At 56.6% G+C, this 56505-nt stretch carries 55 protein-coding genes and 1 tRNA gene (2 of these 56 only partly in view); 29 read left to right on the top strand and 27 right to left on the bottom strand.

Annotated features, from left to right (window positions below; translation table 11 throughout):
* Together B6S09_RS05210 and B6S09_RS05205 are read right to left on the bottom strand one after the other, a co-directional pair.
* Positions 1-273, bottom strand: the 5' portion of a protein-coding gene (locus B6S09_RS05210) for an AAA family ATPase (protein WP_094277479.1). It extends 708 nt beyond the left edge of the window; 273 of the gene's 981 nt are visible here — the first part of the coding sequence; the start codon lies at positions 271-273; the stop codon falls past the left edge of the window.
* 112 nt (positions 274-385) lie between these two features.
* Complete coding sequence (locus tag B6S09_RS05205) at positions 386-2167, bottom strand: SulP family inorganic anion transporter (RefSeq protein WP_094277436.1); 1782 nt, start codon at positions 2165-2167, stop codon at positions 386-388.
* Between the two features lie 167 nt (positions 2168-2334).
* Here B6S09_RS05205 and B6S09_RS05200 point away from each other — a divergent pair, with 167 nt between their 5' ends.
* Both B6S09_RS05200 and B6S09_RS05195 read left to right on the top strand, forming a co-directional pair.
* A complete protein-coding gene (locus B6S09_RS05200) occupies positions 2335-3660 on the top strand; it encodes an aldehyde dehydrogenase family protein (protein ID WP_094277435.1) in 1326 nt (441 codons plus the stop codon).
* Between the two features lie 195 nt (positions 3661-3855).
* Entirely contained in the window at positions 3856-4260 is a 405-nt protein-coding gene (locus B6S09_RS05195) for a DUF3461 family protein (protein WP_094277434.1), read from the top strand.
* 177 nt (positions 4261-4437) lie between these two features.
* Here B6S09_RS05195 and B6S09_RS05190 read toward each other — a convergent pair whose 3' ends face one another.
* A complete protein-coding gene (locus B6S09_RS05190) occupies positions 4438-4686 on the bottom strand; it encodes a hypothetical protein (protein WP_094277433.1) in 249 nt (82 codons plus the stop codon).
* A gap of 207 nt (positions 4687-4893) precedes the next feature.
* Between B6S09_RS05190 and B6S09_RS05185 the strand changes: the two genes are divergently transcribed.
* Positions 4894-5232 (top strand): DUF3461 family protein, encoded by a 339-nt coding sequence (locus B6S09_RS05185; RefSeq protein ID WP_094277432.1) that lies wholly within the window; start codon positions 4894-4896, stop codon positions 5230-5232.
* 182 nt (positions 5233-5414) lie between these two features.
* Here B6S09_RS05185 and B6S09_RS05180 read toward each other — a convergent pair whose 3' ends face one another.
* Complete coding sequence (locus B6S09_RS05180; RefSeq protein WP_094277431.1) at positions 5415-6758, bottom strand: NCS2 family permease; 1344 nt, start codon at positions 6756-6758, stop codon at positions 5415-5417.
* A gap of 90 nt (positions 6759-6848) precedes the next feature.
* Complete coding sequence (gene uraH / locus B6S09_RS05175; RefSeq protein ID WP_094277430.1) at positions 6849-7202, bottom strand: hydroxyisourate hydrolase; 354 nt, start codon at positions 7200-7202, stop codon at positions 6849-6851.
* Positions 7203-7562: 360 nt separating this feature from the next.
* Here uraH and puuE point away from each other — a divergent pair, with 360 nt between their 5' ends.
* Genes puuE through B6S09_RS05160 form a run of 3 tightly spaced genes read left to right on the top strand, consistent with a single transcriptional unit; the run spans position 7563 to position 9564 of the window.
* A complete protein-coding gene (gene puuE / locus B6S09_RS05170; RefSeq protein ID WP_094277429.1) occupies positions 7563-8483 on the top strand; it encodes an allantoinase PuuE in 921 nt (306 codons plus the stop codon).
* Entirely contained in the window at positions 8483-8998 is a 516-nt protein-coding gene (gene uraD, locus B6S09_RS05165) for a 2-oxo-4-hydroxy-4-carboxy-5-ureidoimidazoline decarboxylase (protein ID WP_094277428.1), read from the top strand. Before puuE ends, uraD begins: the two co-directional genes overlap by 1 nt.
* Positions 8999-9054: 56 nt before the next feature.
* Positions 9055-9564, top strand: coding sequence for an ureidoglycolate lyase (locus tag B6S09_RS05160; RefSeq protein ID WP_094277427.1), 510 nt, complete (start codon positions 9055-9057; stop codon positions 9562-9564).
* A 58-nt stretch (positions 9565-9622) separates the two neighbouring features.
* Here B6S09_RS05160 and B6S09_RS05155 read toward each other — a convergent pair whose 3' ends face one another.
* Both B6S09_RS05155 and B6S09_RS05150 read right to left on the bottom strand, forming a co-directional pair.
* Entirely contained in the window at positions 9623-10666 is a 1044-nt protein-coding gene (locus B6S09_RS05155; RefSeq protein WP_094277426.1) for an AI-2E family transporter, read from the bottom strand.
* 71 nt (positions 10667-10737) lie between these two features.
* Positions 10738-12408, bottom strand: coding sequence for a methyl-accepting chemotaxis protein (locus B6S09_RS05150; protein WP_094277425.1), 1671 nt, complete (start codon positions 12406-12408; stop codon positions 10738-10740).
* A gap of 193 nt (positions 12409-12601) precedes the next feature.
* On the opposite strand from B6S09_RS05150, the gene B6S09_RS05145 reads away from it, so the two are divergent.
* From B6S09_RS05145 to B6S09_RS05135, 3 genes are read left to right on the top strand one after another with little or no spacing between them, the layout of a single operon-like run.
* Complete coding sequence (locus tag B6S09_RS05145) at positions 12602-14521, top strand: alkaline phosphatase D family protein (RefSeq protein WP_094277424.1); 1920 nt, start codon at positions 12602-12604, stop codon at positions 14519-14521.
* A gap of 49 nt (positions 14522-14570) precedes the next feature.
* Positions 14571-15389, top strand: coding sequence for a DUF2797 domain-containing protein (locus B6S09_RS05140; protein WP_094277423.1), 819 nt, complete (start codon positions 14571-14573; stop codon positions 15387-15389).
* Between the two features lie 46 nt (positions 15390-15435).
* Entirely contained in the window at positions 15436-16050 is a 615-nt protein-coding gene (locus B6S09_RS05135) for an HAD family hydrolase (protein ID WP_243832774.1), read from the top strand.
* Between the two features lie 83 nt (positions 16051-16133).
* Here the strand turns inward: B6S09_RS05135 and B6S09_RS05130 are convergent, their stop codons facing one another.
* Genes B6S09_RS05130 through B6S09_RS05120 form a run of 3 tightly spaced genes read right to left on the bottom strand, consistent with a single transcriptional unit; the run spans position 16134 to position 20060 of the window.
* Complete coding sequence (locus tag B6S09_RS05130) at positions 16134-17042, bottom strand: CobW family GTP-binding protein (RefSeq protein WP_094277421.1); 909 nt, start codon at positions 17040-17042, stop codon at positions 16134-16136.
* Positions 17029-18657, bottom strand: coding sequence for an amidohydrolase (locus tag B6S09_RS05125; RefSeq protein ID WP_094277420.1), 1629 nt, complete (start codon positions 18655-18657; stop codon positions 17029-17031). The genes B6S09_RS05130 and B6S09_RS05125 overlap by 14 nt, the downstream gene beginning before the upstream one ends.
* On the bottom strand, positions 18657-20060 hold the full coding sequence (locus B6S09_RS05120) for a sodium/glutamate symporter (RefSeq protein ID WP_094277419.1): 1404 nt from the start codon (positions 20058-20060) through the stop codon (positions 18657-18659). The genes B6S09_RS05125 and B6S09_RS05120 overlap by 1 nt, the downstream gene beginning before the upstream one ends.
* Before the next feature lie 170 nt (positions 20061-20230).
* Here B6S09_RS05120 and B6S09_RS05115 point away from each other — a divergent pair, with 170 nt between their 5' ends.
* Together B6S09_RS05115 and B6S09_RS05110 are read left to right on the top strand one after the other, a co-directional pair.
* Positions 20231-21130: a LysR family transcriptional regulator gene (locus tag B6S09_RS05115; protein WP_094277418.1), complete on the top strand. Its 900-nt coding sequence runs from the start codon at positions 20231-20233 to the stop codon at positions 21128-21130.
* Between the two features lie 56 nt (positions 21131-21186).
* Positions 21187-21666: a helix-turn-helix domain-containing protein gene (locus B6S09_RS05110; RefSeq protein WP_243832775.1), complete on the top strand. Its 480-nt coding sequence runs from the start codon at positions 21187-21189 to the stop codon at positions 21664-21666.
* 67 nt (positions 21667-21733) lie between these two features.
* Here the strand turns inward: B6S09_RS05110 and B6S09_RS05105 are convergent, their stop codons facing one another.
* From B6S09_RS05105 to B6S09_RS05065, 9 genes are all read right to left on the bottom strand, one after another.
* On the bottom strand, positions 21734-23095 hold the full coding sequence (locus B6S09_RS05105; protein WP_094277417.1) for a hypothetical protein: 1362 nt from the start codon (positions 23093-23095) through the stop codon (positions 21734-21736).
* Positions 23096-23161: 66 nt separating this feature from the next.
* Complete coding sequence (locus B6S09_RS05100) at positions 23162-24328, bottom strand: iron-containing alcohol dehydrogenase (RefSeq protein WP_094277416.1); 1167 nt, start codon at positions 24326-24328, stop codon at positions 23162-23164.
* Positions 24329-24388: 60 nt separating this feature from the next.
* A complete protein-coding gene (locus B6S09_RS05095) occupies positions 24389-25834 on the bottom strand; it encodes an NAD-dependent succinate-semialdehyde dehydrogenase (RefSeq protein ID WP_094277415.1) in 1446 nt (481 codons plus the stop codon).
* Positions 25835-26191: 357 nt separating this feature from the next.
* Positions 26192-27439: an ABC transporter substrate-binding protein gene (locus B6S09_RS05090; RefSeq protein WP_208321669.1), complete on the bottom strand. Its 1248-nt coding sequence runs from the start codon at positions 27437-27439 to the stop codon at positions 26192-26194.
* A gap of 14 nt (positions 27440-27453) precedes the next feature.
* Positions 27454-28791: a sigma-54-dependent transcriptional regulator gene (locus tag B6S09_RS05085; RefSeq protein WP_094277414.1), complete on the bottom strand. Its 1338-nt coding sequence runs from the start codon at positions 28789-28791 to the stop codon at positions 27454-27456.
* The gene (locus B6S09_RS05080) at positions 28784-30481 is read right to left on the bottom strand and encodes a sensor histidine kinase (RefSeq protein ID WP_094277413.1); all 1698 of its coding nucleotides are present in this window, start codon (positions 30479-30481) and stop codon (positions 28784-28786) included. The genes B6S09_RS05085 and B6S09_RS05080 overlap by 8 nt, the downstream gene beginning before the upstream one ends.
* A 209-nt stretch (positions 30482-30690) precedes the next feature.
* Entirely contained in the window at positions 30691-31518 is an 828-nt protein-coding gene (locus B6S09_RS05075) for an NAD-dependent protein deacetylase (RefSeq protein ID WP_094277412.1), read from the bottom strand.
* A gap of 130 nt (positions 31519-31648) precedes the next feature.
* Complete coding sequence (locus B6S09_RS05070; RefSeq protein ID WP_094277411.1) at positions 31649-32542, bottom strand: dihydrodipicolinate synthase family protein; 894 nt, start codon at positions 32540-32542, stop codon at positions 31649-31651.
* A 194-nt stretch (positions 32543-32736) separates the two neighbouring features.
* Complete coding sequence (locus B6S09_RS05065; protein ID WP_166670262.1) at positions 32737-33636, bottom strand: LysR family transcriptional regulator; 900 nt, start codon at positions 33634-33636, stop codon at positions 32737-32739.
* Between the two features lie 221 nt (positions 33637-33857).
* Between B6S09_RS05065 and B6S09_RS05060 the strand changes: the two genes are divergently transcribed.
* Genes B6S09_RS05060 through B6S09_RS05050 form a run of 3 tightly spaced genes read left to right on the top strand, consistent with a single transcriptional unit; the run spans position 33858 to position 37547 of the window.
* Positions 33858-35015, top strand: coding sequence for a M20 metallopeptidase family protein (locus B6S09_RS05060; RefSeq protein WP_094277409.1), 1158 nt, complete (start codon positions 33858-33860; stop codon positions 35013-35015).
* 14 nt (positions 35016-35029) lie between these two features.
* A complete protein-coding gene (locus B6S09_RS05055; RefSeq protein ID WP_094277408.1) occupies positions 35030-36427 on the top strand; it encodes a YfcC family protein in 1398 nt (465 codons plus the stop codon).
* 13 nt (positions 36428-36440) lie between these two features.
* Entirely contained in the window at positions 36441-37547 is a 1107-nt protein-coding gene (locus tag B6S09_RS05050; protein WP_094277407.1) for a mandelate racemase/muconate lactonizing enzyme family protein, read from the top strand.
* Positions 37548-37620: 73 nt separating this feature from the next.
* On the opposite strand, the gene B6S09_RS05045 is transcribed toward B6S09_RS05050, so the two are convergent.
* A complete protein-coding gene (locus B6S09_RS05045) occupies positions 37621-38040 on the bottom strand; it encodes a hypothetical protein (protein ID WP_208321671.1) in 420 nt (139 codons plus the stop codon).
* Positions 38041-38419: 379 nt separating this feature from the next.
* Between B6S09_RS05045 and B6S09_RS05035 the strand changes: the two genes are divergently transcribed.
* Entirely contained in the window at positions 38420-38974 is a 555-nt protein-coding gene (locus B6S09_RS05035; protein ID WP_094277406.1) for a TetR/AcrR family transcriptional regulator, read from the top strand.
* A 152-nt stretch (positions 38975-39126) separates the two neighbouring features.
* On the opposite strand, the gene B6S09_RS05030 is transcribed toward B6S09_RS05035, so the two are convergent.
* The 3 genes from B6S09_RS05030 to B6S09_RS05020 all read right to left on the bottom strand — a co-directional run bounded on the left by B6S09_RS05030 (position 39127) and on the right by B6S09_RS05020 (position 40439).
* Positions 39127-39735 carry a YqiA/YcfP family alpha/beta fold hydrolase gene (locus B6S09_RS05030; protein WP_094277405.1) on the bottom strand — a complete coding sequence of 203 codons (609 nt, stop codon included), beginning with the start codon at positions 39733-39735 and terminating at the stop codon, positions 39127-39129.
* 86 nt (positions 39736-39821) lie between these two features.
* The gene (locus tag B6S09_RS05025) at positions 39822-40073 is read right to left on the bottom strand and encodes a hypothetical protein (RefSeq protein ID WP_094277404.1); all 252 of its coding nucleotides are present in this window, start codon (positions 40071-40073) and stop codon (positions 39822-39824) included.
* Positions 40074-40256: 183 nt separating this feature from the next.
* Entirely contained in the window at positions 40257-40439 is a 183-nt protein-coding gene (locus B6S09_RS05020) for a helix-turn-helix transcriptional regulator (protein WP_094277403.1), read from the bottom strand.
* 531 nt (positions 40440-40970) lie between these two features.
* Between B6S09_RS05020 and B6S09_RS05015 the strand changes: the two genes are divergently transcribed.
* From B6S09_RS05015 to B6S09_RS05000, 4 genes are all read left to right on the top strand, one after another.
* Complete coding sequence (locus B6S09_RS05015) at positions 40971-42413, top strand: tyrosine-type recombinase/integrase (protein WP_094277402.1); 1443 nt, start codon at positions 40971-40973, stop codon at positions 42411-42413.
* A 10-nt stretch (positions 42414-42423) separates the two neighbouring features.
* Positions 42424-43320 carry a DUF6387 family protein gene (locus tag B6S09_RS05010; protein ID WP_134113953.1) on the top strand — a complete coding sequence of 299 codons (897 nt, stop codon included), beginning with the start codon at positions 42424-42426 and terminating at the stop codon, positions 43318-43320.
* A gap of 105 nt (positions 43321-43425) precedes the next feature.
* Positions 43426-43671: a helix-turn-helix domain-containing protein gene (locus B6S09_RS05005; protein WP_094277400.1), complete on the top strand. Its 246-nt coding sequence runs from the start codon at positions 43426-43428 to the stop codon at positions 43669-43671.
* Between the two features lie 14 nt (positions 43672-43685).
* Positions 43686-44150 (top strand): hypothetical protein, encoded by a 465-nt coding sequence (locus tag B6S09_RS05000; protein ID WP_094277399.1) that lies wholly within the window; start codon positions 43686-43688, stop codon positions 44148-44150.
* Between the two features lie 23 nt (positions 44151-44173).
* Here the strand turns inward: B6S09_RS05000 and B6S09_RS18425 are convergent, their stop codons facing one another.
* Complete coding sequence (locus tag B6S09_RS18425; protein WP_166670263.1) at positions 44174-44347, bottom strand: hypothetical protein; 174 nt, start codon at positions 44345-44347, stop codon at positions 44174-44176.
* Positions 44348-44483: 136 nt separating this feature from the next.
* On the opposite strand from B6S09_RS18425, the gene B6S09_RS18420 reads away from it, so the two are divergent.
* The 10 genes from B6S09_RS18420 (at position 44484) to B6S09_RS04955 (ending at position 52436) form a co-directional block, all read left to right on the top strand.
* A complete protein-coding gene (locus B6S09_RS18420) occupies positions 44484-44660 on the top strand; it encodes a hypothetical protein (protein WP_166670264.1) in 177 nt (58 codons plus the stop codon).
* A gap of 8 nt (positions 44661-44668) precedes the next feature.
* Positions 44669-44974, top strand: a complete 306-nt coding sequence (locus B6S09_RS04995) for a hypothetical protein (protein WP_094277398.1) — start codon at positions 44669-44671, stop codon at positions 44972-44974.
* Entirely contained in the window at positions 44971-45276 is a 306-nt protein-coding gene (locus B6S09_RS04990) for a hypothetical protein (protein ID WP_094277397.1), read from the top strand. Before B6S09_RS04995 ends, B6S09_RS04990 begins: the two co-directional genes overlap by 4 nt.
* On the top strand, positions 45273-45698 hold the full coding sequence (locus B6S09_RS04985; RefSeq protein WP_094277396.1) for a hypothetical protein: 426 nt from the start codon (positions 45273-45275) through the stop codon (positions 45696-45698). Before B6S09_RS04990 ends, B6S09_RS04985 begins: the two co-directional genes overlap by 4 nt.
* Complete coding sequence (locus B6S09_RS04980) at positions 45695-46306, top strand: hypothetical protein (RefSeq protein ID WP_094277395.1); 612 nt, start codon at positions 45695-45697, stop codon at positions 46304-46306. Before B6S09_RS04985 ends, B6S09_RS04980 begins: the two co-directional genes overlap by 4 nt.
* 127 nt (positions 46307-46433) lie before the next feature.
* Positions 46434-46841, top strand: coding sequence for a helix-turn-helix domain-containing protein (locus B6S09_RS04975; protein ID WP_094277394.1), 408 nt, complete (start codon positions 46434-46436; stop codon positions 46839-46841).
* A gap of 1726 nt (positions 46842-48567) precedes the next feature.
* Positions 48568-49584: a hypothetical protein gene (locus B6S09_RS04970; protein WP_094277393.1), complete on the top strand. Its 1017-nt coding sequence runs from the start codon at positions 48568-48570 to the stop codon at positions 49582-49584.
* A gap of 108 nt (positions 49585-49692) precedes the next feature.
* Positions 49693-49977: a hypothetical protein gene (locus tag B6S09_RS04965; RefSeq protein ID WP_094277392.1), complete on the top strand. Its 285-nt coding sequence runs from the start codon at positions 49693-49695 to the stop codon at positions 49975-49977.
* A 103-nt stretch (positions 49978-50080) separates the two neighbouring features.
* Positions 50081-50581, top strand: coding sequence for a phage protease (locus B6S09_RS04960; protein ID WP_243832777.1), 501 nt, complete (start codon positions 50081-50083; stop codon positions 50579-50581).
* 1282 nt (positions 50582-51863) lie between these two features.
* Positions 51864-52436, top strand: a complete 573-nt coding sequence (locus B6S09_RS04955; RefSeq protein WP_094277391.1) for a hypothetical protein — start codon at positions 51864-51866, stop codon at positions 52434-52436.
* A 715-nt stretch (positions 52437-53151) separates the two neighbouring features.
* Here the strand turns inward: B6S09_RS04955 and B6S09_RS04950 are convergent.
* The 3 genes from B6S09_RS04950 to dnaG form a co-directional block, all read right to left on the bottom strand.
* Positions 53152-53228: transfer RNA gene (locus B6S09_RS04950), tRNA-Ile, on the bottom strand.
* Between the two features lie 214 nt (positions 53229-53442).
* Positions 53443-55419: an RNA polymerase sigma factor RpoD gene (rpoD, locus tag B6S09_RS04945; protein WP_279586626.1), complete on the bottom strand. Its 1977-nt coding sequence runs from the start codon at positions 55417-55419 to the stop codon at positions 53443-53445.
* 101 nt (positions 55420-55520) lie between these two features.
* Positions 55521-56505, bottom strand: the 3' portion of a protein-coding gene (gene dnaG, locus B6S09_RS04940) for a DNA primase (protein WP_094277389.1). It continues 794 nt past the right edge of the window; the window shows 985 of its 1779 coding nt (coding positions 795-1779); the start codon falls outside the window, past its right edge; it ends in the stop codon at positions 55521-55523.

Here is a 56505-nt window from a genome sequence, read left to right as displayed (position 1 = left end):
CCGCACACAGGGCCAGTTAAGGCGGGCTGCTACCTGCTCAATGTGGGTGGACTTGCCGGTGCCATGCAGGCCCTGAAGCAGCACCCGGCGGTTGCGGGTAAAGCCTGCCAGAATGGCCAGGGTCACATCCGGATTGAAGCAATAGCTGGGGTCAATGTCGGGCACGTGTTCGTCTCTGTGTTCGAACACAGGAACCTGCATGTCCACGTCGAGGTTGAACAGTTCGCGCACCGGGCGCAACCGGCTGGGATGGTCGTGAAGAAGATCGGTCATGGCACTGGCCTCACTGGCGACGGCTAAAGTAAACAAAGTGTTAACACACTCTAACCCGCCTCCGAACCCTGAACAGGGCCAGTTTGGCTGCGGCCGTATGGCCAGCGCTGTATCAGCCATTTTCTTTTACTGCGGCATGTTGTCCCGGCGGCCGGATATGGCACTCCCGGAAAATACGAGCGGTACAGGTGCGGCACACCTCGGCATCCAGCTGATCATAAATGCGGTGAATGGCCTGTCCCTTGTTGATAAACACATGATCCCGCCGGATATCGTCGAGCCGGTGGTTTCTCAGCAGAAACCGCAGAACCCCCTCGCGCAGGTTGCACAAGTACAGATTTCCTCCCAATTCGCGCCGGCGTTCAGCCTCCTGCACCAGCATGTCGGCACCCACCATGTCCACAAAGTTGATACCGTTACCCACTATCAGCAGCCGGGGCTCGCGGATGGTCTGCAGATATTCCTGTACATGGTTGACGGCACCAAAGAACAGTGAGCCCTCAATGCGGATCACCCGCAACTGGGGGCAGTAGGGCAGTCGGCGGCGTTCGGCGTTGACGAACAACGGATGTTTGCTGTCGGGATCGGGCAAAATCGAAACCACCCGCGGGGTGGAGGTTCGTTTGAGGTAGAACACCAGCGATAAGATGACCCCGGTATAAATGGCAAACTCCAGCTCGACCAGCAGGGTGGCGGCGAAGGTTGCAATGAGCACGGTGGTCTCGGAACGGGAGCCGCTGATGATCAGCCGGATATGATGAAAGTCGATCAGGTTCCAGGCCACCACCAGCAGCAGGCCGGCCATTGCCGGGCGAGGTAACCAGGTGGTAATGCCGGGGATCAGCAGTACGATGAGCAGCAGAAAGCCGGACGCGAAGATCGCCGCCATCGGGGTACGGGCTCCGGAGGTATAGTTGATACCGGAGCGGCTGAAGGAGCCTGATGAGGCATAGCAGGAGAAAAAGGCACCGACGATATTCGACAGTCCCTGGCCGACAAATTCCTGGTTGTCGTCCAGGCGCTGGTGAGAGCGGCTGGCAATGGCCCGGGAAATGGCGGCGGCCTCCACCAGCCCCAGCAGGCTGATGGCCAACGCTCCCGGAGCCAGTGCACTGATGCTGGCCAGACTGAAGTCGGGCAGGCTTAAGGGGGGCAGGCCGGAAGGAATGGCGCCTACCAGGGCGATATGAGAGTGATGCGGGTCAATGATGATCGCCAGAACACTGGCCAGCGCCAGGGCGATCAGCATGTTGGGCCAGCGTGGCCGCCAGCGCTTGACGGTCACACACACCGCCACGGTAAACAGCGCCACCGACAAACTGTAATAGTTTACTTCTCCCAGGTGGTGCAGCAACTGCCACCAGGTACCGGTGACACCGCCGTTCTTCTCGATGGCAATACCGAACAGGGCCGGCAACTGACTGGATGCGATCACCACGGCGGCTCCGGCAGTAAACCCGATTACCACCGACTGTGAGACAAAGTTCACCAGTACCCCCAGCCGGGCGAGGGCCAGCATCAGCTGAAATACCCCCTTCATCAGGGTCAGGGTCAGCGCCAGGGCAATAAAGGCAGCAGTGCCAGGCTCGGCCAGCGGGCTGACCGAGGTGAATACCACCACCGACATGGCGGCGGTCGGGCCGGAGATAAGGTGCCAGGAGGATCCGAAAAGAGCCGCGATCACGGCGGGAATAATGGCAGCGTACAGGCCGTATTCCGGTGGCAGTCCGGCGATCAGCGCATAGGCCACTCCTTGGGGCAGCACCACAATGGCGTTGGTCAGCCCGGACTGGGCATCGGCCCGCAGACTGGCCGGATTGACCAGGGGCCACCAGCTGAGAAAGGGCAACAGACGCTGAACTCGTGAAAAATAGCCGGCCGTCGGCTCAGGCATAGGAATTGTCTCCTGGTTCCATTGAACGGGAAGAACTGGCCTTTGCAGGCCAGTTAACCCTTTATTAACGTCGCTGAAAACGTGGTAAAGAGTGCTGCCACAGCATTCAGTATACCAGCCGATGTTGTTGCTGAGGGCGCGCTGAGCCCTGCACATGGAGCCGTGTGATGACCTTTGTTTCCTTTGAACCCAGTAATGGCCGCATAAAGGCCCATCATGCCTGCCTTGGGGCCGACAGCCTGGAGCGGCATCTGGTACGTGCTGATGAGGCTGCAAGCGAATGGCAGCAAGCTCCGTTTGCCACACGGACTGCGTTGCTCTTCAGGCTGGCATCCGTTTTATCGTCCCAGCGGGACAGTCTTGCCCGGGAGCTGAGTCTGGAAACCGGAACCCTGCTGACGGACTGTTTGCTGGAGGTGGAGCGCTGTGCCGAAGAATGTGCCCACTTTGCAGCGCATGGTCAGGCCATGCTGCCGTTGACATACAGTCAGATCCGTCAGCTTCCGCTGGGGCTGATGCTGGTGCTGACTGCCGGGCCGGCCCCTATGTGGCAGTGTTTTAGGTTGCTGGTGCCGGCGTTAATGGCGGGTAATAGCCTGCTGCTTAAGCCGGCGGAACATTTGTCCCGCTTTGTGGATTTGCTGGAGCGGCTGATGACCGAGGCCGAGGTACCGGAAGGGCTGGTCACGCCGCTGCGTATTTCCAAAGAGCAGGTGGCGGGTTTGGTGGCAGACCCGCGCATCGGCGGCCTTGCTTACAGTGGTGAACGTCAGGGCGGGGCAGCCATGGCGTCGCTGGCGGGAGGACACCTTAAGCCGGTGCGGCTGGATCTGGCCCGTGCTGATGTACAACTGATTCTGGATGATGCCGAGCTGGAGCCGGCGGTAGAATCAGTGCTGAACAGCTGTGTGCGTTACCGGGCCAGTTGGCGTCAGAGTGAGGGGGGTGTGCTGATCACTCCCGGTCTGGCTGACGCTTTTCTGGAGCGGCTCACCGCCCGCCTGGCCGAGCTTGGTCCGGGACAGCCTAACGACACTTGGGAGGAGCTGGGGCCGTTGGCCAAGAGCGGCCAGCGTGAATGGCTGGAACGCCAGCTGCGTGAGGCTGAGCGCCGGGGTGGGCGTATTCGCTGTGGCGGTTTCCTGCCCGATGAAGAGGGCTGGTATTATCCGCCGACTCTGATTGAGGGAGATGATCCGGCGATGACGCTGTTCCCTGTCTGGCCTGCCGGGCCACTCTGTGGTGTGCTGCGGGTGCCGGACGAGGCGGCCATGGTCGCCTTGTGCCGCTCCTTGTCTCCCGACGGAATTGCGTCTGTCTGGACCCAGGATCGAGCCCGGGGTGAGCTGCTGGCCAGGGATCTCCCCTTTGATCTGTGCCGGGTCAACCCGGATCCGTATCATGGTCGCCATTGGCCGCCGTTTTCTGATCCGTCTCACAGGCCGGCGCTCAAAGAGTTCTGTCGGACCAAAACCGTACTGGTGTCGGCCTGAGCAAGTAGGGCTGGCTGGTGCCAACGCAAAGATGGAACTGGCCCTGTTCATTATTATAAGGCCGGGCTAAATTTACCGGCCTGTTGCTCGACCCGTCCTGATAACGGGGCTGCTCAAGGAAGAAGGCCCGAAGCAACAGCTTGCTCCGCATTGATGCGGAGTTCTATTGAATATTGAACCTTCGAGCGAGCAGCCATGAGCGAAAAAAATCCCACCCTTACCCAGATGGGTATTACTTCCTTTGATAATATCAGCCGCTATCAGCTACGTCGTGAAGGCCGGGCGGATGTGCTCAAGATCTATTACCACAGACCCAAAGGTTCGCTGCTGTCACGCAGCAAGAAGTTTACCTTTGCCCGTCCCAAGTCACTGGGCCCGGTAGAATTTCAGAAAACCGAGCAATGGCATCAGCTGGAAGACACCAGTCCGGTATTACGCCAGGCTTTGCTCGAACTGCACCAACTGCTGGGTAGTGAGGTACGTTCTGATGACGTTACCGCCGATACCAAAAAACAGCTGCTGGCGGATCTGGAGCACATGGAGCGGGTAATGCAGGACAAGCTGGAAGATCTGCGCCGCCAGATAGAAGCGCTGAAGTAATCGGGAGGAGTGCGAAGCAACAGTGCGGTTGCGCTCCGCCGACACGCTCCAGGTACTTCCCTGTAACGCCCGAAAATGCCATATATGGCATTTTACGGTCGGCTCCGGCAATCCCCACTGCTGTTTCGTGCCACATCTGCGTTGTCTGTATGCAGAGCACAGTAGCCTTTTTGTTTGTTACGCCTGGACTGCCTGCTGCTGGCGCAGCATGGACTCGGCCATCTTCTTGCCAAACAGCTCCATTACCGCGGCTTCGTCGTCGCCGGCTTCCTGCAGCGCCGACACCATGGCTTCCAGGGTAGGTTGCGTTTTTTCCACCAGTTGTTGTACGTACTGCTCCGCGCTGACGCGGGTCAGTGCTTCGTATTGTTCAAACAGCATGGCGAGTTCCGGGCTCAATTCCAGAGTAAGAGAATTTGCGGCCATAACATTTCCTTGTTTCGTTGTTGTCTTCACAGGTAGTTGCTCCACTCTAGAAGTGCGTGTTTTCCGGTATTAGCACCAGCCGGCGGCATTCAGTAGGTCCAGCTGGCCTTATTGGCCGCAGACAACTGGCTCTAGCTCCTGTGCCTATGGATAGCTAGCCTTTGGTTAACGGTATGTGAATAAATTGTATTATCGACGGAGGTTGCTATGACTCAGGCCTATCCCACGCTCACTGCCATGGGAATTGAAGATATTAATGCCATCAGCCGCTTTCGTCTGCGTGATGCCGATGATGGTAAGGAGCTGAAAATCTGGTTTGAGCGGGAGATGGATTCCTGCCGTCCTGCCAGCCTCAAGTTTGATTTTCCGCAGGTCATTAACCGTGAAGTGGCTCAGACTCTGGACGCGGCCGTTGAGGAGCTCGAGCAGTTGCTGGGAAGGACCAGCTCCCGGGAACGGCTGCTGTTGGAACTGAGCCGTTTTGAGCAGGTAATGAATGACAAAATGACCGAGCTGCGTCAGCGCATGAGTCGCCTGGCGGGTTAAGACAAATACGCTGGCAGCCTTTCTCTGCAGCCACTGCCTCGAAGGCGAGAGTCCGGTGCGATATGTCATAGACCCCCCGCCTTCGCGGGAGCGACGTTATTTTGCCGAGGGCGATGTTACCTGGACACATTGATCAAAAAAGCCACCGCATGCGGTGGCTTTTTACGTTCAGCGGCAAGCGCTTACATAAAAATGAACTTGGCCACAAAAATGGCACTCAGTACATACACACCCGCTGATACCTTAGCGGCCTGTCCGGTCGTTACCTTCAGCACTGCGTAGGTGATAAAGCCCATGGCAATGCCGTTGGCAATGGAGAAGGTCAGCGGCATCATCAGGGCGGTGATGGCGGCCGGGGCCATTTCGGTGTAGTCATGCCAGTCGATATTGGCCAGGCTGCTGGTCATCAGAAAGGCAACATAGATCAGCGCGCCGGCGGTGGCGTAGGCGGGCACCATGCCGGCCAGCGGGGCAAGGAAGATCGACAGCAAAAACAGCACGGCGATGGTCACGGCAGTAAGACCGGTACGGCCACCGGCGGCGACACCGGCGGAACTTTCCACATAACTGGTCACTGGCGGGCAGCCGACGAAGGTGCCGATAACCGATGAGGCGCTGTCGGCCTTCAGGGATTTTTTCAGGCCTTCAATGGTGCCGTCAGGGCGGCGCAAGTGGGCTCGCTCGGCCACGCCCATCAGGGTGCCAGCGGTGTCGAACATGTTGACGAACAGAAACGCCAGGATCACGGTGATCATGCCCACATCCAGAGCGCCCATGATGTCCAGTTTGAACAGGGTGGGGGCCAGGCTGGGCGGAGCGGCGAAAATACCGTTATATTCCACAATCCCCATGGCCAGGCCAATCAGGGTAGTAATCAGCACGCCAAGCAGTACGGCACCGAACACACGACGATGGGCCAGAATGGCAATGATCAGAAAACAAGTGATGGCCAGCCAGGCGCTGGGCTGGGTCAGATCACCCGTGGTCAGCAAGGTGGCCGGACTGTCGGCGACGATACCGGCAGTTTTCAGGCCGATAAAGCCCAGAAACAGGCCCACCCCGGCGGTCATGGCATAACGCAGTGACTCGGGAATGGCGTCGAGTACCCATTCCCGAATCTTCCAGAAGCTCATGGCAGTGAAGATGATACCGGACCAGAATACGGCACCCAGTGCCACTTCCCAGCTGTAGCCCATTTCACCGACCACAGTGAAGGCAAAGAAGGCATTCAGGCCCATGCCGGGTGCCAGGCCGACCGGCCAGTTGGCATAAAGACCCATAAACAGGGTGGCAATGGCGGCACCAATACAGGTGGCTACAAATACGGCTCCCGCGTCCATGCCGGAGGCTGACATAATATTAGGGTTAACAAAAATGATGTACGCCATGGTAACGAAGGTCGTCAGACCGGCTACCAGCTCGGTTTTGACGGTAGTGCCATGGGCGCTCAGTTTGAACAGCTTGTCCAGCAGTCCCCCGGAAGCCGGGAGGGATTGGGGGGTTGGCTCGTGCTTGGCGTGTTCCATAACTGGAAGTCCTCGTGGATAGTTTGCAAACTGCTCATGCCGCCAGTCATTCCTTGAGCCGGCGGCATGAGCAGGAGCTGTCTGTGAGCCTTAGCTACCGCGATAGGTAGAGTAGCTGTAAGGCGAGATCAGCAAGGGTACGTGATAATGCTCTTCGCCTTCGGCAATACCGAAGCGGATAACAACGTCATCCAGGAATGCCGGTTCGAGCAGTTCAATACCTTGTTTCTTGAAATAAGGAGAGGTATGGAACACCAGCTGGTATTTGCCGGATACATAGTCTGCACCTTCCAGGATAGGGGCATCGGTACGGCCATCGTGGTTGGTGTAAACGGTGTTGATCAGCGTAGTCTGCTCACCTTCCACCTTGTACAGCTCAACTTTGATATCGGAGCCGGGCAGGCCCTTGGCAGTATCGAGTACATGTGTCGTCAGTCTTCCCATTTTCAAGTTACCTTGCGCATTACTGCGTCTTCAAAGTCCAAGGTACTACCAGCGGTTAATGCCGGTAGAGGTGTTTTTACATCAAGACAACCGACTCGTCTACACCCTCTTAACATAGAGAGATATTTTTTTACGTGTCAGATCACATTTTTTAATGTGGACATCTTGATCCGTGCTGATTGTCTTTACTTTACGGTTTCAAAGCAAGAATTGCAGGCCACTTGCGATACAAAAACTAAACCAGTCATTTACATAAGTTGATTTTATTGTATACAATGGGAATATTGTGACGACCGTCAAACTCTCTCGCCCGGCTATTCCCAGTCGGCTTGTAATTCGTTGTTTTTTAGGAGTTTTCCGATGAGCCAAAATAAAGATTATCCGCGCGACCTCGTCGGGTATGGCGCTAATCCGCCTCACCCCAAATGGCCCGGCGATGCCCGTATCGCCATCAACTTCGTACTGAACTACGAAGAAGGTGGTGAGCGTAATGTTCTGCACGGTGACGGCGAATCTGAAGCATTCCTGTCCGAGATGCCGGCTGCGGTGGCGTTCCCCGACGCTCGTCACATGAGCATGGAATCCATCTACGAGTATGGCAGCCGTGCCGGTGTTTGGCGTCTGCTGCGCCTGTTCAAGCGCTACGACATTCCGCTGACCATTTTCGCCGTGGCGACAGCCATCGAGCGTTACCCTGAGATCGCCAAGGTGTTCATGGATGAAGGGCACGAGATCTGCTCTCACGCCTATAAGTGGATCACCTACCAGTTCATGAGCGAAGAAGAAGAGCGCGAGCATTACCATAAAGCAATGGAAATCTTCGAGCGCGTTTGTGGCCAGCGTCCGCAAGGCTGGTACACCGGTCGTGACAGCCCCAACACCCGCAAGATTGTAATGGAAGACGAAGGCATTCTGTATGACTCCGACTCCTACGGTGACGACCTGCCTTACTGGGTAGACAACAATGGCAAGGGCCATCTGGTGATCCCGTACGTGATGGACACCAACGACATGCGTTTTGGCCAGGGTTGCTATAACAACGGCGAAGAGTTCTACCAGTATCTTAAAGACGCGTTCGACGTACTGTACGAAGAAGGCGCCGAAGCACCCAAGATGCTGTCTATCGGCATGCATTGCCGCCTACTGGGCCGTCCGGGTCGTCTGGCCGGTCTGCAGCGTTTCATCAAATACGCCCGCAGCCACGACAAGGTGTGGTTCACCCGCCGCATCGACATTGCCAAGCACTGGCATGAGCACCATCCCTATAAAGGAAACAAGTAATGAGCCTGTTCAAGACCTGCACACCCGCTTCCATGGGCCGCGACGAGTTTGTTAATACGTTTGCTGACATCTACGAGCATTCACCCTGGGTGGCCGAGCAAACTTTCGATCAGGGCCTGACCGAGGCCGACAACGACATTGAAAAGCTGCATGCCCGCATGGCCGCTGTCATGCTGAATGCCGACAAGCAGGCGCAGCTTGATCTGATCAATGCTCACCCGGATCTGGCCGGCAAGGCAGCCCAGCGCGGCGAGCTGACTGAAGCATCGACCAACGAGCAGGCCGGTGCCGGCATCAGTGAGTGCACTGCCGAAGAGTTCGAGCGCTTCACTTTCCTGAACAATGCCTATAAGGAAAAATTCCAGTTTCCTTTTATCATGGCGGTTAAAGGCTCCAACCGTCACCAGATCCTGGCGGCGTTTGAAGAGCGTATTCACAACGACTACGACACCGAGTTTGCTCGCGCCGTTGCCGAGATCAACAAGATCGCTCAGTTCCGTCTGAGCGATATGTAACAGTGTCTGGCGAGGTGTTTATACCTCGCCGCTCTTTTTCTCTGCAGGAGGCAGTAATGATCAAAACTCTCAAGATTGAGCCGCTGACCAAGGAAGCCTTTGCTCCTTTTGGTGATGTGATTGAATCTGAAGGCCGTGATCACTTCATGATCAACAACGGCTCTACTCAGCGTTACCACAAACTGGGAGAAGTGCAGCTGGACGAACAGGGCCAGGGCATCATTAACATTTTTCGTGCCGAAACCCTGGAATATCCGCTGCAGATAAAAATGCTGGAGCGTCATCCGTTCGGCTCTCAGTCTTTTGTTCCGCTGTTCGGTCATGACTTTCTGCTGGTGGTCGCTCCGGTGGGTGACGGCAGCATGAATATTGACCCGTCTACCGTTCGTGCCTTTCGTGCCACCGGGCGTCAGGGCGTGAACTACCACAGAGGCGTATGGCATCACCCGATCATGGCGCTGCGTGATAACGACGAATTTCTGGTGGTGGATCGCAGTGGGCCGGGTAACAACTGTGATGAGTTCTTCTTTGATGAGTCGGTACAACTGACGGTTGAGCTGGACTGAGAGCCGTTTACTATCGCTTAAATGAAAAGCCCGCATTCACGGAATGCGGGCTTTTTGCCTACTGGCCGTTGAATTCCCGCATGAAAATATCCCAGAACACCAGGAACAGCGCGGCGACTAAGGGACCGATCACAAAGCCGTTGATACCCATCAGGCTGATACCGCCCAGGGTGGAAAACAACACCAGATAGTCGGGCAGCTTGGTATCCCGGCCTACCAGCAGCGGACGCAGTACATTGTCGGCCAGGCCAATCACCAGGGCACCAAAGGCCACCAGTACCACGGCAGGTACCCATTCACCGGTGGCAAAAAGATAGATAGCCACCGGCAGCCAGACCAGTGCTGCACCAATGGCAGGGATCAGTGACAAAAACGCCATTACCACCCCCCACAACAGCGGTCCGGGGATATCCAGCACCCAGAAAATGAAGCCTCCCAGAGCACCCTGAACCATGGCCACCAGAATGTTGCCTTTTACTGTCGCCCGGGTTACTTCCGAAAACTTGGAAAACAGCATGCGTTCACGATCGTCTCCCAGTGGCAGGGCCCGTACCAGCAGTTCGGTAAGCTGATGTCCGTCGCGCAGTAAAAAGAACGTCAGGTACAGCATCAGCGCGACATCCACCATAAAAGTGAAGGTGCTTTGACCGGCCGTGATGGCTTTTTCTGCCAGTAATTTGCTGGCCGCTACCGCCGCTTTTGACAGGTTCTCCCGGGCACTGTCGAGATCCAGGCCCAGCCGGGTGAGAAGATCCGGTAACAGCGGGAATGCCGTGCGCACTTGCTCCAGCAAATTCCCCGGGCTGACTTCTCCCTTGTCGATACGTTGATAAAGCGCCAGACCTTCCTGAGCAAAAGAGGCTGCGATAAACAGAACGGGCAGCACCACTATTACCACGCACAGGGTGAGTGTCAGCAGCGCTGCCTGATTGGGCCTGGGGCCAATGCGTGCCAGAATGCGGTTTTGCAACGGATAAAAAATCACGGTAATGGCACAAGCCCAGAAAATGGCACCCGAGAAAGGCCTGAGTATCAACCCAAATAACAGGCTGACCAGCAGCAGGGTGAACAAAAAGGATCGGCGTTCAAGTTTTTCGCGCATGAAAAAGGGTTCCGAAGGAAACGGAACCCCAGTGTAAAGAAGCCGGCCGGAAGAGGCCAGATAATGCGGCTTTAACTGGTACGGTAGCGACTTACCAGTTGTTGCAGATGGCTGGCCAGCTCACCCAGCTGACGGCTGGTTTTGCTGGCAGCCGTTGAGCCTGCATTGGTTTGCTCGGCAATGGCTACAATTTCGTGCACATTAGTGTTGATGTTTTCCGACACCTGAGTCTGTTCTTCGGCCGCGCTGGCAATTTGGGCGTTCATCAGGTTAATGGTGTTCACCGCAGTGCCGATGTCAAGCAGAGCTTCGTCGATGCGACGGGCCTCGGCGACGGTATGGCTGCTGCCATCACGGATGGTCTCAATGGCCTGTACCGCTTCTTTGGCACCCTGCTGTAACCGGGTGATCATGGTATGAATTTCTTCCGTACTGGTTTGGGTGCGGCCGGCCAGAGTTCTTACTTCATCGGCCACGACTGCAAACCCCCGGCCTTGCTCACCGGCCCGGGCAGCCTCAATGGCGGCATTCAGTGCCAGCAGGTTGGTTTGTTCGGCCACGCCACGGATAACATCAAGCACAGTGCCAATCTGATCCGACTCTTGTCCCAGCCGCTGAATGATATCGACGCCGGCGGCCACCTGATGTTCCAGCCCATCGATGACAGCGATGGTTTCCTGTAGTTGCTGTTGCGCACTGTTGACCAGGTTTTCCGCCTGCTCGGCCGCCTGCGCGGCGCTGGCGGCACTGCCGGCCACTTCCTGGGCGGTGGCTGACATCTGATTCATGGCGGTGGCCAGTTGATCGCTTTCATGATGCTGACGGCTGATCCCCTGCTCTGTTTCCTGCATAAAGCGCTGCAGATCGTTACTGGCCTGTTGCAGGGTATTGGCAGAGTGACGGGTGTCCTGAACCAGATCGCTTATCTGGCCGGCAAACTGGTTAAATGAGCGGGCCAGCACTCCCAGCTCATTTTGCTGGCCGTCATCCAGCCGTCGGGTCAGGTCTCCCTCGCCCCGGGCAATGTTTTCCATGGTATGCACTGCCTGACGGATGGGGGCGTGAATCCCCCGGGCAATTACCAGTCCTGCGGCGGCAATCAGCGCCAGCAGCAGGGTGGCGGAGAGGGCTGAATTAACCAGGCCCCGGTGCACCGAGGCAGATAATTCACTCTCCAGCTTGTTCACGGTAGCCAGCAGATCGTCAATATAAAAGCCGGTTCCGAGCAACCAGTCGGTACCGGGAACGGGCATAATATGCGCCAGTTTGGGGGAGCCTTTGGTAGCATCAAGTTTGGGCCAGCTGTATTCCACATAGCCCCCGCCGTTGCGGCCCAGCTCAATATATTCCTGCACCAGATAACGGCCATCCGGGCTGGTGGAGCCGAAATAGTTGTTGCCTTCCCGTGCCGGGTTGTCGGCACTGACTACTTGCACACCATCGTGGTTGTATACAAAGAAATAGCCGCTGCCATCGTCAAAGCGCAGCCGGCGCAGTTGTGCCTTGGCGGCGTCGGTGTCACCCCGGGCCAGTAAAGGCTGAATGCCGGTAATGGCCAGCTCCATATAGTTGGCAAGCTGCTGCTTGCGGGCGTCAAACAGAGAGTCGTTCAGGCTTTGTCCGCTCAGTTCTTTCAGTCGTACCGATTGGGACACATTTACCCAGGTGCTGACGGCTGCCAGCAACAGCAGGGGGAACAATGCCAGCAACAGAATTTTTTGTCTGATGGAAAGTTGCCTCATCCTTGGTCTCATTATGGTTTTGTTTACATCTTTGTATCATTCAAATAACGGGAAGTCATTCGTGATGGATACAAAGACCGGCTGTCACATTAACAGGTTAACGGCAAAAGCCGTCAGGACTTAAGTGTGCTTTTCTTTAAAGCCACCATATCCATGGTTATGATAGGCCCCTGTATTCATCAGCGGATAAACCATGGACCTCACTATTCTTGCCGGCCCTCTGTTGCGCCGGGCTGACGCCAGCCGGCTGGTATTCTGGCTGGCCAGCCGTGAGCGGCTGCACTTCCGTTTGTGTCTGCCGGATCGCGCGCCGTTGTTGTTTTCTGAAGAGCAGCAACAGCAGATAAGGGTGGGTAAGTCCTGTTTTATTCAGCTGCTTGATTTGCCTTTGAGCGACCCGTTACCGCTTGATAGCGAGATTTCCTACGATCTGCAGTGGTGCCGGCCTGATGAATCTCACTGGCACAGCATGGAAGAGTGGGGCAAAGAGCTGAGCTTTGAAGGTGAAACGCTGCCCTCGCTGGTGATAAGAAGCCGGCTGGATGCCATGTTGCATGGCTCTTGCCGTAAGCCTCATCATGCTGCTCCCGATGGCCTGGTCGCTGCGGAGCGCTGGCTGAGCGAACACCGGGAACCGGCACAACGACCGGCATTGCTGATGATGAGTGGTGATCAGATTTATGCCGATGATGTGGCCGGCCCCATGCTGACGGCGATTCATCAGCTAATTAATGAACTTGGCCTGTACAGTGAGCAGCTGGAAGGAGCCACGGTGGCTGACAGTGAAACCTTGTTTGCCAACCCGCTCAGTTATTACCGCCGCCACGAACTGCTGCCCGATACCCAAGCCAACCTGCCGTTGCAAAAGCGCTTTTTTGAAGGGGCGCGCAAACCCATTTTCACTACCAGCAGTGCAGCCAATCATCTGATCACCCTGTCAGAAATGCTGGCCATGTATTTGCTGGTCTGGTCGCCGGTGCCCTGGCAGCTGTTACCTGATAACCGGCCGGCGCTGGATGATGCATTTACCGAGCGCTATGAGCGGGAGCGCGGCCGTCTGTTGCCGTTTGTGGAGGGGTTGCCGGCAGTGCGGCGGCTGATGGCCCACCTGCCCACCATGATGATCTTCGATGATCATGATGTGACCGACGACTGGAACCTGACCGCTGGCTGGGAGCAGACCGCTTATGGTCACCCGTTTTCCCGGCGGATCATTGGTAATGCCCTGGTGGCTTATATGATATGCCAGGGGTGGGGTAATGATCCTGATGCGTTTGCCGGCGATCCGTCCGCCATGTTGCGGACCTGGAGTGAGCAGCCGGACAGCGAGCATCAGGATCAGCTGATCAACTGTCTGCTGAAGTTCGATGGCTGGCAATATTATCTCGATACCAAGCCGAGGGTGCTGGTGCTGGACACCCGCACCCGGCGCTGGCGTTCCGAGTCCAATCTGAATCGTCCTTCAGGGCTGATGGACTGGGAGGCGCTTACCGAGCTGCAGGGAGAAATGCTTAATCAGGAGGCGGTGGTGGTGATCTCACCCACACCGGTGTTCGGGGTAAAACTGATTGAAGTGATCCAGAAAGTTTTCACCTGGCTGGGCAAACCACTGCTGGTGGATGCGGAAAACTGGATGGCCCACAAGGGCACCGCGAATGTGATCGTTAATATTTTTCGCCATGCCCGCACGCCGGCCAATTATGTGATCCTCTCCGGCGATGTGCACTACTCCTTTATGTATGACATCAAGGTGCGTCAGCAGGGAGGGGAACCTCATATCTGGCAGATAACCAGCAGCGGGATCAAGAACGAATTTCCGCGCCGGTTGCTGGATGTGCTGGACCGGCTGAACCGCTGGCTTTATGCGCCCCGCTCACCATTGAACTGGTTTACCCGCAGGAGGAAACTGCGCATTACCCCTCATTCTCCGGTGGGGGCGGCCAGAGGCGAACGGCTGCTGAACCGCGCCGGTATTGGCTATGTGCGCTTTAATGAGGCGGGTGAGCCGGTATGTGTACAGCAGATTACCAGCGAAGGCGTGGTGGATTTTATTGAACCGGATCCCCAGGCCAGTCCGGTGCTGACGCAGCAGCAAGGCCGTCAAGCGAATTAATGTGCAGGCTGGTAAAATGGCGGCACAATAAAATAATGATGAAGCAAGCATGAGCAATATCACTGGAACCTTGATTAAAATGCCGGCACAGCTTGACGCTCCCGTCGCCTATGAGCTGGCGCTGGGCGAGCACCGCATCGGCCTGAACGACCGCTTGGGCCAGCCTCTGCGCCTGACCTTCACCGGCCAGATCCACTGCGACGCCTGCGGCCGCAAAACCAGCAAGAGCTACGCCCAGGGACATTGTTTTCCCTGCATGAAGAAGCTGGCCCGCTGCGACATGTGCGTGATGAAGCCGGAAACCTGCCATTACTTTGAGGGCACCTGCCGCGAGCCGGAGTGGGGCGACAGCCACTGCATGGTGGATCACATTGTGTACCTGGCCAACACCTCCGGGCTCAAGGTAGGCATTACCCGCGGCACCCAGGTGCCGACCCGCTGGATTGACCAGGGTGCCACCCAGGCGCTGCCGATCATGAGAGTGGCGACCCGCCAGTTGTCCGGCTTTGTGGAAGTAGCGCTGGCGGAAATGGTGGCTGACAAGACCAACTGGCGCGCCATGCTGAAGGGCGATGAAGCCGATCTGGACTTGAAGGCCGAAGCGGCCCGGTTGTTGCCGGAAATCCAGGCCAGACTGGCAGATCTCACGCTGAAATACGGCACCGAGGCGCTCACCCTGCTGGACGAGCCGGTGGTTTCCCTCAGATACCCGGTGCTGGAATACCCCAAGAAGATCGTCAGCCACAACTTCGACAAGAATCCGGAAGTGGCCGGCACCCTGCTCGGTATCAAGGGCCAGTACCTGATCCTTGATACCGGCGTGATCAACCTGCGCAAGTTTACCGGCTACGAAGTAGCGCTGGACTGAGCTGCTTCGGGTGAGGTCGGCTTTTAAAAGGGGAAGAGGTGCAGTGATGACTCTCGGCAGCGATTTTAAATTCAATGATATTCGAGGTGTGATCTTCGATCTTGACGGTACTCTGGCCCATTCCAATCCTGATTTTCCGGGCTTGCGCCGTGAGCTGGGAGTGAGCCCGGGCGCTGATGTGCTGGCTCATGTGGACAGCCTGACGGATGCCTCGGCGCGAAACAGGGCGCTGGCTACCATCCATGAGTATGAATGCCGGGCATCTCATACCTCCAGCTGGGTGGACGGGGCGCGTGAGCTGATCGCGTTTTTACACGCCAGATCGCTGCCGCTGGCGATTTTAACCCGCAACATACCGGAAGCGGCACAGCTCACCATTAATAAGCTGGGTATCGATATTGATCTGGTTTTAACCCGTCATGACGCCAGGCCCAAACCTCACCCGGAAGGGATCCAGATAATTTGCCGGCAGTGGCAGCTGGCACCTGCCGATATTCTGTATGTGGGCGATTATCTGTTTGACTTGCAAACCGCACAAAATGCCGGCAGTCGCTGTGCGCTGTATTTCCCGGGTGCGGTTCCTGATTATGCCCATGAGGCGGACCTGCTGGTGGCCTGTTATCACCGCTTTATCGATGCCTGGCGTAAAGGTGATGAATAGGCGAAGAAGGGCAGGTATTCCCTTAGATTCTTCCAACTAAAAGCCGGCCTGAGAGGCCGGCTTTTCATGCGGTGGTGTTGCTTTCAGGCCAGCGCCGTCTGCGCGCCGGCTTCCACCCTGGCCAGTTCGCGCAGCCGTTCGGCCAGCCGGTTCAGGCGGGGGCCGCCGGTGCCGATGCACACCAGTTGCCCCTGCGCCGGCCGGCGCAGGGCGGAAGACCAGCTTAGCCGACCACCGGTCAGTTGCACTACCTCCGTTCCTTCCCTGCCTTGGCGTTGCACTATGCCCTTGGCGCGCACCAGCACGTCGGCGTATTCCGCAAACAGGGCGGCCAGGCGGTCGCCGTCGATAGGTTGATCCAGGTTCAGGCTGAAGCTTTGCCAGGCCCCGGTGCGGGTGAAGCGCGGCACCTGGGTTGCAGGCGCAGGTGAGATGGCGGCGCCGGCTTCTTTTTCGATGCTGGCCGGATGGCCGCTGAGCAGGGCCGCCAGTGCCGGTGGCAGAGCGAGATCGGTGGTCAGCCGGTTGATCACCAGGTGTGTGGCGGCGTCGATCTGCTGTTGCCAGACCTCTCTGACCCGCGGATCCCGGCTGTGACGTTCGGCCTGGCTGGCGTCCACCAGGCATACCAGCTCCTGCAGTTGCAGCCGGGGAGACAGCCGCACCAGATCGGCAATGCGCGTCGGGTTGGCGATGCCGCTGGCCTCGATCAGCAGTGAGGCGGGCAGCACCGGCTGGCGCAGCAGCTCGGCCAGCCGCTCTGCCAGGCTGCCGCCCAGGGTGCAGCAGATGCAGCCGTTGCTGAGCTGCATGATGCGCTCGTCCCGGTATTCGATCAGTTCGGCGTCGATGTTGATGCTGCCGAAGTCGTTGACCAGGATCAGGCTGTCCGGCGGCAGGTTCGGTAGCAGGCGGCGATTAAGGTAGCTGGTCTTGCCGGCCCCCAGAAATCCGCTCAGCAGGGTGACCGGAATGGCGTCAGTCGTTTTCATACACCCGGCCTCCCAGTACGGTGGCGTGCACCCGCAGATCCCGCAGTCGATCCGCCGGCACGCTCAGGGGATCCTCGTCCAGCACCACCATGTCGGCGTACTTGCCGACTTCCAGGCTGCCCACCAGATGATCCAGCCGCAGGGTATAGGCCGCGCCCAGGGTGATCATGTGCAGGGCGTCGGCAACGCCGATGGCTTCTTCCCGCCCCATGCAGGCGCCGCTGGCGCTTTGGCGCTGCACCGCGCACCAGGCAGTGAACAGGGGGCCGAGCGGGGTGACCGGCGCGTCGGAATGCACCGTGGTGGGAATGTTCAGGCGCAGGGCCGAGGCCAGGGGCTCCAGCCGGCGCGAGCGGGCGTAGCCCAGGGTCTTGTGGCGGTGAATGTCGCCCCAGTAATAGAGATGGTTGGCGAACATGTTGAGGCACACCCCCAGCCGGGCCGCCCGCCGCAACTGGGCCTGGCTGATGAACTGGCAGTGCTGCAGGGTGTGGCGGTGATCGGGCCTGGGCCAGAGGGTGAGGGCGTCTTCGATGGCGTCGAGCATCAGCTCCACCGCCTCGTCGCCGTTGGTGTGAATGTGCAGTTGCAGGCCGGCCTGGTGGTAGTCCATCACCAGCTGCTGCAGTGTTTCCGGCGGCGCGTTCCAGATGCCGTTGGGGTGGCCGTCGTGGTAGCCGGGCCACAGCAGGCGGGCGGTATATCCTTGAATGGATCCGTCGGTCATCAGCTTGACCAGGCCAAGGTGCAGCTTGTCGTTGCCCTGTTCACGGCAGGTCTGCAGCCGGGCAATGCCTTCTTCCGCATTGCGCGACAGGGCGCTCATGGCCGGCACCAGGCGCACAGGGTAGTCGTCCGTCACGCTGACCTCGTGCAGGGCAGCCAGCCCTTCGTCGGTCAGCGGATTATACAGGTCGGTAATGGTGGTCACACCGGCCCGGCGGGCCACCTGACCGTAGGCCTGCAGCGCCGCAGGCGAGGCTACCTCTTCAAACAGGCTGCGGCCGAGGGCGTCGAATACTGCATGCATGGCGGCCATTTCCTGTAGCTCTCCGTTGGGGTAGCCCTGCTGGTCGAGCATGATGCCCTCAATGCCGGCGTGCCTGGCCAGCTGCGCCCGCTCCAGCATAACGCTGTTGACCGTCATCACGTGCAGGCTGGCGTGGAACACCACCAGGGGGCGATCGCCGACCGCCTCATCCAGCGCCCGGCGGTCGAGCCGCAGTCCCTCGAAAAACACCGGATCAAACCCCCAGGCGATCAACGGCTCGCCGGGAGTCAGCCCGGCTGCGCCCTGGCGCAGCCGTTGCTGCATGTCGGCCAGGCTGGTCACCCCGGACCAGAGCTGGCCCGCGGGATCCCGGCGGGGAAAGTAGCCAAGGTAAAGATACTGCCACACGGCACCTTCCAGCGCATGGCTGTGACCTTCCACAAAGCCGGGCAGGATCACCTTGTCGGCAAAGCGCTCGTCCAGCTGGACGTCCCCCAGATCCTGCAGCTCCTTCAGTGGGCCCACGGCCAGAATGCGTCCGCCCTGCACGGCGATGTGGCTGGCCTCCGGCAGGGAAGGATCCATGGTAATGATTCGTTTGGCACTGAATAGTGTAATGCTCATTAAAGAGTCTCCTTGATGCAGGTAAGGGCCTGTCCGGATCGGGTGCTGTTTTTCAAGACGGGCACCATCGCCAGGGCGAGCAGGGCGGTGCCGCCAAACAGCATCAGGTAGGCAAGAGGGCTCAGGGACGGGGCCATGGGCGCAAAAATAAAAATCAGGTGCAGGTTGACCAGCACAATGGCGAGATTAAAAAAGGCCAGCTCTTTGGGCACGGAAGTACTGAAGTCGGCGTCCAGCATACGCAGTAACAGCAGGCCGGTGCCGGTGGAGCCACAGCAGCAGCCAAAGGCGGTAATCGCGCGTTCATGGCCCAGCCGGCCGCTCAGCCGTCCCATCCACCAGCAGCCGAACAGGGTGACCAGGGTAATGACCAGGCTCACCAGCAGAATGGGGGTGAGCAGGGCATAGAGCACGGCGAACTTGATACTCATCAGGGTGCCCACCACCATGAAATCGACCGAACTGCCGGTGATACGCTTGAGAGTCTCGTCGTCCACCCGGGCGCTCAGGCCGGCCTTGTCGATCACCAGCCGCATCAGTACGCTGACGCCCAGGCCGTGAATGAAGAACATGTTATGGCTGAACAGCACATTCAGGTTGATGCCCAGAGGCGAGAGGCCGGTGGTCAGCTCACGGGCGGACAGCAGCCAGAGGTGGGTGAGTATATAGGCAACGGCCAGCAGCCCGAGGTGAAAGGCGAACGAGTCCATGTTGGCACCATGGGTCACCTGACGGCCGCTGGCCGGTTGTTGCTCGGGGGTATAAAAGCCGGACTCAAACTGAGCGTCGATACGGGATGCCCGGTTCAGGTTCTGCTGGCGGCGGATCACGCGCCGGGCCCAGGGCACCCCCACTACAAAGGCGATCAGAAAGCCGATGGAAGCGTAGATCATGCCGACCTGGGCGGCGTTCTCGATACCGTACTGACTCTCCCAGATAGAGCCAAAGGTCAGCGCCTGACCGGGCCCTTGGGTAAAGCCGTGGGTGACGATGGCACCGAGAAAGGCACTGATGTCGCTGCCGGTGAGCCAATCGTAACCGGTGATAACGCCGTAACCGATCACCCCTTGCAGCCCCAGACTGACGGTCCAGATCAGGGTCAGCCAGAGACCTCCCCGAACAATGCTGCCGCCAGCCAGTGAGCTGTCCTTGCTGCGGCCGGTGAGGCAAAGAGACATGAAACTTAGGGTGAAGAAGTGAAAAGTCAGGGTGCTGAAGTCACCGGCAGTAAAGCCGGGCAACAAATTGAGTGAAAGCAGGGTAAAACCGATCAGGCCCCCCACGATACTGGCGGGCACCAGAGACCGCCGTAGCAGGGTGAGCCGGTTTCTGAGCAGACCGCCGATGAGTAGCATGCCGGCCATAAGGGCAAAGGTGATGACACCGTTAAAAGAACTTTCCATGTTGTACTCCCTGTCGGTTCGAAGCCGGGGCTTCGGGTTTCCATGCTGGCCTTCCCTGGCCGTATGGGGGTGTTTGAGATGTGCTGTACTGCACAGTTTTAAGCTAGGGTTCTGTAGTTAACTTGTAAAATACTATTTGATTACCGTTTGATAACAAAAAGGTATCAGCTATGCGTGCTGAATGGCGTCAGATCCGTCAATTCATGGCGGTGGCGGAAACCCTTAACTTTCGTCGGGCAGCTGAACGACTGGCCATTGCACAACCGGCCCTGAGCCGGGGAATACAACAACTGGAGCACCAGCTCGGAGTTCGCCTGTTTGAGCGTAATAACCGGAGGGTAGTGCTGACTGAGGCCGGGCGTGTGTTTCGCCGGGGATGTGGAGACTTGCTGGTGCAGCTGGAAGAAACCGTGGTCAAAACCCGCAAGGCCGGCCGAGGCGAGGCCGGCAGTCTCAGCATTGGTTATACGGACTTCGCCATTACCGGCGTGTTGCCGGGGCTGCTGGAGCGGTTCCGGCGGCGGTATCCCGATATTCAGATTGAACTGCATTATGGCTCGACCGAAGAACAACGGCTGGCTCTTGAGGAAGGCAAGCTGGATGTTGCCTTTCTCACCAGCCCTTTTGACAATCCGGATTGCGGGCATCAGCCGGTGCAGCAGGATCGCTTTGTGGCCGTGCTGCCGGCGGAGCACCCCTTGGCCGCACGTGAACAGGTGACGGTAGCGGATCTGGCCTGTGAGGACTTTGTGGTGGGGGTCATGTCTCGCTGGCGGCACTTTCGGCGCCATCTCGACGCCCTGTGCCTGAAGGCCGGTTTTGAGCCTCGCATTGTGCAGGAGGCGTATAACAGCGAGGGGATTTTTGGCCTGATCAGTGCCCGCATCGGCATCACTATTCTGCTTGAATGTGCCGCCAACCAGTTACGGACAGGGCTGGTGCTCAAGCCCCTGACCGGCACCGAAGAGCGGGTGGTTACCGAAGCGGCCTGGCGCAAAGCGGACCCCAACCCCATGCTGGTACATTTTGTAGCGGCCCTGAACGAGCAGGATGAATGCGCTGGTTCCTGAGTGAACATCAATAGCCGCACCAGGGCCGCTTCTGCCTCGGGCATGAGGACATCGAGGTGGGCCTTGAGCCGCTTTACGTCCTGCTCGATGGCCGGTGCCTTGACCACGTCAAAGCAGGAGAACGTCGGCAGTATGTCGGCACCGCAGAATTTGTAGCAGTTGGCGATATGCCGGAAGGCATCGTGGCCCGGCTGGCCGCCGAGATCTCGCCCGGGGCGCGGATCTGTACCAACCGCCAGTGCCTGATGATAGAGCTGCTGGATGACGGACTGCTCGATGCCCTGGCCCGCTTGCTGGGCCTGCTGCAGACGCCGGAGTTGCGGGAGCCGCTGATCGAGCAGGAGATTATTGTGCGGCTGCTGGAAGCTCGTCAGCTGATGTTGAACAAGAGCCTGGACGCAGCTACTGCCGGCCTGCAGGTGGGTTACGAAAGCCCGTCCCAGTTCAACCGGGAATATGCCCGCTTTTTTGGTGAGCCACCGCTACGGGATATCAAGCGATTGCGGGCAGGAGGCGAGCCTGACGCTTTGCGCTGAGCCTGCCGTACGAAGGAATGCTCACATAAAAAAGCCGGCCCTTGGGCCGGCTTTTTCGTACCGGGTCTTACTGATCCTTGGTGAAGGTGGCGTCCTTTTCACCCCTGAAGAAGTCGCGTCCGTAGACCAGCAGGCAGAGCACAACACCAACGGCAAAGGCCCAGGTTGCGCCACGGGTTGCCAGTACTGCCGCAACGATACCTGCGATGCCAAGATCACGCTGGGAGCGTGCTTCCATGACACCAATACGTACCGATACATAGCCCTGAATCAACAGGGTCAGTGCCAGGGCAACGCCCAGAATTGGCTGTACCAGGGTCACGATTGGCATGAACAGCAGGCCGGTGTTGGTACCCCAGCGGAAGGAGCCGGCACCACCGAAGATGGAGTACATGGCTTTCTTACCCTGACTGAAGCGTTCCACGATAACGACGTGCATGGCGGCCCAGAGCGGCCCGCACATGGCGACATCAGGGCCGATGATTGACATGACGGAGTTACGGGCACCGAAGATCATGTGGGCACGGTCCGGGCTGTACTCGACCACTTCATCCGGACGCTCATTATCGGCTTCCTGCAGGATGGCCCGGCTCTGCAATACATCGCCGAACAGCACGATGTAGGCGGCCAGTACGGTCGGGATACAGCTGATGAACATCTCCAGCGGCGGCATGCCCAGCCCGAACACGGTGTACTCGGCCCAGAGGGTGGCAAAGTCGGGTGATGAGAAACCCCACTCAATTTCGGGCCAGGAGGTTTCGCCCACGGTGGGGGCGATCACAATAGCCAGTACCACAATCGGGAATATGCCCAGCTTGCCGATCATGTTGAACAGGGAATTGCTGGCTTTCAGACGCGCGAAGTGACGAGAAAAAATAACGTAGAAGGCAATGCCAACCGCCACTGAGATGGTGATCGGGTAGGTATCAAAACGTCCGTCGACCTTGAATACAGTCATGACGGCCGCGATGCCTGCACCAATAATCACGCCCGACTTGATGGCCTGCGGGATTGCCGACACCACGCGGTGTGCCAATCCCGAAGCACCAATGCCAATGGCAAATATCCCCAATAACAGCTGGAAGGAGATGAGCGCATGTATTCGCTCGGGGCCTTCTGGGAAGCTGGCACAATAGGCCATCAGCAGAGGGATAGCAGGTGTGATCCAGCCCGGGATAACCGGGTCACCCAGCAGGTGGTGTAACAGGTAGAACAGGCCGTTCAGTATGACGACCGCCAGTGCAACCTCAAAGGGCATGCCCAGCAGTTCGGTCATCAGGGGAATAGCCGCCAGGTCTACGGCACACATCAGCAGGCCCTGAAAATAGTCCGGCCATTCGATCTTATAGTGGATGAAGGGCAGGCGGATCTTGAATGGCCCTGCGGGCCAGTAAGGTGTTTCCTGTCCGTCAACTCGCTGCTTTAGCATGGTTGTACTCTTTCTTATATAAATGGTGAGCCCGCCCTGCCTTGAGGGCGGGTATGTGGTTGGGGATCAATAAGCTTCCCGATACAACGCCAGGGCGTCGGCTTCGGTTACTTCAACCGGATTGTTCATCAGCAGCCGGCTCTGCAGCATGGCATCCCTGGCCAGGGTCGGCAGGCTGTCTTCGCTGATATTGACGTCACGCAGGCGCTGAGGAACGCCGGACTGGTTCATCAGTTTCTGCATGTGGTCGACAAAGCGTGCCGAGCGGGTCTGAACATCCGCCTCGTCGGGGCCCAGTACGACATCGGCCAGCTCCGCATACAGCGGCGCGGCGGCGGCCATGTTAAAACGCAGAACCGGGCCCAGCATCAGTGCGTTGGTCAGGCCATGCGGCAGGTGGTAGTGGCCACCCAGCGGGTAGGCCAGGGCATGTACTGCCGCAACGGGGCTGTTGGAGAACGCCTGGCCGGCCAGGTTGGAACCCAGCAGCATGGCTTCACGGGCAGTCCGGTTGGCGCCGTCCTGGCAGGCGGTGACCAGGTTGCCGCATAACAGGCGCAGGGCTTCCCGCGCCAGTACGTCGGACAGCGGGTTCTTGCGATGCGCCGAGGTATAGGCCTCAATAGCGTGAACCATGGCGTCGATACCGGTTGCGGCGGTGGCGGCTGCCGGCAGGCCAATAGTCAGTTCAGCATCCAGCAGAACGCGGTCGGCATACAGCTGTTGGGCAACTACCCCCATTTTGGTGGTTTCACCTGTGGTCAGGATGGTGATGTTGGTCACTTCGGAGCCGGTGCCAGCCGTAGTCGGTACCTGTACCAGCGGGGTGCGGCTGCCCTTGACGTTACCGATGCCGTACATGTCAGCCAGAGGCTGTTCGGACACCAGCATGATGGCTGCCAGCTTGGCGATGTCCATGGACGAACCGCCACCCAGACCCAGCACAATATTGGCCCCTGCGGCTTTGCCTTGCTCGACACAGGCCATCAGGACTGATTCGGGCGGATCGGCAACCACATCATCGAAAACGGCAACGGTAAAGCCATTGGCGGCCAGTGAGGCTTTGGCGGCGTCCAGCAGGCCGTTTTCGTGCAGGAACTTGTCGGTAACGATCAGCAGGTTGCGCTGTTCGAACCATTCACCCAGCAGTTCGCCCAAGCGAGCGGCACCGCCCCATTCAAGGTGCATGGAGCCGGGAGTGTCGAAGGTAAAGGGATTGAGTTCTTTGATCATGAGTGGAATCTTCCTCTATTCCTGAGGTGAACGGGACAAGGCCCGCTCACCGGTTAAGCGTTACAGCGCGCTGCAGACGTACTTGAGTTCCAGGTATTCATCAATACCGTACTTCGAACCTTCACGGCCCAGGCCGGACTGCTTGACGCCGCCGAAAGGGGCAACTTCGTTGGAGATCAGGCCGGTATTGTGGCCGACCATGCCGTATTCCAGGGCTTCGGATACGCGGATGGTGCGCGCGTGATCGCGGGTGTAGAAGTAGGCGGCCAGACCGAAAATGGTGTCGTTGGCCATGGCAATCGCTTCTTCTTCGGTATCGAAGACAAATAACGGTGCCATGGGACCAAACGTTTCTTCCCGGGCGACTTTCATCTCGGTAGTGACGCCGGTGAGAATGGCCGGCTGGAAGTAAAGGCCACCCAGGCGCTCGCCGCCGTGCAGCAGGGTGGCACCCTTGGTAACGGCATCCTGAATGTGCTCTTCCACCTTGGTGATTGCTTTCTCTTCGATCATCGGGCCGATATCGGTGCCGGCCTCGGTGCCGTCACCGACTTTCAGTGCGCGTACCCGCTCGGCCAGTTTTTCGGCGAAGGCATCGTAGACGCCGCGCTGGACCAGGATGCGGTTGGCACATACGCAAGTCTGGCCGGCGTTGCGGTATTTAGAGGCCATGGCACCCTCAATGGCCTGATCCAGGTCGGCATCATCGAATACGATAAAGGGCGCGTTGCCGCCCAGCTCCAAAGATACCTTCTTGATGGTGTCTGCACACTGGGCCATCAGCAGTCGGCCCACTTCGGTAGAACCGGTGAAGGACAGCTTGCTGACTATCTCGCTGTCGGTCAGCACCTTGCCGATCTTGCTGGCGGACCCGGTGACAATCTGGAACACGCCGGCCGGTACGCCGGCCCGTTGTGCCAGTTCACCCAGCGCCAGGGCGGTCAGCGGGGTCAGGTCGGCGGGGCGGACGATCATGGAGCAGCCGGCTGCCAGCGCCGGTGCAACCTTGCGGGTGATCATCGCCGCCGGGAAGTTCCAGGGCGTAATGGCGGCGGTGACACCAATGGGCTGGCGCAGCACGGTAATGCGCTGATCGGCACGAGGGGCCGGGATGGTATCACCGTAGACGCGCTTGGCTTCTTCGGCAAACCATTCGATGAAAGAGGCCGCATAGGCGATTTCGCCCTTGGCTTCGGCCAGCGGTTTGCCTTGTTCACGGGTCATGATCAGAGCAAGATCATCGACGTTGTCCAGCATCAGCTCGAACCAGCGACGCAGAATGGCCGCGCGTTCCTTGGCCGGGCGGGCCGCCCATGCCTTCTGTGCAACACGGGAGGACTCGATGACGGCCGGAATCTCTTCCGGGGCCAGTTGAGGCACGGTCGCCAGGATTTCACCGGTGGCCGGGTTGGTCACGTTAATGGTGGCTTGAGATGCTGCAGCAACCCAGGCGCCGTTGATCAGGCAAAGGTCTTTCAGCAAGGACGCATCCTTGAGTGTGGTCATAACCATCTCCATTCCGATTGTGTGGCCATGGCTGTTCCCGCCATGGCTATTGAAAAGGCGTTAATTACCGGGCGTAGTCGATGCATAAATTTAATGGCGTTATGTACGCTACAACCTCAATGGCAGGGCGATGTCCTGAACGGGTGCCGGAGCAATCCAGGCTCCAGACAATTCGCCTCTTGGTGTTTTTCTGCATCTTGCAAACAGGACTACAAACATCTGTTAGCAAACTGGATGCCAGTTTTTTACGAACTTTAAGTACTTGTTTATAAAGCTTTATTAAAAAGTTTAAGAACTGAGATAAAAAAGGTGAGCGGTATTCGCTCACCTTTGAGCGGTTGGGTGAGCGGTTTTCGCTCAGGGGAGGGGGGCAGGCGGGTAGACTTTCCAGTCGCCCAAAAGTCTGCTGGCGGGAGGGAGGCTTGTATCGGGCTGACTATGGCCAATTGCAATCACTTGCTGTATCTGGTGAGTGATGGGATCCATATAAGAGGTAAAACCGGGGGGATCTTCCGGTAGCTTTAGCCGAAGTCCTTCCAGGGCGGCCCGGATCTCGGCGCTGCTGGCATGAACGCCGGCGGTACGTAATGATTCGGCAATGGCCAGAATACCGGCGAAGGCCCCTTGAGCCGCATAGGAAGGATAGCGGCCACTTAAGGCGTGAAAACGTTGTACAAACCAGCGATTGTAGTCGGTGGCAGGCCAGTTATTGTGATGTCGGGCAGAGAGAATAAGCCCTGTTGGCATATCATCTTTAAGGGCGGCCAGTACTTCGTAGTTACCGCCGGTATCGAAGTTGGCAAAAGGCGCATGCTGAAACAGGGAGGCCTGATTGCCCTGTTCAATAAAAGCAACCAGATCCCCTCCCCAGAGCGAATTGATGATGAGATCACTGGGTCTCTGTTTCAGCGCTTCGATATAGGGGGTGTAGTCGGGTTCATACAGGCTTGGCCAGAGCGCGGTTACAATGCTGAAGTGCACCCCCGCCAGCTGTAATGCCTGCTGAAGATCCTGCCACATTTGATAGCCGTAGTCATAATCCGGCCCCAGATAGGAGATGCGCAGGGGAGACTCAGCTGAATGCTGGAATGACTCTTTGATATAGCGGGCAGCCGCGTACATGGACTGGCGGCTGTTGTTGCTGACCCTGAAGTAATAGGGGGAGACCTCCGGTTTTGTCAGGCGTGGTGAGGCATGGTCTGTTCCAATGAAAAAAGCGCGTTCTGATGAGACCACTTCGGCCACTTCCAGGGCAATGGCTGAATTGACGACGCCACAGATGAACCGGGCATTTCGTTTCCGTATAAATTCACGTGCCAGGCGGGTAGTGCGTGAGGGCCGGGAGCGGGTGTCGGCAATGAATATTTGCATGCGAGGGTAGTCAACGGGCTGTAGCTGCAGCCAGTCAAGCGCAACCTGAATGCCCACCACACTGTCCAGGCCATATAAGCCTCCACGTCCGCTGAGAGGGTACAGGCAACCTACGCGCACCTGGGCTTCCTCGGTATCGGCACCAAGAAAAATGTTGGCTTGTACCGGCGGCAACACCAGCAACATAAGCAGCGAATACAACAAACAGGGCAGTCGAAGGCAAGTTGTCATCATGAGGGGCCCGATGCTTAAAGACCAAGTCGCTGAATTCGGCGTTTGAGTGCATGGCGGGAGATACCCAGGCGCTCGGCGGCCAGCCCTTTGTGCCCGTCGGTTTCCTGAAGGGCATCGAGAATTAACCGGCGCTCTTTGTCTTCTATCGCTTCGGTATACAGCGACGTCGCCGCTGGTGTGTTGGTGCTATCCAGATATTCACTGGGCAAATATTCGGGAGAAATGTCCTGACCGGCATGCAGTATGGTAATGCGTTCTACCAGATTTCTGAGTTCGCGTACGTTACCAGGCCAGGCATAAGCGCACAGCAGCCTTAGCGTTTCAGTGCTCCAGTGTGGTGGCTCGCAGCCCTCCTGACGGGCAAACTGATCGCTGAAATGATGAATGAGCAGGGTGATATCGTCACCACGTGCTGCCAGAGGCGGGGCGTGAATAGGTAAAATATTAAGGCGGTAGTAAAGATCGGAGCGAAAGTTTCCCTGAGTGACTTCGGTTTTGAGATCCCGGTTGGTTGCGGCCATGACGACCACGTCCGCCTGAATTTCCCGGCTGCCACCTATGGGGCGGTAGCTGCGGTTTTCAAGAAAGCTAAGTAGCTTGGCCTGCAGTGGCAGGGGAAGTTCTCCAATTTCATCCAGAAACAGGGTGCCCCCGTCGGCCAGTGCGATCAGGCCGTTGCGATGTTGGGTAGCGCCGGTATAAGCGCCACGCTCTGCGCCAAAAAGTTCGGCCTCGATAAGCTGTTCAGGCAGTGCCGCACAGTTGATTTCAATGAAAGGGGCATCGGTAAAGCGCACATCATGAAGGCTGCGTGCTACCAGAGCCTTGCCGGTGCCGGAAGGGCCCGAGATCAGCATGGTTTTGCCGGAGCTGCGCCCGATAAGCTCAAGAGTCTGGCGCAGTTGCTCCATTTGAGGGCTGTTGCCAACCAGCCGGTGGGTATGTTCGTGGCGCCGACGATGAAAGCTGAGCTCGCGCGCCATATGGGAGCGTTCGCTGCTGCGTCGGATCAGCATGACCAGCTCATCCCATTCAAATGGCTTGGTAATGTAGTCGAGTGCTCCTTCCTTGACGGCCCTGACGGCGGCGCGAGTATCGCCATGGGCTGAAATCATGATGACGGGAATGTCTGGCAGCGTCTGGCGTAGTTGCGGCAGCAGTTCAAGCCCGGACATATCCGGCAGTCCCAGATCCAGCAGAATGACATCGGGCAGGGAAGTTCTGGCCAGCTCCAGGCCTTCCCGGGCAGTGGCGGCACCCAGAACCTCAATATGCTGATCCATAAGAGCAAAACGTATGCTGCGGATCAGGTTGCGTTCATCATCGATAACCAGAATGGTCAGGTTATTCATGGTCGGGTTTCCTTTCTTCAGGCCCGGGGCAATGAAGCTCGACACGAGTGCCCTGATCGGCCCGGCTGTAAATATGTAAGGTGATGTGATTGCTGGCAGCCAGTACCTGGCAAATGGCCAGCCCCAGGCCAGTGCCGGTTTCCCGGGTTGTGAAAAAGGGCTCGGTAATACGAGACTGTAGCGCCGAAGGTATGCCCGGACCATTGTCGGCGACGGTCAGTTTTATTTTGTCGTCATTCCTTATGGCGATAAGTTGAATCTCTCCACCGGCGGCAGGCATGCTTTGCAGGGCATTTAAGATCAGGTTCATTAAAATCTGACGCATATGCCCCTTGTCTGCGAATATCAGCAGGTGTTTGCTGCAGGTTACTTTCAGCCTGACCTGTTGTCTCCGGGCGGAAGCGTTGACCAGGGCGATTAGCCCTTCGTAGAGCTCGCTGACTTGAATGAGTTCAGCCTGGGGAGGGCGTGGCCGGGCAAAATCAAGCAGGTTGGTGATGACGTCGTTGACCCGCTCTATTTCTTCTTCGACCATTTCCAGCATGTCTTTGTGCATGGGGTTGTGCTCTCGCCGGGCCAGAGTCTGGATGGTGGTGCGAATAGTGGTCAGCGGGTTGCGAATATCATGTGCGAGGCCTGCCGCCAGCTGGCCCAGAGAGGCCTGGCGCTCCCTATCTACAGCAGAACTGATAACCTGTTTCAGTTGTCCGCGCATTCGCTCTACGGCCTGGGTCAGACGACCGATTTCTATGTTACTGAGCTGCTGTACAGGCGTTTCAAGGTCTCCGTTGGCCACTTGCTCTACGCTGCGAACCAGAACATCCACCTGCCGTTTGAGTCTGCGGGAGAGGTACCAGTGCAGCAGCATCAGGGAGATCACAGTACCGGCGACAAGTCCGATTAGCCAGTAACGCATTTGGGCGCTGGGTGGTTCGACAAGTTCGCTGTTCTGTACCAGCCGGAGCGTCCAGCCCGGAACCAGCTCATGCTGGCTGAAGTTTCCGCTGGGGGATGCAGGTTGGCCAACGGTATCGTAGTAGCGGCCGTCGGGAGTGCTTAACAGCGCTTTATAGACGCCACCCAGTTGCAGGCTTCTGGAAATGCTCGCCAGGATATTAAAACGTAAAATCAGGGCAATGGACGGCGTCGGTGCCGATGGTGAGAGCGGACTGGCGATCATTGCCTTGCGCATTAATAACGCGGAAGGGGTATCCCAGCTGTGTTTACCGGGGCCGATTAGGTCGACATTTTCAAATGTTGAGGTCGGGCCCATGCGCATGTTCTGGTATCTGGCCTGAGTCAGTGCCTGGTCAGGAAAGCTCCAGAGCAAGTTGTCATTGGCATCGAAGAAGGCAACGCCATAGATGGCTTTATTGTCCAGCTGCAGTCGTAATAGGCTTTTCAGCTCGGGAGACAGCGTGTGGTAGCCAGTGTGGGTAAAGGTGGCGGCATTGTCGAACTGATCAATAAGGGCTTCGAGCTCATAGCGACGATCCTGTAGATGGGAGCGAAACTCGTTGCGGGTGGCCGCCAGCTGAACTTTGAGCTGACCGTCGGTAATGCGCATGACCAGCTGGGCAAAATAGCTGTCGTAGAGGGTGGCAAAGGACAGTAGCGGAACCAGTGCGACAAGCAACGAAAGCCATAGGTACTGTGAACTCAGGTATTTGGAGCGTTGCTTTATGCGCATTCAGAATGACTGGTTGAAAGGGTAACGGTTAACCGGTGTGATCCGGCCAGAGCGTAACACATGCAAGAACACCGGGGGCGTAGTGCCTCGCTGTTCTGTGAGCTATGCCGGTGATATATGGCAGTCAGTCGTGCAGAGGATGCTTATTTTCAGGGCCGCTTTTATCAGGATGTTTCTGCCGGATGTTTGAACCGGTTTGTTATCAGTGATTACTCCCGGTTTAAACTGCTCAGTGCTGCCTGCAACAGCGGAGTGATGGGCGTACTCAGCTTCAGGCTGAGCAGTGCATCGGCGCGGGTTGTGCCCAGGGTGAGGGCGGCAATGGGCTTGTTCCACTCCCGGGCGCGGAGGCAGAAACGAAAGCCGGAATAAACCATCAGCGACGAGCCGATCACCAGCAGGCCGTCTGCGTGTTCAAGGGTACGCAGTGAGGCGACAACCCGCTCTTTGGGTACGTTATCACCAAAGAACACCACGTCCGGCTTGAGAATGCCACCGCATTGGTAACACGCGGGAACGTGAAAGTGGCTGAAGTCCACTTCCAGATCGGCATCGCCATCCGGTGCCGTGGCGGCAGTATAGTGAGTAAAATCCGGATTCAATTCGGCACTGCGCTGGTGGGTTTCGTCCCGGCTGCAACGGTAGTCACAGTTCATGCAGACAACCTGATCGGAACGGCCATGCAAGTCAACCACCTTCCGGCTGCCGGCCCGCTGGTGCAGGCCGTCCACGTTCTGGGTAACCAGAAGACTGATATGGCCCAGTTGCTCCAGCCGGGCCAACGCGCTGTGTGCCGGGTTGGGCTGAGCATCACGCATCACCGGCCAGCCGACCAGGCTGCGGCCCCAGTAGCGTTTTCGGGTATGCTCGCAACGCATAAAATCCGGATGCTGTACCGGCTGCTGGCGTTTCCACTGACCCTGTTGATCCCGATAGTCGGGAATACCCGAGTCGGTACTGATACCGGCACCGGTCAGTACCAGCAGGCGAGGATTTTGATGAATAAATTCAACCAGCTCGTGGTGGAGTCTGCTCATGGCTTGGCTTTCCCCGGATGTGCACTGATAAACGTCGCTAATTTATATGCAGAGCAGGACGAGGGAGAAAAGGGCTCTCCCATACTTTTGTGGCGGTGCAGCCCTTTCGTGCATTGCGAAAACAGATAACTCATCGTGATAAAGCCAGTTTATCCAGCAGGGCAGCCAGAGTTGTCCGCTCAGTGTTATTGAGTGCCTGAAGAGGCGCCGGCAAGCATGGTGCTTCTACATGCCCCAGCAGCTCTGCCGCTGCAGCCACTACCCGGGCACTGCCGTGTTGGTGAAACATCTCCCAGAGTGGAGTCAGCTCTCTTGATAACTGTTCCGCCTGCTCGCTGTCGCCCGCCAGGGCCGCTCGGGTCAGTGCCAGAGCCGTACGTGGAAACAGACCACCCAGAACCGAATACCACAGTTCGCAACCGGCGTTAAGGCCGGTTGCGGCCAGGGGATCGCCACTGATGCCGATGGAAACGTGAGAGGGGATCTGCTTGCGCAGCCGCTCCACTCTTTCCTTTGCCGCCTGAGGATCTGCCGGAACCCCGGGGATCTTGATTGAGGCAACGCCGGGCAAGCGAGCGATACGGGCATGCAGCTCATCACTGAATTCAAAGCGGGTCGTACGCGGGTTATCGTATACACACAAGGGAACAGACAGCTCATGACTGACGTTCCGGTAAAGCTCATAGACTTCCTCGCTGTTCAGAGGCTGATATGACACCGGCGCCAGCAGCAAGGCTTTTGCGCCGGCCTGCTGTGCATCTTCGGCCAGGTGCAGCACTTCTCGTGTGCTGGTTGCTCCTATTCCCACCATAACAGGTACCGGCCCGGCATGTTGCACTGCCAGCCTGGCGATACGGGCCCGCTCGGCACGGTTCAGGTAGGCATAGCTGCCCGTTGAGCCCAGTGCGCCGATGGAGTCGACGTTGGCTTCTGCCAGATTTTCTATCAAACGGACAAATGTCACGTCGTCTGGTCCTGCCGCATTCATTGGGGTCAGGGGAAAAGCGCTTAAACCACTGAACATGCTGTCTGGCTCCTGAGTGATGGGATTGCCTGATGGGGATATCGGCTTATATGGTTACCATTCTTCCTTGTTTTCTTCGACGTATTTTTAGGCTGTCCGTATGCCTGGGGACCTCCGGAGCTGAAAAAGCCGTCGCTTTTACTATGGTTCTTTCCCGTTCCGGCCGATGGCTTGCCGGTTTTTCTGTTCCTTGCCTAGGATTCAGGGCCCGTGATTGACTCACTTCTGGCAATGGCCAGCAGCGTTTCAACTTCTCTGGATGCGCTCCCTTTGCGCCATGCCAGTTTCAGTGATGAGTCAATATCGAGATCATCCAGTTGATAGGCAATCAGGTTGTCATCGCCGGCAGCGAGAATGCCGGGCATGATGGCGTATCCCATTCCTGTCGCGACCAGGCTGCGAATGGTAATGTCATCGTGACATTCCTGAATAACATTGGGTGTGATCCCGGCATCGCGAAAGTGCTGGTCTATACGGTCATAGCTGTCCGGGGTAGAGGTCCGCTTGAAGCGGATAAAAGGCACGCCGTCGAGGTCATGTAATGAGCTGGGAGGGGTTACCGGCAGGCCCGCATAGCGGCTGGTGATAACGGCCATGGGATAGGTACTGATAGTGAAGGTATCAAACAATGACTCATCTTCCCTCTCCATAAACAAAATGCCGGCGTCGATATGGCCTTCAAGAATGGCGGAGGTCTGGGGGCCGGAAAGCATGGATTCAAGTGACAGCTTAATGTCCGGGTTCTGGGCGCGAAACCTGCTGATCAGTCCTGAAATCCCGGGTATGTAGGGATGAATGGTGGTAATGCCAATGGCGAGACTTCCGGTGTTTTCGTCCGCAACTTCCTTGGTCTGCATGATGATGCTGTCGAATTCATCCACCAGCCGGCGTGCGTGTTCATACAGAAACTCCCCTGCTGCGGTTAAGGCGACCCCTTTGGGGTTCCGTTCCAGTAATCTGGTGTTCAGGCTTTCTTCCAGCAGTCGTATCTGACGAGTCAGGGCCGGCTGAGCGATGGGGATCTTTTTGGCCGCTGAGGTGATAGAGCCTTCGTTAACAACCGACAAAAAGTACCTCAGTTTTTTTATATCCATAACGTGCTGCGACCTGCATGGCATACCAGAAAGGCATGACTCTATAGAGAAGAAGTATTGTTCCGTCCTTGATTCGTTGAATATGCTGAAAAACACTTTTTAGTGCAACTTCACGGGCGTTGTGAGTCTGTGGTTGTTTACACCTTTTTATGTGCTGTATTTAGTAAATAAATCAGTGTCTTGGAAAGGTTTTGGAGACGAGAAACCGAGGGATCTGGTTAATGAATAAGCAGGATGTTGAGCGTATAATTTCCTTTCGACAAGAGTTGCACCGCTTTCCGGAGTTGTCTGGCGCTGAGCAGCAGACAGCAGAACGCATTGTCTGCATGCTGCGTACTATTGGCGTGGATGAAATTTACCAGAACATTGGTGGTCATGGTGTAGTCGGCGTTATCCATGGTGAGACAGCCGGTGCCAGTGTTGCTCTGAGAGCAGACATGGATGCGTTGCCGATCGCTGAGGCGAATGAGACCGGACATGCTTCCGAGCATCAGGGAGTGATGCATGCGTGCGGCCATGACGGCCATGCGGCAATGTTAATGGGAGCGGCGCTGTCTCTGCTGAAAAACAGACCGGCATCTGGTCGTGTTGTGCTGATCTTCCAGCCCGCCGAAGAATTGGGTACCGGGGCCCCCGCGATGCTTGAGGACGGCTTGCTGGAGCGTTTTCCGGTTGATGCCATGTTTGGGTTGCATAACTGGCCCGGGGTGGAAGCTGGTCGTTTTGTGATACACGATCGGCCTCATATGGCATCTAGCGATGATTTTGATATCGAATTCCACGCAGAAGGTGGTCATGGAGCCATGCCTCACCTTTCGTCGGATCCGGTGCTGGCTTCCGGGTTATTTGTGACGGCTTTGCAGCAGATTGTCAGCCGCAATATTAATCCTGAAGACATTGCGGTGGTGAGTGTCGGGAGTCTGCAAAGTGGCTTTGCCAGTAACGTGATCCCCACTTCTGCCAGTCTGAAGGGAACGGCCCGCAGTTTCAGGCCCGAGGTCAGACAGGATATTGAAAAACGGATTCACGATATTGCGCAGGGAGTGGCACTGGCGACAGGTTGCACTCAGACCATTGATTACCGACGTTCAACGCCTCCGGTAGCCAATGACCCTGACTGTACGGTGCTGTCCCGTAGTGTGGTAGAGGAGCTATGGGGCGCAGAGGGGCTGGTTGAGCATCCCATTAGCATGGGAGCAGACGATATGGGGGCATTTCTGGAAGCGGTGCCCGGTGTGTATGCATGGATTGGTAACGGAGCCGGCTGCCATGCCCCCCAGCTTCATCAGCCGGATTACGACTTTAACGACAGTATTCTGGAGAAGGGAAGCCGTTTTCTTTCCCATGTTGCCAGACGTTTTCTCGACAATAACCAGTAAGCCAGGGAGGCTATATGAGTCAGATGGACAGGACTGTTACGCTTGAGGCAACATCGCGCCGGCAATTTGCCTTTCCTCATATTTTTGTGGTTTTGTTTACCTTTATCTGTATTGCGGCTGCAATGACCTATCTGGTTGATGCAGGCAGCTATGAACGTGTTATTTCAGAGCAAGGTAAAACGGTGGTGGTGCCCGGCAGCTACTCTGTTATGGAAGGGCAGCAAGCAACACTGCTAACCCCCTTTATGGCTGTTTTCAGCGGAATGAAGGAAGGCAGCAGTATTATCTTCTTTATTTTCATTTCCGGTGGCGCATTCGGTGTTCTTAAGGCAACGGGTGTGTTGCAAAAACTGGTTAACAGTATCAGCCGCAGCCTCTCGGGTAATGATCTTATCCTTATTCCATTATTGATGCTGCTGTTTGCCATTGGCGGTGCCACATTCGGAATGGCGGAGGAAAGCATTGCCTTCATCATTATTCTTGCGCCGATAATGAAAATGCTGGGCTATAACGCTATGGTGGCCGCCGCCGTACCGCTTGTCGGTGCCGGTGCCGGATTTTCTGCTGCATTCATGAACCCGTTTACGGTTGGTGTGGCTCAGGATATTGCACAGTTACCCATGTTCTCCGGCCTCGGTTTACGGGTTGCCTACTGGTTTGTATTTGTCGGTGTCAGTATTGCCTTTGTGACTTTATATGCAGCTAAGGTGAAGTCACCTCCAGGCTCTGCAGCTGAACTGAGTAAAGAATTATCCGATCTTGCTCCTCTCAGCACAGCGGATCGTTTTATTCTGGCGGTGTTTGGTGGTTCTATCCTGCTGATTGCATATGGTGTGATACGTCATGGCTGGTATATCGGTGAAATATCTGCTGTCTTCCTGATGATGGGTATGGCCGTTGGGCTGTTTGCCCGGATGAGCCCGAACGCAATCGCCGAGCATTTTGTAAACGGACTTAAGGAGATTGCCATGGGCGCCCTGGTGGTGGGGTTTGCCTTCGGTATTCTTATCGTTCTTAAGGACGGCAATATACTGGACACCATTCTTTATCAGCTGGAGCAGGTGATTGGGAGCATGCCTCCTGTACTGACGGCTGTCGGTATGTTCCTTGTCCAGCTGGTGCTCAACTGTCTGGTGCCGTCCGGTAGCGGACAGGCTGCGCTGACAATGCCCTTGATGGTGCCGCTTGCCGACCTGGTGGGAGTCACCCGGCAGACCGCGGTGCTTGCCTTTCAGCTGGGGGATGGCATTACCAATATCATCACACCGACTTCCGGTTACTTTATGGCAGGATTATCGGTAGCGGGAGTGTCTTGGGGTAAATGGATTAAATGGATTCTGCCACTGTTTCTGATACAGCTGGCGCTTGCGATCAGTATGGTTACCCTTGCTTACTATATTTCCTGGTCTTGAAGGACATATTTTTATGACAATTAAAAAAATCACTGTTTATGGTATTCGTCTGCCTCTCAAGCAGCCATTCAAAATTGCTTACGATACCTATGAGGATATTGAAAGTATTCTGGTGAAGGTGGAATCAGCCTCAGGAAAGGTTGGCTGGGGAGAAGCCGTTGTTGACCAGCACGTGTCGGGTGAAACCTGGCAGTCGGCCCGGCAGATCATTACCAGAGAGCTGGCTCCTCTGCTTATCGGGAAACCGGTAGACAGCATCGGCTATTTCCATCGTGTTGCTGAAACCCGGATACGCCATAACCCTTCCGCCAAGGCCGCGCTGGATATTGCCCTGCATGACTTGCTGGCCAGGCAGTGTCACGTACCGCTCTACAGCTTACTGGGTGGCCGTCACCATACCCGTATTGAGCTGCCTTGTGTGATCAGTATGCTGGATCCGGAAGAAATGGCGCGTCAGGCGCAGGATGCCTGCAAGCGAGGTTATAGCTCAATCAAGATAAAACTGGGTGATGCTCCGGAACTGGATATTGAACGTATTGCGAAAGTTCGCGAGGCGATGAAGCCGGATGTGAAACTGAGGGTGGATGCAAATCAGGGATGGAGTGCCAAACAGGCATTACAGGTGATCCGGCAGGCGGCTCCTTATCGGGTTGACTGGTTTGAGCAGCCGGTTTCCATTGAAAACCTGGAGGCACTGGCGCGGATCACCGGCTCAACCGACGCATTGATTATGGCCGATGAACCCATTCATGGCGTGCGCGATATGCTCGAGGTGATCAGGCTGAATGCGGCGGATCTGGTGAATATCAAGCTGATGAAATCCGGAGGCCTGCATGCGGCCCGTACCATGGCCGAGCTTGGCCTGGCCGCAGATATTCCTTGTCAGATTGGATCTATGGTGGAGTCGAGCGTGGCCACTCTGGCGGGAGCTCACCTGGCCATGGCGCATTGCAATATTGTGGCCAATGACATGGTTGGCCCGGCGATGATTTCAGATGATGTTGCCGTTATGCCAGGTAACGAAACACACATTGAGCTATCTGATAACCCGGGGCTGGGAGTCGAGGTGGACGATGCCAAGGTTCAGTCGCTCAGCGTGTTTGAAGACCGTATTGACTGATTGATGCCATAAGCACGGTAACGTGGGCTGGTTGTCTGACCTGCCCGCGTTTATCGTTTATATGGCTTTTCAATCAGCTCAAACGATGCCAGTGACTTCTTACCCCCAGAAAGTAACTGAGGCCAACTGCCAGGCAGATCAGTGAACTGACCAGCATAAATACCGGTCTTTCCGTGACCTGTTGTAACAGCGGGAAGTGACCGGCTATCAGCAGGAATAACACACCGTATACGGCGCGAAACAGGTAAACACCGGTAATGACGCAAAGCACCGGGCGTTGCCAGGGCAAACGGGCAATTAACCCCGCTCCCGAGAAAGCATACATGGCGGCAGCGGCCAGGAGTGAACTGATCATCAGGGTGAGTAAGGCCGGATACCAGCTGTTCTGCTCGGCCATTTTTGCCATTTCTTCTCCCGCGCCGAAAAAACGATACCAGTCCGGGCCACCGGCAATAACAGCCAGATGTAACAGGGCAGCGAGCAGACTGGCCATGCCCCCTGCGTTTAACAATACCTTGCTTTTCATCGGCATGACGTTCAGCTCTGCTCCCCGTGTCTTAAACGGACCCGGACTCTTTTTTCTGTCCGGGTTTCAGGCAGAGATGCAGAAAAGGCTTCACCCCATCCCGCCAGCCCAGAACCAGGAACAGTAATGCCAGCCCCCCCGGGACCAGCACTAGCTTTAAAACGGGCCCGAGAATGTAGCTGTAAAAGAACAGAAATGGCAGAAACAGCACGTAGCCTAGTACACGAATACAGAGAGATTTCATCATTCTCACTTTGTTAATTGAGCGTGCTCATTAATATATTTTGAGCGCGCTCAGTTTTCAACTAGAATCGTGTGCTTCGGTGAAGGCAAGGCGACAGGAAAGATGGACAAAAAACAGAAAACCCGCGCGCAGATCCTGGCTGCAGCCTGGCAGCTCTTTGCCGGCCAGGGCTATGCGCAAACCAGCACCCGGCAGATTGCCGTTGCTGCGAAGGTAGCGACAGGCACCGTGTTTGCTCATTTCCCCACCAAGCTGGATTTATTAAAAGCTGGCTTGCAGAGCAAACTGGATGAAACCCTGGCTTATGCAAGTGAAACCGATACGCAGCACAACCCCAAAGACAGGCTGCAGCACTATGCGGCACACCTTTACCATTTTTATCTTGAGCAAGGGGAATTCAGCCGGGAGCTGTTCAGGGAGCTTATCTGGCAATGGCATGATCTGGAGGCCGAGCTGGAAGCCTTTAAACGTACCCTGTTTTCCCGCTGCCGCTACCACCGGGCTGCGGCCGACCTGTTGATGGACTGCTACTTTATGACATTACTGAACGGCCTGCAGGGCCGGCAAAACCGGGATATTATGCTGAAAAATCTGCGTGATAAGCTGGCCCTGCTGGATGATGGGTTGTTCCTGAGCGAGGGAGAAGAGTGTTGCTGAGCGTGGGTAGTTGAATGCCGGGAAGTGGTTTGGTCAGAGTAACAGCCGGCTTGCGACAGTGAATCCAGATATAGCAATCATACTGTAGTCCCCCCACCGCAGATGAAGCGGGCCCAGCTGTCGCCATTAAGCCTAACCAGCACCGACCTGGGCTAATCTTGTTTTTGGATCCGCTCCAGGGCAGCATGCACCACCGAATCCATCCGCGCCAAGTCTGCGACTCTATGATGTCCGCCATTCGCGCAGTGCAGCTCAGTCAGACTCCCGTCCAGAACGCGGTGGATTCGCTGGATATCTAGTACTTCATCGCCCAACTCCAGATAGGCAATGCGTAACACGCCATCGTTACCGCTGGTCACCTCCAGTTCCGGATAATCAGCACGAAATGAAGGATAGAGCTGGGGATTAACCAGCACGCATGGCAAGCCATGCTGCTGCGACTTTAACAACGCCCAGTAGCCTCCCAGGCTGTGTCCCACCAACAAAATAGGATTGTGCTGAGCAATCAGCTCGTCGTAATGCCAGCTGATTTCCTCCATGTTTCTGCAACGGTAATCCACAGTTTCACAATATTTGTGGGGGTAACTGATGGCGGGGAACTTGGTGGTCTGGTTATCAGAATCCAAGCCATGAAAAAAAAGGATCATGGTAATTTCCAGATTAAAACCTATAAACACAGTATGGTGCACCCAAACGACATTAAGCGTCGCCTGGCTCTGTAACAAAGCATGTCGGCAAAAAGCACCCTGTGCCAAGCTCATTCAGAAGCCTTGCTCTTGCAGCATTGCTGCCATCTTTTCTCTGTAAACAGATGAAAATTTACACGCTGCGCACTGTTGAGCGTACCTTACCACAGGTCCAGTTCGTGAATAGTAATATGCTGCCCATTCTGCAGAATGATGGGAAAAGCGGTGCTCAGGTCTATCCCAAGGGCGTCGGCATCGCACTGGGGACAAATAGAGTAAGCGCCTTCAGTGTGTGCGGTTACCTGATGCGATAACGTCCTGATATTTGGCTTAAGCTGTTTTTTGATTTCTTTCAGTGTGCTTTCAGTAATAAAAACGACGGCTGTATGGCAATGCTTGCATTCAATGTTCATGGTTACTCCCTTGATAAACTTACAGTTGTTACAGACGTAAGATCTTATGTGTGAATAAAAACCAATCAATGCTTTAAATGTAACATTCTCTTTCAAAGGCCGTCGAATCAAGAACAGCAAGCTGACTTTGATCTAACGCTCGTAATGGACGAGACACCGTCCGACCCCGCCGGTGTCTTTTTGTTAGCGGGCATTTTCCAGCCCGGTGCGGTACGAGGATGCCTGCCAGCCGATGGTGCAGCCGTTTATCCTGAGTGGTTCCGGAAATTTCCCGTTCCTGACCCATGCCCAAAGCGTCCGGCGATCTCTGCCGATAAGCCCGCACATCTCCTTGATGCCAATCAGATGTTCCTGTTCTTTCCGCATGATGACTCCTGCTGTGTTACTGATGATGAAGTCAGGCTAACAGGAGGCTAGGAATGCAGAAGTCGGCTAAATGCGGCGTTTTCTCAATAAGACCGGTGAGGGGGTAGTGAGTGTGAGGCGGGGGAATAGTATCCGGTAATGTAACTTTGAATGAGGCTGTTGTGTGTTGAAGGCGTACCGCAGATGATTTTTCTGATGGGGTGGGGGAGCCGATAAGCACCCTGCTTACTTAACCCATCACTGCAGCCAATAAAAAAGGGTTAGCGGCTTTAACCTGCTAACCCTTGCTGTGTATGGTGGCCCCTCCCAGACTTGAACTGGGGACCTAACGATTATGAGTTACGGCCATAATAAATCACTGTTTGCCCTTGGTGCTCACTAATGCTATATGTTTCAGTGCTTTACAGCTCACTACTGCTCCCTCTAAGTGGCCCGAAACACTCCTGAAAAGCGGCACATAGGCGGCACAGCGCGAAAAAAAGCGGCACATAGGCGGCACAAAACGGCACCGAATGGCACAGGCGGCACACCATGAAAGCACAATTCGAGTTCACCAAGACGAGCATCAAGAATTTGCCCGCTCCCGAGAAGCGAACCCGATACGCAGATCCACAAACCAAGGGGCTGAGTATTGAGGTAATGCCCACCGGGGATAAGTTCTACCGGTTACGGCGCAAGGTGGATGGCAAGGACGTGACCGTTACCCTTGGGCGCTTTCCTGATTTGTCCCCCGCCATGGCGAGAGACAAGGCCGCCGCCGTCCGGACGGAGCTGGCTCAGGGGATGAACCCCAATCAAGCTCGCCGCCTTCACAGTCAGGCCAGCGTCACCCTGGTGGAAGCCCTTGAGGAATACATTGCCAGCCGGGGCGACCGTATCAAGGAGACCACCCGCAGCCAATACCGGGCCGTGCTGGGCAACTACTCCCAAGAGTGGATGCGCCAGCCCTTGCGCAACATCACCCGCGAACGGGTACAGCAACGGCACACTGCGATCAGTGAGGGGCGAGTGACTTGGACTAATTCCGAGGGCCGGCGTGTGGAAATGCGCAAGAGCAGCAAGGCCCAGGCGGATTTGTGGGGCCGGGCACTGAGAGCTGTGTACCGCTTTTCACATGACCACTATCGCGACGAAGAAGGGAAAACCCTGTTGCCGGATCCGCCAACCATGGTGCTATCCACCAAACGGCAATGGAATCACGTCCCCCGCAAGACCAGCCGGATCCGTAATCACGACTTGGGCCGCTGGCTGGCCGCAGTGGAACAGGTACGGGGCGAGGCCATAGCCAGCCGGGAGGACACCCGCGCCGCTATCTGTGACGGGCTGGACGTGGCCCTGTTTACCGGCTTACGCCGCTCTGAGGTGTTCGGGCTGACGTGGGACCGGGTAAACCTTGGGGGGCGGTACTTCTGGATAGAGGAAACCAAGAACGGCGACCCGCTGGAACTGCCGATCACCGACACCCTGTTAACCATTTTTCGCCGCCGCTGGAATGTGTGCGGCGTTACCAGCCCCTATGTGTTCCCAGGGCCGGACATTACCAAGCCTGCCCATGACCCCCGCAAGACAATTACCCGCATTGTGGCCGCCACTGTTCCCACCCCCAACCCGGACGGGCTCAAGCCGATTGCCTTTGCCTGCCATGACGCTCGGCGCACCTTTGGCAGCGTGGCCGAACTGGTAGGCGTGGGAACCTACATTCTCAAACGCCTGATGAACCACAAGAGCAAGCGCGACGATGTGACCGAGGGTTACTTGTCATTCAGTGCCGACGAGCTGAGGGAGCCCGCCGAGCGGATAGAGCGGGCCATGCTGGAACACGCCGGGCTGGCGCAGAAGCCGGACGCCGCCCTTGATAGCCAACTGGCCGCCCTGGTGGAGGGAATGCCCGAGAGGGACAAGCGCCGTCTGTTGTTCGAGCTGGCCGCCAAGCTACACGGCACCGACGACGACACCAGCGCCAGCAATGACTAACGAGGACGAGATGACCAAGCAAATCAATGAACTCGAGCCGTTGCCCGAGTCAATTAAGCGGATCAATGTGGCTGAGCAGTTACCCGAGTGGTTCAAGCTGGAAAGATATGAGGCTCTGCTATCCCTGAATGTGTTCGATTTCATCATGCAAATAGACTTTAGAGCGGAAGCGTATGACGAACGCTTTGTTGAAGATGATTTGAACAAAATAGCCGAAAAAATCATTGTGCCAGTCCATATGAAAGGACCGGGTGACTACTGGTACTCTGGACGCTGTGATATGGCAACGAGCGGAGCTGTAGCGTCATTGAATAATTTTGACCTGTGCGTACTTGATGCCGTTGCCAGGAAAAAAGGTATTTACGGTATGACTGACGGTCAAGATGTATCAGACCTCGATCGGTTTGATCGGGGTGTGCCAAATAAACAGCAAGCCTTTAAGGCCGCACGGCACCCCTTGCCTGGAAGGTTGCCTGTCATGCTAAAGCTCAATGAAAAGTCTGACGATGAAATATTGGCTGACTTGGCAGCATTGTTACCCTTGTGGCGAGCCGAAACCAAGACGCCAGAACCGGCACTAAATCCAGAAGAAGGTTTTTTTGAGCTTCCTACCCTACACGTTGGTCTTTCAGTATTGAAAAGGGCTGTTGAGTATAAGGCTATCCCCATGATTGACTTGATGTTATGGGAGCTAGTTGAAAATGTTCGAATCACAGACGAGCTAATGGCGGAGGTTTTGTTTCCTGATCACTCCAGAGGCGGCCAGCACATAGCGCAAACGCTAAGGCCTTTCGCAAAAGATCTGGTTAGTGGGGGATGTATGGTGACGAGAACTCGCAAAGCCCTAGAGAAAAACCGGCACATTTATGGCTGGGTCGTAAGTGATTTTATGGAGTGGCGTAAGTAAGAGCTTGCGTTATTTTTCGAAAATTGGTTTTTTCGAACTTCGATAGAGTCCCTACTTTGCCCCCGAGATAATGCCCCTATATTCACTGAGTCACAGGGGCTTTATATGCAAACCGCTATCCATCACCCACATACCAACAACCAGCGTCTGGCCGCCGAGCTGGACGCCAACCCCCGCTTTACCCGCAAAGAGGCCGCCGCTTATCTGGGTCTGGCTGATAAGACCCTGGCGAACTGGGCCAGCACCGGGCGCTATGGGCTCAAGTATCACCGCTGTGGCAAGAAGGCGATCTACATGAAAGCCGACCTCGACGCTTGGCTTGCCGAGCAAAGCGGCACTCAGGCCGCATAAGGGGAGGGGCCAGCATGACCGCACACCACGAAAGCAAAAAGGGGCCGAACCCGGCACAGGTTCAAGCCCCCCAATCAGCGCAGCACAATAGCACCGCCGTCGAGTGTAGCACCGCCGCCACCCACCAGCCAACCAAGACCGCCACCAAAACTGAGCGGGCTTATATGCTGTTTCTGTCCTGCCCTGGTGGTGTGACTGAGGGTGACATTCTGAGGCAGTGCCGGCTTTCATCAGGCCGTAACTACGCCACCAAGATCGAGCGGGCCTTGTCGATTCGCCTTCACCGGGAGCAAGAGGGCAACCCGGACGGGATAGGCGCACATTTCCGGTACCGTATCACCAGTCGGGCCGATGCCGAGCGCGTGGCCGGCCTGGTGGATCAGATGCGCCAGCGCCGCAACGCGCCACCCCTGAGCCTGCAGGAGCGTGGTGCCCTGATTGCCCGTTATCCCGAACAAGCCGTCACTGCCGCCGCCTGACCCGGAGCCTTAACAATGAAAACTCAGCCTTTTGGCTCGATGCCCCGTGCCTGCAATTCTTTTCTGAGCACGCGCTTTATCCATGCTGCCAGCGTTGGATCGCCGTCTGCTTTGGCTTGTTCTTCAAGCTGTGCCCTGAAATCTTCTGTCAGGCGCATTTGGTACTGTGGAGAGCGTTTCTCTATCGGTGTTGACATGGTAATTACCCTTAAACATAATAAGTTACATGGTAATTACCATTGTAATTACAAATCAGGCCGAAAAACAACAAGGCCCGGAAGTGCTGGAACACTAACCGGGCCTCTGACCAGCACCGTTATAGGAGTAACGACGATGGCTAACACCAAGTTTACCTTTGTCCTGGCGCAGGGCAAGCAGCGCATAGCAGCAATGCGCCGCATCCGCTTTATCACCGTACTGGCTGGCACCGAACAAGAGGCCCGCTCGATTGCTAGCGCTCCTGACCTGGTATTCGTGAGCCGCTGCCCGGCGTATGAGGTGGCAGCGTGAGAGAGCCGATGACTACCAAAGCGCCGAGCCATGAGGCCGCAGCCACTGGCCCCTGTGCGATCGATGTGACCGATCTGAAAATCCAGATTCAAGAAGCCCGTCAGGATATAGCCCACGATGCGATGGCTATTGAGGTGATCGGGGATTTACTGGCTCAGCATGATGACGATTGCGGCCTGAGCGACGACCACAAGCGTAGCATAGGCTGGACTATTAGCCGGCTGGGACAGTCGATTATGGCCGCTCACAATGAGATAGGTAGGTTAGAAGACAGCCTGTTACTGGCCCAGCGTCGGCTGGAGATGGCCGCATGACCGCCGTTGCCATTACTCGCCCCCTGGCTAGAGCCAGCGCAGCCGAGCCCTTGGTGTTTTTCATTCACGCTACCGACCCGGCAGGCCGTGACATTATGCCCGGTCCATTCGCTGCCTACGATGCCAATCAGGACCAAGCTACCACCGAGGCCCGCACCGCCCTGGCCGGCACCGGCTACCAGCCCCGCGCCATTCTGTTTAACGTGGCCGTGCCCGTGGACGAACTGCCGGGCGAGCTGATCCCCTGGAATGAGGGCGAGGGCTTGCGCCTGTTCGGTATCGAGCAGGAGGGCCGGCCATGACGCCATTCGCCGAGTATTGCCAACGGCACGGGCTGAACCCGGCCACCACAGAAGCGCGGGATCAGTACCGCGCATACCAGCGCCAGCTTGAGCTGTTCCGCAGTGCTGCCGGGCTGGGCACCAACGACGAGCCCCCGGCCCATTCGTTCCCCTATGCCCTTGGGGAGGTGACGGTTTGCCGAGTGGATGACAACCGCTTTACCGTGCGGGATCAACGGCTGGGCCTGTTCGCTGTATGTGAACGGGAACACGTCACCGTAGAACGCTGGCCCGCTTCCCATGAGCTTGGGCAACCTGCTGGCGCTCACTTCGTACTGTCCGCCCCTGGTGGCTTGCGCGTAGTGTTGTGCGAGTTGATCCCGGATGATGCGCCCCGGCTGGCGTGGTTCGTGGGCGTAGAACTGGTGGAGGGGGCCGAATGAACAAGCAGACACCCGCCGCCGCCTTTGAAATCGAGCTGACCGTGTTTGCCCGGTTTCCGCTCAAGCTGGGGCCTTTTCATACCCGCGCCAGCCAAGACGAGCTTACCGTCGAGCTGGTGGCCCTGTTTGAAAGCCTGCCCTGCCGGCTGGATGGGCTGGACTACCACGATCACAACGAAGTGCCGGAAGCTGAAAAGCTGCCGCCCTGGCAAGGCCGGCTCACCCTGCTGGCCCATGGCCTGAGGCTCAAGCCCAGGGGCGAGCCCTTCACCGTGGAGGACGTGCCCCTGTTGCGCTCCCTGCTGGCCTTTCGCTTCTGCGACTACCAGCAAGGGAAATGGCATAGCAGCAAGAGCGCAGTGTTCACCGTGGAGCCGGGGCCGCTGGCCTGGCTGATGCAAGAACACCTTGATAGCCCGCACCTGATGCGCAAAGGCGGGGAGCAGGGCAGCCGGGCCGTGCTGGCGCAGTACAAGGCCATGATCGGCGGCAGCGGGTTAACCCCTATGGGCTTTGAAACCTTGTGCATGATGCTTGAAGGGTTTGCCGAGCTGGTGGCCGAGCAGGGCCAAGCCAGCAACGAGAAGGCCGCTTTTATTAAGCACTGAAGGGGGATGCGTGGCCGAATTGACTCGGGACGGAGTACCCAAGAAAAAACACAGAAACAAACCGCCAACGGGATCAGACTACTGGAACGGATCAAAGGGAGGTTTTGCCGGAATCCCCAGGCGGGTAATGGATGGTCCTGACTTTATGAGCCTGAACGGTGCGTCCTTAAAGCTGCTGATGGAGCTGGCTTACCAGACCAGCGGCAACAACAACGGCGATCTAAACGTTGCCTGGTCAGTGCTGAGTAAGCGGGGGTTCAAGAGCAAAGACACAATAGAACGGGCTGCAAAGGAGCTGCTGGCCCGTGGTCTGATAGTGAAAACCCGTAGAGGGGCCAGCGGCATTGACGGCAAGCGCCAGCCCACCCTTTACGGATTAACCTGGCTGCCCATCAATGCTGTTAATGATGATGGGGGGCGTTACAAGTTCGACGTGGAGCCTACCAGAGGGGGACCCATAAGAACCAATTTCACGGAAAGCCATGACGGCCAAGAGCTAACCACCCCAACCAAGCACAACCTGACTGCCGCCTGACCCCCGCAAGGGGGTCTTTTGTACCTGAAATGCGCTTATTTCGATTTTACCCGCCCCGAAAATCGGGTCAGGTATAGCCCTATTTCGACCCGAAAATCGGGTCAGGCTATGGGCTGTTATGTGGGTTTTCGCCCCGAAAATCGGGTCGAAAGTGGGGTAAATTTCGATTTTGCCCGCCCCGAAAATCGGGTCACTTTATATATAAGCCATACAGGGTCTGAATTCTCGCACTTCCAGCCCGACACAGAGATAATTAGAGGCTTGCATCATGGCGGCGTCATTTGCTCCTGCCGAGAGCTTCAACAACCTGCACGGAAAGTACGCCCCTATCGACTGGGGCAGCAACCAAGACAGTACAGCGGGCGCTGAGCGCGTGGGATAGTGAGTAGGTGAAATGATGATCAGGCGGATAAAAGGGGCTGGACATGATGCGTCCCTTTATATGTTTATATTCCAGTTTTAAGGAGGTTGTAGGGCCCGAATACACGGGCGGTCACGGCGTCGAGCCGAAATGCCGGGGAATCCGGTGCCACCCAGCGGCCGCAGCGCCAGCCGAGCAGCTCTGAACCAACCGGCGGTGCAAGCTAGCCAAATGCGCACAGGTTCGCACCAAAGGTACGCACTACGTCGCGAACCAAAACGCGAACCTCAGCGCATTCCCGGCCTGTTGATGCTGACAAATGATGACATTCAAAACAGCCGGCTCACCTTTGCGGAATCAGGGAAGGATTGCCACCGGTACCACATTACCCGACACATTAAGGGCCTGTAACGGCGGGGTGCTGGCAGGCATGCCGACATTTCGTCCGACAGATTGCCCACCACCTTAGCCACCGCGGCAACCATTGCCCTGGTTCGAGGGAGCAAGCGGTTAGGGTACTGGGCGCAATAATGCGCTGAGCAAAATAGTTTGCTGAGTACACCAGCCCTAGCGCGGCTCCCTGACCCGTTACCCTGACGAAATAGGTGGTCAGGCAGCTGGCTTCCCCTTGAGCGCGCCACTGATAAGTGAATATTCCGCACTTAATCCACCACTGGTGGACGCGGACGGCAAAGGCGAACATTACCGGAAAAGCGGGTATGTAACTCCAGTTGTAACACGATGATCTCCCGGCTCAGTAGGGGTTAACTAGCTCAACCCGAGCGCATAGGCAAGGCAAACACCAACGACCCTACAGATCGCACAGCATGACGTTTCATAACGATTTTCGCCCAGTTTTCTGATAGTGCGAACTAACCAGTACCGGGAGCGATTGAAAAAAGTTGAAACCCAAAGCCGGGAATCCGGCTTTGGTAATCGGACCGACATTGGAGAACCACACACTACACGGGCCGCCATTTGCTGACGCGGGGTAATGGCAGGGCTGCGTGAACGGCGCGTGACTACTGCGCATTGTTGGCGCTGAGGCTGCGCATTGGCAGACAACCACCCGGTACCTATTAATCGAGCCAGGCATACAGCTGGTCAGACGCGCCAGCACGGCCCTTTCTGGGCATTGGCGACGAGGGCGAGCGGGCCATTGCACGCATTATCAAAAAGGCGCTCTCAAACGCGCTGGACGCGCGTTGAGGGGCTTACTGGTATGCTGTCTTGGGTCGAAAGGATTTAAACGCGCCACGGCGTTTTTAAACGGGGTTTATGGCACAGAAGGGAGGCGTTTGAGTTTACCTGTTCAGTTTAACTGGGTAGGATTCTGCCTTTGTTCCTCGGTCGGATCCTATTTCTATGTCCAATGGAAGTACCCTGGTAATTAAAAGCGAAGAGCAGGCCTTTGAATTGCTGGAGCAATTAACGGCAGAAGGGCTGGATTTGCAGGCACAGGATATCACTTTTGAAGGGTGGCCGGTGCTCACTCTTCGCCTGCAGGGGGAAGGCTTTGATTCTACAATCACGCCGCCCCTGATGCGGGCGTTCCTTGCGTTACAGGCAAACATTTACCGCAGTTATGCCATTGCCAAGTATAATTCGCCCAAGATATCGGCCATATCAACAAACGAGAAGAAGGATCTTGAAATTGCGATCCGTGTTGAGCAGGGTAGCTCGATTTTTAATGTTGATTTGCAGGCGGTTTTGGAAAAGTTCAGTTCGGAGTTGGTGGGCAAAATGGATCCGAAAACGTTGCTGACAATGGTGCTGGGGGTGGCCGTGGTTTGGGGTGGAGCCTCCAGCTACAAGCATTACCTGGACCATCGTGTAAAAATTCGGCAGGAAGAAGCCAAAAGCGAAGAGCAACAGGCGTTGGTTGAGCATCTGAAGTTTTCTTCTGAGCAGGAAACCGAGCGCATGAAGATCATGGCCAATGTGCTTCAGGATAATGCCAGGCTGCAGTCCATTGCCAACATTGCTGAAGATGCCCGCACCGAGCTGGTCAAGCGCAGTGCCGTGGCCCAGGACGTGACCATTCAGGGAATACACGTCACCGGTGAAGAGGCGGGCGAGCTGGTTAAAAACGCCCGCAATAAGTCGGAAGAAGTGCGGCTGGATGGTGACTATCGTATTTTGAACGTTGACTCATCCAACCCGGACGAATTCAAGGTGAAGGTAAAAAGCCTGGATTCGGGAGACGTGTTTATCGCCAAGGTGCAAGACAATACGCTGGAGCGCCGCTATCTGGAGGCCCTTCAGAACGGTGAGTGGGCGCGTCACCCGGTACGCCTTCGCATCAACGCCAGGCAACTTAACGGTGATATCAAATCTGCGCTGGTTATTCGGGCCGATCTGTCCGACATAGAAGAACAATAACAGTCAAAAAAGCATGTTTAGGGAGCATTTATAAGCAGGATACTGGTACTGATTTTTTCACTGTTTGCCTGTCTGGCCCAGGCCGGAGAAGCGGACAAATTCTTCTTTATGCCGGCGGCACAGGCTCAGTCCGATATCTGGGTTGGGGTGATGCTCTATGTTGGTCGTGAAAACGCTGACAAGATCTTGGCCGGACGTATCAGCGGTTTTGAACAGAACAAAGTAGTAGGTGGTCGCATCTGTGACGCGTTTGGTTTAAGCGGTTCGTGGCGTTGCCTGGATGAATTCACTCAGCTGGACAAATGGTATGTGAAGGTTGACGAGCCCGTGCTCAATGGTCAGCCACTGCCTGAGCCGAAAGACATCGGCGAAGATGAAAACGCCTGGCTCTGATGTGCCATCTGTTGTTTGCCTGAAGAAAGCCACCCGCCCGGGTGGCTTTTTCTTTGCGCCCCAATAAACCCGCCTGATTCCCCCTGCCGCCGATACTGGCGGCATGAACATCGTATCCGTTTTCTCACCCCCTGCGCCCCTGGCCGTGCTGACCGACGGGCGGCCCGAGCGCCTGGCTATTCTTACCGCCGAGCTGGCCGACAGCCAGGACGGCTGGCACCAGTTGCTGCCGGCCGGGCGTTTCAAGGCCCGCGACGGCCGGCCCTTTGATGTGCCCGGCGGCCACTGGCTGCTCGACGGCGACATTGCCGCCGGGCGGATTGCCCGCGCCCAGGCACTGGGCCAGGACCTGCTGATCGACTACGAGCACCAGGCCCTGCATGCCGCCAAGAACGGCAAGCCGGCCCCGGCGGCGGGCTGGTTTGGCGGCGGCGACATTGAATGGCGAAAGGGCGAGTGGCTGTTTATTCGGCCGCGCTGGACCCAACGGGCCCAGGGCTTTATCGCCGCGGGGGAATATGTCGATGGTGTTTCCCTACAACGACACCAGCCGGCCGCTGGAGCTGCGCATGGCCGCCATTATCAATATCCGAGCCTAGTGTAATCGGTAAAGGACAACCGGCGCAGATGTGCGGGCGTTAGCCATGACCATATGGTGACACCTTGCCAACCGCCGAAAACTCGGCCGTTCACCACATTAGCCAAACCAGCTAACCATTAGCTGAAACGGCAACCTTTACCCTGGTGCGCTTGTGGTGCGCTCACCTTTCCCCGAAACAGGGAAACATTACCCGAAACCGGGAACCTTTGGCCGGGAGCTGGCCAGCCCCGGGGGTGGGTAAATCGCTGGAGCCTCATAGGCCGGACACCGCGCCCTCAAGTGTTTTTTTATGCGCGAGAAATAAGGGAATTTTTTCCGGCGATCGGCGAGCTGGCGCAGTGCTGCCCGGCACCCGGTCGCATTCCCGGCAGTTAGCGATCAACGGGGAGGTTGTGCGCGGTTGAGTCTGCCCGGTTGCTGGTGATCACCTGCCCCGTTCGCCTGGTGGCCCGGCTGAGTGGTTACGATATCCACCCGGGTTAACCTTGAGCGTATGAGCATGACCGGCAAGGCATGACGAGGCGACACCCACGGTCGCCACCGCTGGCCACCGGCAGACCCGCCGCCCCGAAACAAAAAGGTACTCCCGAGGGGGCACTCTGTTACGGGTACGCAGAGGCGCGGATTTCCGCCATTTACGAAAATTTACAGGGCGTGGTTGTTGTTGTTCTTTGGCCGCAAGGTGTGGGCGCTGGGCCGGTCGCGGGGATGGACGAGCCCGGCAGGGACAGAGCCGCGCAGCCCATAAGGGGCAAGGCTTTCAACGTGGGCGGGCTGGCCGCTGGGCTGGTCACTGAGGTGGACGCAGTGCCCCTGGCTGGCGCTGGCAAACAACAACCCCGGTACCCGCGAACGGCTGGCACCTGGTGCGGCAGCAACCGTAACCGATCAACACCGTCGGCACCCTCAAAGGCGCAACCCGTGAGGGTTTACCCCCTGTGCTGCTGCCGACCCAAGAGCCCCGAAAATCAGCCAAGATCCGCGCGTCTGCGCCCCCGCGGACTGACGAACCGCGCCAGCAAGGACCCGCGAAATGTACAGCCGGGCAGGCTCACCCAAACGGTCCAGCACCTATCACAGCTGTTTTTCTGACTTGTTGTGGATAATTCAGGCTATCGCACCGACATGAGAGGCATCAAAGAACAGACCGCCAAGTTTAAAGCTGAACGGGATAACGTTGAAAAGGACATTGGCGGTAGTCAGGCAGCCCCCATTAACTGATACGGTGCGAGTATTCAGAAGGCCAACGGCGGGTTACTATCATCTTAAAAAAGATGAGGTAGATATGCCTGACTGGATAATATCGTTGTTAAGTGCCGCTTTTGGGGCTGCTTTAGGGTACTCGCTATCTTGGCGGTTGGAGCAAAGGAGAGTTTCAAAAGCTAAAGACTATCTGTATCTAGATGTCTCAGATTTAACCCACAATGTGAAAGATTTATTGCTCAGCTATTCAAGTATTTACAGATGTACAGAGGTTAAAAACATCCGGTTGAAAATGGATTTCCATGATTGGGCTTTTAACTCTTTAGTTCAATACTGTGCTGGATACATGGAGCCAGAGGAAAGAAGGATGATGAAAAGAATTCCAACACTAGTAAAAGCCCTTCACGAACGCCTTGATGTGATAGGAGAGCTCTTCATCAACAATCCTCCTGACGTTTACTTTGCGGCCAAGCACCATCAAAAGATTATATTTATTATTCATGCTTGTGCGGAGCTTTATTACATCCTCTATGTGTTAAATGTTCATAAAGAAAAGTTCTGTTTCCCATCTGAATATGATGAGAAATTATTTGTCAGGAAGGGGCTAGAGTGGTCGAACCTTCCTCTCGAGAAAATTCAAGATATCATGCGGTAAAGATATTAAACCAATCCGGTCCAGCGCCGGGCACGGCTACCAGGGCAAAGCGCCAGCCGCCAAGCTGATCCCCAAAGGCTGCCGGATAGGTGCGCTTTCTTGTTAGAAACGACAAAGGGTTTTGTCAGAAACGACAAACGGCCCGGCGACTTAGCGGAGACGCGACCGGGCCAGCCAGTGGCCAGACTCCCCAGGGGCTGCCGCTCTGTGGCCAGGCAAGACCCTAGCACGGCAACCGCCACACCACCCGCCACCCTGGCGACGTCTTGCGGGGCAGAGCTGGCGCGGGTTTGCTGGTGGTCGCGATGCGTTACCCGCTACACCACCCGCCACGGTAGCCGCCAGACCCGGTAACACCAACGGGCGCAACATAGCGCCGGTCAAAGCCGGTTTTCCGGCCTTGAGGTATTTACCCAGGAGCGAGCGCCAGCAATGAGGGGACGCCGAATAGGGCGCGGATTTACAGAGTAGGTAGGGCGAGGGCTTGCGGTAGAGGCTGCCACTTTAGGCGCGGGTTTGGGCGTTACCAATTTGCGGTGATCCGCAAATTGGTTGATTGGTTGGGGGATAGGTGGTGCTGGCGCTGGCCATGATGGAGCGTTTCGCCCTGGTGAATCGGGCTGTTTTGTTTCCTTGGCTATCCCGCTGCAAAGCGGCACATAGGCGGCACAGAAAAAAAGGGTTAGCGGCTCTTAACCTGCTAACCCTTGCTATATGGTGGCCCCTCCCAGACTTGAACTGGGGACCTAACGATTATGAGTCGTGTGCTCTAACCAACTGAGCTAAGGGGCCAAAAGTGGGCTGATTATAGGGGAACGGGTGGGGGCCTGTCCAGCCGGGGTGGTGGCTTAGCCGATTGATTTTTAAGCGGTTGGAGCCAGGGGGATGCTGCGGGGTGCCTTGTGCTGAATGGACTTTGTGAATCTCGGTCCGCAGATGAGTTATTTGCAGAGCAGAAAATAAAAAAGGGCGCTCAGGCGCCCTTTGTATTTAACGGTGGCAGTGCTTATTCGTCGAGGAAGCTGCGCAGCACTTCAGAACGGCTGGGGTGGCGCAGTTTACGCAGTGCCTTGGCTTCAATCTGGCGAATACGCTCACGGGTAACGTCGAACTGCTTGCCCACTTCCTCAAGGGTGTGGTCGGTGTTCATATCGATACCAAAGCGCATGCGCAGTACCTTGGCTTCACGGGCGGTAAGGCCGGCCAGCACGTCGTGGGTGGCGTTACGCAGGCTCTCGCTGGTGGCGGAATCCGCCGGCAGCGAGAGCGTGGTGTCCTCGATAAAATCGCCCAGATGCGAATCTTCGTCGTCACCGATGGGGGTTTCCATCGAGATCGGCTCTTTGGCAATTTTCAGCACCTTGCGGATCTTGTCTTCCGGCATGGCCATGCGGTGTGCCAGCTCTTCCGGGGTGGGTTCGCGGCCCATTTCCTGCAGCATCTGGCGGGAAATCCGGTTCAGCTTGTTAATGGTCTCAATCATGTGTACCGGAATACGGATAGTCCGGGCCTGATCCGCAATGGAGCGGGTAATGGCCTGACGGATCCACCAGGTAGCGTAGGTCGAGAACTTGTAACCGCGGCGATATTCGAACTTGTCGACCGCCTTCATCAGGCCGATGTTGCCTTCCTGGATCAGGTCAAGGAACTGCAGACCACGGTTGGTGTACTTCTTGGCAATGGAGATAACCAGACGCAGGTTGGCTTCCACCATTTCTTTCTTGGCGCGGCGGGCCTTGGCCTCACCAATGCTCATGCGGCGGTTGATGTCCTTGATCTGAGAAATGGTCAGACCGGTTTCATCTTCCACCACCTTGAGCTTGCTGATCGCGCGCTGTACGTCTTCCGCTACTTCCTGCAGGCGGGAAGACCAGGTTTTGCCTGCGGCCAGCTGAGCTTCGAACCAAGCCTGCTCACTTTCATGATGGGCAAACGCCTGCACGAAGGTCTTTTTGGGCATTTTGCACTGCTCAACGCAGAGCTTCATGATGATACGTTCCTGCACCCGGACCCGTTCCATCATGTCGCGCATGGCGTTAACCAGACGATCGAACTGCTTTGGCACCAGACGGAACTGACGGAACAGATCGGCCAGGGCAGCGATTTGCTCGGCCGCTTCTTTGGAAGTGCGGCCCTTGGCTTCAATGGTGCTTCTTACCAGCTCATACTGCTCGCGCAGCAGGCCGAATTTTTCCCGGGCCACTTCCGGATCCGGACCAGTGTCGGCTTCAGATTCGTCGTCGTCTCCGTCCCCGTCTTCATCTTCATCCTCGTCATCTTCGTCGTCGAGGTCTTTGTCGCTCAGCTCCGAGCCAATGTGTGTGGCGGTGGGGGCGGCGTTTTCGGCCTCATCGAGGTCGAGAAAGCCGGAAATAATATCGCTCAGCTTGATATCGCCGGCTTCAAAGCGGTCGAACTGATCCAGCAGCGAGGTGATGGTCTCGGGATACTCGGAGACCGAGCTCTGTACCTGGTTGATGCCGTCTTCTATGCGTTTGGCGATGTCGATTTCGCCTTCGCGGGTAAGCAGCTCCACGGTACCCATTTCACGCATGTACATGCGCACCGGGTCGGTGGTACGGCCAATTTCAGATTCAACAGACGCCAGAGCCTGAGCGGCGGCCTCGGCGGCGTCTTCGTCGGTGTTGGTTTCCGACATCATAAGATCATCGGCATCAGGGGCGTTTTCCACCACCTGAATGCCCATGTCGTTGATCATCTGGATGATGTCTTCGATCTGATCGGAGTCGACAATATCCTGAGGAAGATGATCATTTACCTCAGCGTAAGTCAGGTAGCCCTGTTCTTTACCTTTGGCAACGAGAAGCTTAAGCTGTGACTGCGGGGTTTGCTCCATAGAACTCGTCCGGTTAGATGTTGCAAGAGAGGGTGTGGTTACCGGGGCGCTTAATTTCTGGCGCGCAAGTAGCCGATTATAACAAAATTTGACCAATCTGGCTAACTGGTCCGTGCTTGCCAACACCTCGCCCTTGAGCGGAGCGTGCTGCAGCCTGCATTGGTTATTTCATTTACCCGTACACCGGGCCTTTATTACAATCTTGGGGCGCATTGCCCGTTTTTCAATTATAAGACCGTGCCGCCTTTGCTTTCTGTCAGCAGCAGCAGTAATTCCTGTTTTTCTGATGGCGTCAGCCCTTCGCGCGTGCTGCTTTTTTGCTGCAGCAACTCAATGCGTCTGGCCAGATACTCGTTGATCAGTACAACGAAAATGTCCTGCAATTCCTGCTCAATGTTGTCACCGGCAAAGGCATCTTCCGCCATGGCCAGCCGTGACAGAGCCGGTTCAGAGGCATGTCCCCGCCAGTGCTCCAGCAACTGGGCGGTACTCATCCGGGGGTGCTCGCGCACCATGGCCAGCAGGGCCAGCAGCAGCTCCATACCCGGAAGCGAAAGCTCTTCCAGCGCCGGCATTTCCGGCAGTCGGGCTGCGGCAGCCGGATATTGTAGCACAAGGGCAATGGCCCGTCGAAGTGGCGTGAGCTTTAGTTTTTGCGGCCGTTTGGCGGCCGGCTTGTCCTGACTTTCTGCGGGCTTCAGGCGCTGAAACAGCTCTTTAACCCGGCGTTCGTTTTCACCCCAGTTAAGCTGGCGTGACAGCCGGGTTACCAGCCCTTCCCGGGTAAAGCCTTCGGGCACCCGCATAATGGCCTCGGCGGCCTTGTGGGCCAGCTCGTGCTGACCGGCATCCCCTTCCATGCTGTCCTGTGCCAGACGTTCAAACAAAAAGTCGCCAAAGTCCTGGGCATTATCCAGCAGCTGCTCAAAGACCGGCTTGCCCTGCGTGCGCACCAGGCTGTCGGGATCTTCACCGTCGGGTAAAAACACAAAGCGCAGGCTGCGGCCGTCCTGCATCAGTGGCAGGGCGTTTTCCAGTGCCCGCCAGGCGGCTTCACGGCCGGCACGATCGCCGTCGTAGCAGCAGATCACTTCCCGGGTGGTACGATACAGCAACTGCAGCTGATCGCTGGTGGTGGAGGTGCCAAGGCTGGCCACGGCATAGTCGATGCCGTACTGGGCCAGGGCCACCACATCCATGTAGCCTTCCACC

Source organism: Oceanimonas baumannii (assembly GCF_002245495.1).
Classification (GTDB): Bacteria; Pseudomonadota; Gammaproteobacteria; order Enterobacterales; family Aeromonadaceae; genus Oceanimonas; species Oceanimonas baumannii.
The sequence above is the reverse complement of the archived record's forward strand: the minus strand, read 5'-3'. Positions and strand labels throughout refer to the sequence as shown.

Bases quoted from the DNA above. Each gene is read 5' to 3' on its own strand.
- B6S09_RS05140 (WP_094277423.1), top strand. From the start codon at position 14,571: ATGAGCAATATCACTGGAACCTTGATTAAAATGCCGGCACAGCTTGAC.
- B6S09_RS05020 (WP_094277403.1), bottom strand. From the start codon at position 40,439: ATGCGGAAAGAACAGGAACATCTGATTGGCATCAAGGAGATGTGCGGG.
- B6S09_RS05075 (WP_094277412.1), bottom strand. From the start codon at position 31,518: ATGAGCAGACTCCACCACGAGCTGGTTGAATTTATTCATCAAAATCCT.
- B6S09_RS05035 (WP_094277406.1), top strand. From the start codon at position 38,420: ATGGACAAAAAACAGAAAACCCGCGCGCAGATCCTGGCTGCAGCCTGG.
- B6S09_RS04955 (WP_094277391.1), top strand. From the start codon at position 51,864: ATGCCTGACTGGATAATATCGTTGTTAAGTGCCGCTTTTGGGGCTGCT.
- B6S09_RS05120 (WP_094277419.1), bottom strand. From the start codon at position 20,060: ATGGAAAGTTCTTTTAACGGTGTCATCACCTTTGCCCTTATGGCCGGC.
- uraH (WP_094277430.1), bottom strand. From the start codon at position 7,202: ATGGGAAGACTGACGACACATGTACTCGATACTGCCAAGGGCCTGCCC.
- B6S09_RS05090 (WP_208321669.1), bottom strand. From the start codon at position 27,439: ATGATGACAACTTGCCTTCGACTGCCCTGTTTGTTGTATTCGCTGCTT.
- B6S09_RS05005 (WP_094277400.1), top strand. From the start codon at position 43,426: ATGCAAACCGCTATCCATCACCCACATACCAACAACCAGCGTCTGGCC.
- B6S09_RS05010 (WP_134113953.1), top strand. From the start codon at position 42,424: ATGACCAAGCAAATCAATGAACTCGAGCCGTTGCCCGAGTCAATTAAG.
- B6S09_RS05095 (WP_094277415.1), bottom strand. From the start codon at position 25,834: ATGACCACACTCAAGGATGCGTCCTTGCTGAAAGACCTTTGCCTGATC.
- B6S09_RS05070 (WP_094277411.1), bottom strand. From the start codon at position 32,542: ATGTTCAGTGGTTTAAGCGCTTTTCCCCTGACCCCAATGAATGCGGCA.
- B6S09_RS04990 (WP_094277397.1), top strand. From the start codon at position 44,971: ATGACCGCCGTTGCCATTACTCGCCCCCTGGCTAGAGCCAGCGCAGCC.
- B6S09_RS18420 (WP_166670264.1), top strand. From the start codon at position 44,484: ATGGCTAACACCAAGTTTACCTTTGTCCTGGCGCAGGGCAAGCAGCGC.
- B6S09_RS04985 (WP_094277396.1), top strand. From the start codon at position 45,273: ATGACGCCATTCGCCGAGTATTGCCAACGGCACGGGCTGAACCCGGCC.
- B6S09_RS05015 (WP_094277402.1), top strand. From the start codon at position 40,971: ATGAAAGCACAATTCGAGTTCACCAAGACGAGCATCAAGAATTTGCCC.
- B6S09_RS05180 (WP_094277431.1), bottom strand. From the start codon at position 6,758: ATGGAACACGCCAAGCACGAGCCAACCCCCCAATCCCTCCCGGCTTCC.
- B6S09_RS05150 (WP_094277425.1), bottom strand. From the start codon at position 12,408: ATGAGGCAACTTTCCATCAGACAAAAAATTCTGTTGCTGGCATTGTTC.
- B6S09_RS05060 (WP_094277409.1), top strand. From the start codon at position 33,858: ATGAATAAGCAGGATGTTGAGCGTATAATTTCCTTTCGACAAGAGTTG.
- puuE (WP_094277429.1), top strand. From the start codon at position 7,563: ATGAGCCAAAATAAAGATTATCCGCGCGACCTCGTCGGGTATGGCGCT.
- B6S09_RS05085 (WP_094277414.1), bottom strand. From the start codon at position 28,791: ATGAATAACCTGACCATTCTGGTTATCGATGATGAACGCAACCTGATC.
- B6S09_RS04995 (WP_094277398.1), top strand. From the start codon at position 44,669: ATGACTACCAAAGCGCCGAGCCATGAGGCCGCAGCCACTGGCCCCTGT.
- B6S09_RS05190 (WP_094277433.1), bottom strand. From the start codon at position 4,686: ATGGCCGCAAATTCTCTTACTCTGGAATTGAGCCCGGAACTCGCCATG.
- B6S09_RS05105 (WP_094277417.1), bottom strand. From the start codon at position 23,095: ATGCTAAAGCAGCGAGTTGACGGACAGGAAACACCTTACTGGCCCGCA.
- B6S09_RS05055 (WP_094277408.1), top strand. From the start codon at position 35,030: ATGAGTCAGATGGACAGGACTGTTACGCTTGAGGCAACATCGCGCCGG.
- B6S09_RS05030 (WP_094277405.1), bottom strand. From the start codon at position 39,735: ATGAGCTTGGCACAGGGTGCTTTTTGCCGACATGCTTTGTTACAGAGC.
- B6S09_RS05160 (WP_094277427.1), top strand. From the start codon at position 9,055: ATGATCAAAACTCTCAAGATTGAGCCGCTGACCAAGGAAGCCTTTGCT.
- B6S09_RS05145 (WP_094277424.1), top strand. From the start codon at position 12,602: ATGGACCTCACTATTCTTGCCGGCCCTCTGTTGCGCCGGGCTGACGCC.
- B6S09_RS05065 (WP_166670262.1), bottom strand. From the start codon at position 33,636: ATGGATATAAAAAAACTGAGGTACTTTTTGTCGGTTGTTAACGAAGGC.
- B6S09_RS05080 (WP_094277413.1), bottom strand. From the start codon at position 30,481: ATGCGCATAAAGCAACGCTCCAAATACCTGAGTTCACAGTACCTATGG.
- B6S09_RS05155 (WP_094277426.1), bottom strand. From the start codon at position 10,666: ATGCGCGAAAAACTTGAACGCCGATCCTTTTTGTTCACCCTGCTGCTG.
- B6S09_RS05025 (WP_094277404.1), bottom strand. From the start codon at position 40,073: ATGAACATTGAATGCAAGCATTGCCATACAGCCGTCGTTTTTATTACT.
- B6S09_RS05045 (WP_208321671.1), bottom strand. From the start codon at position 38,040: ATGGCCAGTCTGCTCGCTGCCCTGTTACATCTGGCTGTTATTGCCGGT.
- B6S09_RS05130 (WP_094277421.1), bottom strand. From the start codon at position 17,042: ATGAAAACGACTGACGCCATTCCGGTCACCCTGCTGAGCGGATTTCTG.
- B6S09_RS05050 (WP_094277407.1), top strand. From the start codon at position 36,441: ATGACAATTAAAAAAATCACTGTTTATGGTATTCGTCTGCCTCTCAAG.
- B6S09_RS04970 (WP_094277393.1), top strand. From the start codon at position 48,568: ATGTCCAATGGAAGTACCCTGGTAATTAAAAGCGAAGAGCAGGCCTTT.
- B6S09_RS04965 (WP_094277392.1), top strand. From the start codon at position 49,693: ATGCCGGCGGCACAGGCTCAGTCCGATATCTGGGTTGGGGTGATGCTC.
- B6S09_RS04980 (WP_094277395.1), top strand. From the start codon at position 45,695: ATGAACAAGCAGACACCCGCCGCCGCCTTTGAAATCGAGCTGACCGTG.
- B6S09_RS05100 (WP_094277416.1), bottom strand. From the start codon at position 24,328: ATGATCAAAGAACTCAATCCCTTTACCTTCGACACTCCCGGCTCCATG.
- B6S09_RS04960 (WP_243832777.1), top strand. From the start codon at position 50,081: ATGAACATCGTATCCGTTTTCTCACCCCCTGCGCCCCTGGCCGTGCTG.
- B6S09_RS04975 (WP_094277394.1), top strand. From the start codon at position 46,434: ATGGATGGTCCTGACTTTATGAGCCTGAACGGTGCGTCCTTAAAGCTG.
- B6S09_RS05195 (WP_094277434.1), top strand. From the start codon at position 3,856: ATGAGCGAAAAAAATCCCACCCTTACCCAGATGGGTATTACTTCCTTT.
- uraD (WP_094277428.1), top strand. From the start codon at position 8,483: ATGAGCCTGTTCAAGACCTGCACACCCGCTTCCATGGGCCGCGACGAG.
- B6S09_RS05115 (WP_094277418.1), top strand. From the start codon at position 20,231: ATGCGTGCTGAATGGCGTCAGATCCGTCAATTCATGGCGGTGGCGGAA.
- B6S09_RS05125 (WP_094277420.1), bottom strand. From the start codon at position 18,657: ATGAGCATTACACTATTCAGTGCCAAACGAATCATTACCATGGATCCT.
- B6S09_RS05205 (WP_094277436.1), bottom strand. From the start codon at position 2,167: ATGCCTGAGCCGACGGCCGGCTATTTTTCACGAGTTCAGCGTCTGTTG.
- B6S09_RS18425 (WP_166670263.1), bottom strand. From the start codon at position 44,347: ATGTCAACACCGATAGAGAAACGCTCTCCACAGTACCAAATGCGCCTG.
- B6S09_RS05000 (WP_094277399.1), top strand. From the start codon at position 43,686: ATGACCGCACACCACGAAAGCAAAAAGGGGCCGAACCCGGCACAGGTT.
- B6S09_RS05135 (WP_243832774.1), top strand. From the start codon at position 15,436: ATGACTCTCGGCAGCGATTTTAAATTCAATGATATTCGAGGTGTGATC.
- B6S09_RS05200 (WP_094277435.1), top strand. From the start codon at position 2,335: ATGACCTTTGTTTCCTTTGAACCCAGTAATGGCCGCATAAAGGCCCAT.
- B6S09_RS05185 (WP_094277432.1), top strand. From the start codon at position 4,894: ATGACTCAGGCCTATCCCACGCTCACTGCCATGGGAATTGAAGATATT.